This window comes from Halomonas sp., from assembly GCF_014859505.1.
GTDB lineage: Bacteria > Pseudomonadota > Gammaproteobacteria > Pseudomonadales > Halomonadaceae > Halomonas.
Genome location: NZ_JACUUD010000014.1, coordinates 1 through 45,526, shown reverse-complemented (window position 1 = coordinate 45,526; position 45,526 = coordinate 1). Strand labels below are relative to the sequence as shown.

At 62.9% G+C, this 45,526-nt stretch carries 40 protein-coding genes; 12 read left to right on the top strand and 28 right to left on the bottom strand.

The window, feature by feature from the left end; translation table 11 throughout:
* Positions 1–213: 213 nt before the first annotated feature.
* Positions 214–1,104: a DMT family transporter gene (locus tag IBX53_RS03800; protein ID WP_290905574.1), complete on the top strand. Its 891-nt coding sequence runs from the start codon at positions 214–216 to the stop codon at positions 1,102–1,104.
* Between the two features lie 41 nt (positions 1,105–1,145).
* Positions 1,146–1,580, top strand: a complete 435-nt coding sequence (locus IBX53_RS03795; protein WP_290905571.1) for a hypothetical protein — start codon at positions 1,146–1,148, stop codon at positions 1,578–1,580.
* Positions 1,581–1,657: 77 nt separating this feature from the next.
* Here the strand turns inward: IBX53_RS03795 and IBX53_RS03790 are convergent, their stop codons facing one another.
* From IBX53_RS03790 to IBX53_RS03680, 23 genes are all read right to left on the bottom strand, one after another.
* Positions 1,658–2,899: an FAD-binding oxidoreductase gene (locus tag IBX53_RS03790; protein ID WP_290905568.1), complete on the bottom strand. Its 1,242-nt coding sequence runs from the start codon at positions 2,897–2,899 to the stop codon at positions 1,658–1,660.
* Positions 2,900–3,081: 182 nt separating this feature from the next.
* Complete coding sequence (locus IBX53_RS03785) at positions 3,082–3,537, bottom strand: TerB family tellurite resistance protein (protein WP_290905565.1); 456 nt, start codon at positions 3,535–3,537, stop codon at positions 3,082–3,084.
* Between the two features lie 37 nt (positions 3,538–3,574).
* Positions 3,575–4,768 carry a DegT/DnrJ/EryC1/StrS aminotransferase family protein gene (locus tag IBX53_RS03780; protein ID WP_290905562.1) on the bottom strand — a complete coding sequence of 398 codons (1,194 nt, stop codon included), beginning with the start codon at positions 4,766–4,768 and terminating at the stop codon, positions 3,575–3,577.
* A 43-nt stretch (positions 4,769–4,811) separates the two neighbouring features.
* The gene (locus tag IBX53_RS03775) at positions 4,812–5,486 is read right to left on the bottom strand and encodes a sugar transferase (protein ID WP_290905560.1); all 675 of its coding nucleotides are present in this window, start codon (positions 5,484–5,486) and stop codon (positions 4,812–4,814) included.
* Between the two features lies 1 nt (position 5,487).
* The gene (locus IBX53_RS03770; RefSeq protein WP_290905557.1) at positions 5,488–6,696 is read right to left on the bottom strand and encodes an ATP-grasp domain-containing protein; all 1,209 of its coding nucleotides are present in this window, start codon (positions 6,694–6,696) and stop codon (positions 5,488–5,490) included.
* A gap of 184 nt (positions 6,697–6,880) precedes the next feature.
* Positions 6,881–8,089, bottom strand: coding sequence for a CDP-glycerol glycerophosphotransferase family protein (locus IBX53_RS03765; RefSeq protein WP_290905554.1), 1,209 nt, complete (start codon positions 8,087–8,089; stop codon positions 6,881–6,883).
* 82 nt (positions 8,090–8,171) lie between these two features.
* Complete coding sequence (gene galE, locus IBX53_RS03760) at positions 8,172–9,188, bottom strand: UDP-glucose 4-epimerase GalE (RefSeq protein ID WP_290905551.1); 1,017 nt, start codon at positions 9,186–9,188, stop codon at positions 8,172–8,174.
* Between the two features lie 76 nt (positions 9,189–9,264).
* Positions 9,265–10,263, bottom strand: coding sequence for a hypothetical protein (locus tag IBX53_RS03755; RefSeq protein WP_290905549.1), 999 nt, complete (start codon positions 10,261–10,263; stop codon positions 9,265–9,267).
* Positions 10,264–10,265: 2 nt separating this feature from the next.
* Positions 10,266–10,727, bottom strand: coding sequence for a glycerol-3-phosphate cytidylyltransferase (gene tagD / locus IBX53_RS03750; protein WP_367171537.1), 462 nt, complete (start codon positions 10,725–10,727; stop codon positions 10,266–10,268).
* A 138-nt stretch (positions 10,728–10,865) separates the two neighbouring features.
* Complete coding sequence (locus IBX53_RS03745) at positions 10,866–12,743, bottom strand: hypothetical protein (protein ID WP_290905546.1); 1,878 nt, start codon at positions 12,741–12,743, stop codon at positions 10,866–10,868.
* Positions 12,744–12,746: 3 nt separating this feature from the next.
* Positions 12,747–13,709, bottom strand: coding sequence for a hypothetical protein (locus tag IBX53_RS03740; RefSeq protein ID WP_290905544.1), 963 nt, complete (start codon positions 13,707–13,709; stop codon positions 12,747–12,749).
* Between the two features lie 138 nt (positions 13,710–13,847).
* A complete protein-coding gene (locus tag IBX53_RS03735; protein WP_290905542.1) occupies positions 13,848–15,089 on the bottom strand; it encodes a CDP-glycerol glycerophosphotransferase family protein in 1,242 nt (413 codons plus the stop codon).
* Between the two features lie 118 nt (positions 15,090–15,207).
* Positions 15,208–16,170 (bottom strand): glycosyltransferase family A protein, encoded by a 963-nt coding sequence (locus IBX53_RS03730; RefSeq protein WP_290905539.1) that lies wholly within the window; start codon positions 16,168–16,170, stop codon positions 15,208–15,210.
* A gap of 53 nt (positions 16,171–16,223) precedes the next feature.
* Positions 16,224–18,026 (bottom strand): ABC transporter ATP-binding protein, encoded by a 1,803-nt coding sequence (locus IBX53_RS03725; protein ID WP_290905536.1) that lies wholly within the window; start codon positions 18,024–18,026, stop codon positions 16,224–16,226.
* A gap of 22 nt (positions 18,027–18,048) precedes the next feature.
* Positions 18,049–20,034, bottom strand: coding sequence for a nucleoside-diphosphate sugar epimerase/dehydratase (locus IBX53_RS03720; RefSeq protein ID WP_290905533.1), 1,986 nt, complete (start codon positions 20,032–20,034; stop codon positions 18,049–18,051).
* A 111-nt stretch (positions 20,035–20,145) separates the two neighbouring features.
* The gene (locus tag IBX53_RS03715) at positions 20,146–21,303 is read right to left on the bottom strand and encodes a glycosyltransferase family 4 protein (RefSeq protein ID WP_290905530.1); all 1,158 of its coding nucleotides are present in this window, start codon (positions 21,301–21,303) and stop codon (positions 20,146–20,148) included.
* Entirely contained in the window at positions 21,300–22,436 is a 1,137-nt protein-coding gene (locus IBX53_RS03710) for a hypothetical protein (protein WP_290905527.1), read from the bottom strand. The genes IBX53_RS03715 and IBX53_RS03710 overlap by 4 nt, the downstream gene beginning before the upstream one ends.
* Positions 22,437–22,491: 55 nt before the next feature.
* Complete coding sequence (locus IBX53_RS03705) at positions 22,492–24,753, bottom strand: polysaccharide biosynthesis tyrosine autokinase (protein WP_290905525.1); 2,262 nt, start codon at positions 24,751–24,753, stop codon at positions 22,492–22,494.
* A gap of 15 nt (positions 24,754–24,768) precedes the next feature.
* Positions 24,769–25,842: a polysaccharide export protein gene (locus IBX53_RS03700; protein ID WP_290905522.1), complete on the bottom strand. Its 1,074-nt coding sequence runs from the start codon at positions 25,840–25,842 to the stop codon at positions 24,769–24,771.
* 537 nt (positions 25,843–26,379) lie between these two features.
* Positions 26,380–26,832 (bottom strand): hypothetical protein, encoded by a 453-nt coding sequence (locus IBX53_RS03695; protein WP_290905519.1) that lies wholly within the window; start codon positions 26,830–26,832, stop codon positions 26,380–26,382.
* 146 nt (positions 26,833–26,978) lie between these two features.
* Complete coding sequence (gene mmsB / locus IBX53_RS03690; protein ID WP_290905516.1) at positions 26,979–27,878, bottom strand: 3-hydroxyisobutyrate dehydrogenase; 900 nt, start codon at positions 27,876–27,878, stop codon at positions 26,979–26,981.
* Positions 27,879–27,903: 25 nt separating this feature from the next.
* Positions 27,904–29,058: an enoyl-CoA hydratase/isomerase family protein gene (locus IBX53_RS03685; RefSeq protein ID WP_290905513.1), complete on the bottom strand. Its 1,155-nt coding sequence runs from the start codon at positions 29,056–29,058 to the stop codon at positions 27,904–27,906.
* Between the two features lie 14 nt (positions 29,059–29,072).
* Complete coding sequence (locus IBX53_RS03680; RefSeq protein ID WP_290905510.1) at positions 29,073–30,239, bottom strand: acyl-CoA dehydrogenase family protein; 1,167 nt, start codon at positions 30,237–30,239, stop codon at positions 29,073–29,075.
* A gap of 251 nt (positions 30,240–30,490) precedes the next feature.
* Here IBX53_RS03680 and IBX53_RS03675 point away from each other — a divergent pair, with 251 nt between their 5' ends.
* From IBX53_RS03675 to IBX53_RS03665, 3 genes are all read left to right on the top strand, one after another.
* Entirely contained in the window at positions 30,491–30,940 is a 450-nt protein-coding gene (locus IBX53_RS03675) for a MerR family DNA-binding transcriptional regulator (RefSeq protein ID WP_290905507.1), read from the top strand.
* Between the two features lie 72 nt (positions 30,941–31,012).
* Positions 31,013–32,704 carry an AMP-binding protein gene (locus tag IBX53_RS03670; RefSeq protein ID WP_290905505.1) on the top strand — a complete coding sequence of 564 codons (1,692 nt, stop codon included), beginning with the start codon at positions 31,013–31,015 and terminating at the stop codon, positions 32,702–32,704.
* Between the two features lie 240 nt (positions 32,705–32,944).
* On the top strand, positions 32,945–33,229 hold the full coding sequence (locus tag IBX53_RS03665) for a hypothetical protein (RefSeq protein WP_290905503.1): 285 nt from the start codon (positions 32,945–32,947) through the stop codon (positions 33,227–33,229).
* A 3-nt stretch (positions 33,230–33,232) separates the two neighbouring features.
* Here the strand turns inward: IBX53_RS03665 and IBX53_RS03660 are convergent, their stop codons facing one another.
* Positions 33,233–33,916, bottom strand: coding sequence for a glutathione S-transferase (locus IBX53_RS03660; RefSeq protein ID WP_290905501.1), 684 nt, complete (start codon positions 33,914–33,916; stop codon positions 33,233–33,235).
* 158 nt (positions 33,917–34,074) lie between these two features.
* Here IBX53_RS03660 and IBX53_RS03655 point away from each other — a divergent pair, with 158 nt between their 5' ends.
* From IBX53_RS03655 to IBX53_RS03640, 4 genes are read left to right on the top strand one after another with little or no spacing between them, the layout of a single operon-like run.
* Positions 34,075–34,446, top strand: a complete 372-nt coding sequence (locus tag IBX53_RS03655) for a response regulator (protein WP_290905499.1) — start codon at positions 34,075–34,077, stop codon at positions 34,444–34,446.
* The gene (locus IBX53_RS03650; RefSeq protein WP_290905497.1) at positions 34,446–36,506 is read left to right on the top strand and encodes a 3'-5' exonuclease; all 2,061 of its coding nucleotides are present in this window, start codon (positions 34,446–34,448) and stop codon (positions 36,504–36,506) included. Before IBX53_RS03655 ends, IBX53_RS03650 begins: the two co-directional genes overlap by 1 nt.
* 31 nt (positions 36,507–36,537) lie before the next feature.
* Positions 36,538–36,732 carry a hypothetical protein gene (locus tag IBX53_RS03645; protein ID WP_290905495.1) on the top strand — a complete coding sequence of 65 codons (195 nt, stop codon included), beginning with the start codon at positions 36,538–36,540 and terminating at the stop codon, positions 36,730–36,732.
* Between the two features lie 19 nt (positions 36,733–36,751).
* Entirely contained in the window at positions 36,752–39,496 is a 2,745-nt protein-coding gene (locus IBX53_RS03640) for a sensor histidine kinase (RefSeq protein WP_290905493.1), read from the top strand.
* 37 nt (positions 39,497–39,533) lie between these two features.
* Here the strand turns inward: IBX53_RS03640 and IBX53_RS03635 are convergent, their stop codons facing one another.
* From IBX53_RS03635 to IBX53_RS03625, 3 genes are all read right to left on the bottom strand, one after another.
* A complete protein-coding gene (locus IBX53_RS03635) occupies positions 39,534–40,661 on the bottom strand; it encodes a DUF294 nucleotidyltransferase-like domain-containing protein (RefSeq protein ID WP_290905490.1) in 1,128 nt (375 codons plus the stop codon).
* A gap of 110 nt (positions 40,662–40,771) precedes the next feature.
* Positions 40,772–41,071 carry an HlyU family transcriptional regulator gene (locus IBX53_RS03630; protein WP_290905487.1) on the bottom strand — a complete coding sequence of 100 codons (300 nt, stop codon included), beginning with the start codon at positions 41,069–41,071 and terminating at the stop codon, positions 40,772–40,774.
* Between the two features lie 87 nt (positions 41,072–41,158).
* A complete protein-coding gene (locus tag IBX53_RS03625; protein ID WP_290905485.1) occupies positions 41,159–42,379 on the bottom strand; it encodes an argininosuccinate synthase in 1,221 nt (406 codons plus the stop codon).
* A gap of 178 nt (positions 42,380–42,557) precedes the next feature.
* Here IBX53_RS03625 and rnt point away from each other — a divergent pair, with 178 nt between their 5' ends.
* On the top strand, positions 42,558–43,226 hold the full coding sequence (gene rnt / locus IBX53_RS03620) for a ribonuclease T (RefSeq protein ID WP_290905482.1): 669 nt from the start codon (positions 42,558–42,560) through the stop codon (positions 43,224–43,226).
* Between the two features lie 124 nt (positions 43,227–43,350).
* Here the strand turns inward: rnt and IBX53_RS03615 are convergent, their stop codons facing one another.
* Positions 43,351–43,695, bottom strand: a complete 345-nt coding sequence (locus IBX53_RS03615; protein WP_290905479.1) for a Grx4 family monothiol glutaredoxin — start codon at positions 43,693–43,695, stop codon at positions 43,351–43,353.
* Positions 43,696–43,846: 151 nt separating this feature from the next.
* On the opposite strand from IBX53_RS03615, the gene argF reads away from it, so the two are divergent.
* Positions 43,847–44,767: an ornithine carbamoyltransferase gene (argF, locus tag IBX53_RS03610; protein ID WP_290905476.1), complete on the top strand. Its 921-nt coding sequence runs from the start codon at positions 43,847–43,849 to the stop codon at positions 44,765–44,767.
* Between the two features lie 131 nt (positions 44,768–44,898).
* Complete coding sequence (locus tag IBX53_RS03605; protein WP_290905473.1) at positions 44,899–45,204, top strand: hypothetical protein; 306 nt, start codon at positions 44,899–44,901, stop codon at positions 45,202–45,204.
* The last annotated feature ends 322 nt before the right edge of the window (positions 45,205–45,526 follow it).

The window sequence follows — 45,526 nt, the reverse complement described above, 5'->3', positions numbered from 1 at the left end:
GCGGGTCAGGGTCAGTGAGGTCACGTCGGGTCCTGTCTCGGCTGGAACGTTCACGAAAGTGACCAGTATACCGGAAGCCCCTGTTCGAGACTGCCCGTCGAGACTGCCCGTCGAGACTGTCGTAAAGGCTGTCTTGAAGGCGGACGAACGACACAGACGATCAGCCCTTTGCCTGCTAACATCCCCCCTTCACGTCCCTTCATCCGGTGCCCCATGCCCGATTCCGCCGTCCGCGCCCCGCTGCGTGCCGACCTGCTCCTGCTGCTGGTGACGCTGCTGGCTGCCTCGGGCTGGATCTTCTCCAAGGAAGCGCTGAACGGCCTGCCGCCGCTGCTGTTCATCGGCACCCGCTTCCTGCTGGCCGGGCTGATTCTCGCCGCCTTCGCCGGCCCTGCCCTGCGGCGGCTCTCAACGAACGACATCCTGACCGGGGCCAGTGTCGGCGTACTGTTCAGCGGAGCGCTCACGCTGTGGATCACGGGTCTCTACCATTCCCACCACCTTGGTGAAAGCGCCTTCATCAACAGCCTGGGCATCCTGCTGGTGCCGGTGATGGCGCGCCTGGTGTTCGGCGACCGGCCGCCCCGCACCACCTGGATCGCCCTCCCCGTGGCACTGGCCGGCTTTGGCGTGTTGTCGCTCAATGCCGGCTTTCGCATCGAGCCGAGCCAGTGGCTGATGGCCTGCTCTGCCGTGCTCTTCTCGCTGCTGATCAACACCAATTCACGGGTCGTGCGCCGACTGCCGGCCCTCCCCCTGACGGTGCTGCAGCTGATCACGGTGGGCATTGTGCTGGGGCTGGCCTCCCTGGCCGTGGAACCCTGGCCGACGCGTATTGGTGGGGTAACCCTCGGCTGGCTGGCCGCCAGCGTGCTGCTCGCCAGCACCCTGCGCTTCTTCCTGCAGGTGCATGCCCAGGGGCTCACCACGCCCAGCCATGCCGCGGTGATCCTGATGCTCGAGGCGGTCTGGACCGCGCTGCTGTCCGCCGCCTGGTACCGTGAGACCATGTCGCCGCTGCAGCTGGCCGGCTGCGCGCTGATCTTCGCCGCGCTGCTGATCAATCGCTGGTACTGGGTACGCCGACTCTTCACCCGGCGCTGAATTCCCGTATCATGCCCGCAGATCCAAAGAGGGAAGTGAACATGCCGAAGGTGCGCCACTATGCCGACCTGGTCACCGTCCTGTCAGGGCTATCATGGCTGGTGGTCTTCTGGTCGGTCAGCCTCACGGCGCAGATCGGCAGCATCGAACCCACCCTGGCCGCCCTGCTGATGCTGGGGACCCTGATACTGGTCAGCTTCGTGCACCGCCCCTCCCGCGTGCTGCTGCGCCGCTACCACGTGCGCAAACGGCGCACCGAGATGTGGATGCATATCCTGGCGTTACCTCTGACGCTGGCCTTCCTGTTCGGCATCGTCATCGAAAGTCTGTTGGCGCCGCTGAACGGGCAGCAGAAGATGCTGCTGTTCAACATCTTCGCCACCGCCGGCTGGCTCGTCTTCCTGCTCACGGTGTTGATCAAGCTGGCCATGCATCTGACACGGCGCCACCGGAGCAACGGCAGTGCGGGTTCCTGACGAGTCCCGAGAAAGAGCCCCGGAAACGAGAACGGGCGCCTGGCTACCAGGCGCCCGTTCTCGTTCAGGCAGCAGGATCAGAAGCGATCGAGACGGAACGGGGTCATGTCGACCGCCGGGGTCTCACCGTCCATCATCTGCGCCAGCAGCTCGCCGGTGGCGGGCCCCAGGGTGAATCCCTGGTGGCCGTGACCGAAGGCCAGCCACAGCCCAGGCTTACCGGGCGCGGGACCGATCACCGGCTTCATATCCGGCATGCAGGGGCGAGCGCCCTTCCACGGCTGGGCATCTCGTCGCTTGCCCAGCGGGAAGAGCTTGCGCGCCGCCTTCTCGGCGGCCGCCAGTTGCTTGTAGTGGGGCGGCGCGTCGAGGGCGGCCAGTTCGGCCCCGGTGGTCAGGCGAATACCGGCCCGCATCGGCTCCAGCAGGAATCCCCGCTCGGCGTCCATCACCCAGTGATTGAGCTGCGCGCCCTGCTCTGCCGAATAATGCATGTGATAGCCACGCTTCACGAACAGCGGCACCTCCAGGCCAAGGCGTGACAGCAGCTCACCGGTCCAGGGACCCATCGCCACCACCACCTGATCCGCCTCGAGGGCGCCCTCGCTGGTCATCACGCGCCATCCGGTGCCCACCTGGTTGACGTCCTCGACGCTGGCCTGCATCAGGTGGCCGCCCGACGCCTCGTAGCTCTTCGCATAGGCCTGTACCAGGGCGCCCGGGTCCGCCACCATCCATGGCTGGGTCCAGTGGATGGCACCCACCAGCCCCTTGGCCAGGTGCGGCTCCATGGCATGCAGCGCTTCGGCGTCAAGCACCTCATGCTCCACCCCGAAACGCGCGTGATTCTCGCGGGCCTCCGTCAGGCGCTCCTCCATGGCCTTCCGGGTCCGGTAGAGCTCCAGCCAGCCGCCCTGGCTCACCAGTGCCTCGGCGCCTGCGGCCTCGATCATCGTCGCATGGGTATCCAGGCAACGCATGATCAAAGAGGCGTAGTCGTTGACGATGCGCTCGTAGCGCGCGCCGCCCGAGTTGATCCAGTACTGCAGCAGCGGCCCCGCCGCGCTGACCATGCCGGTCGGACGGTAGCGAATGTCCACCTCGCGGTTGGGCAGGACGCGCAGCAGGGTACCGAGGTCACGGGGGAAGGCGTAGGGGCGCACCGCCTCGCGCTGGATGATGCCAGCGTTGCCGAAGGAGGTCTCGCGGCCTGGCTCGCGGCGATCCACCAGTGTGACGTCGTGGCCGCGACGCGCCAGATGCCAGGCCACCGAGACGCCGACAATCCCGGCGCCGAGGACGATGATGTTACGGGACATGCGAGAGTCTCCCCGATCCGCCAAAGAAAAAGCCCCGCCTCTCGGCAGGGCATTCGTGGGATCCAGTCTAGCAGGCCTCGCCATAACCACGGGATATCGACAAGAATTAAGATGAACTGTCTATTTTATTCGGCATGTTTGGAGGATTTCTCCAAAAAGTCTCGCGGCGATAGACGAAGCTTTCAATCGCACGCCACCTGGGCCTGAAGCTTGGCGCGGATGAAATCGCCGTGCCCCACGTGCAGCAGGTCGGCGAGCTGGCGGATGCGGTGTTCCTCGAGATGGTGGTGCTCGCCGTCGGCCAGCGCCAGTTCCCACATCATCCGCACCAGCGCGCAGCGCCTGGGGCAGTCGTAATGCTGCTTGATGAGGCTCACGAACTGATAATGGTCCACCGAACTCTCCACCTCCTCCCGAGCCAGCGCCACCAGTTCATCCACCGCCTCATCCTCCAGATCGAGGCTTTCACGCAGCATCTCGCGCAGCGCCACCAGTTGGGCAGGATCTTCCTGATAATCGGCGCGCATCACCTCGCACAGGAGAGCCGCCGCGGCGAGTTCCAGGGTAGGCCCCTCTTCGCCCTGCGCCTCGGGGTCTGCCAGCACCTGCTGGAAGAAACGCTGAATAGCTGTAAGCACGGCCGTCCTCCTCGTATCTGTCTCGGAGTATGACCTGTTACACGGCCTGGCGTTCACCCAGCCGGGCGTGGGACCCTCCGCTGGCCAGGGCCATCGTCTCCTTGACCCGCTCGGCCAGGTGGCACATCTGGTCCGGATTAAGGGTGTGGTCCACCAGGAACATCAGGCTGGTCTCGCCCAGCCGCTTCGCCACGGGAAGAGGCTCGCGTGGACGAAGATCGGTGCCATCGAAGGCCTGCTCCCGATAGATCTCGCTGCAGCCGCCATGCAGACAGTGCCCGCCCCTGGCGTTGACCTCGGCGACGATGGCATCACGATCCCAGCCCGGGCCAAGGGCATCAGGCTCGACAAAGGCGTAGAAGCGGTACCAGGCCGGCGTGGCCTGTGGCGGGAAAACCGGCAGCCGCAATCCCGGTACGTCCTTCAACCCTTCCGCCAACCGCGCAGCATTTTCCGTGCGTTTCGCCAGCCATCCCTCCAGCTTTCGCAGTTGGCAGCGCCCGATGGCCGCCTGCATTTCGGTCAACCGCCAGTTGCTGCCGAAGCTGCCATGCAGCCAGCGAAAGCCCGGCGGATGCTCGGCGTGCACCGCCTGCCAGGACTTGCCGTGGTCCTTGTAACTCCAGGCCCGCTCCCAGGCGGCATCGTCCTTTAGCAGCAGCATGCCACCCTCCCCTCCGGTGGAGATGATCTTGTCGGTACAGAAGGAGAAGGCCGCCGCATCACCCACGCTGCCGACCCGCCGGCCCTGCCAGATGGCGCCGTGGGCCTGGGCACAGTCCTCGATCAACCACAGGCCCCGCTCGTCGGCCAGCGCCCGCAGTGCCTCCAGATCGCAGGGCCAGCCGGCGAGATGCACGGCAATCACGGCCCGAGTGCGCGGCGTCAGCACCGCTTCGATACTCTCGGCGGTAAGGTTGCCGGTGTCGGGGTCGACATCGGCGAACACCGGACGCGCCCCGCAGGCCACCACGCAGGAGACGGACGCCATGAAGCTGCGCGGCGTCACCACTACCTCAGCGCCCGGGCCCACCTCGAGGGCGCGTAGCGCCAACTCCAGGGCCAGGGTGCCGTTGGCCACGGCAATGGCATGGGGCATGTCGTGAAAGTCGGCAAACTCTTGCTCGAAGGCGCGCCCCTCCCCGCCGTTCCAGTAGTTCACGCGTCCAGAACACAGCACGCGGTTTACCGCCTCGATTTCATCGGGTTCATGACGTGGCCAGCCTTGCATTGGTTCCTCCTGGCGCCAACGGCGCCTGCAACAGTCAGCGTACCTAGCGCTTCTCCGACCCGTGATGCGGGCGAGGAAACGCGGTGCGCCACAGGTAGACCAGGTCCCGAGTAAAGGACCAGTGCAGCACGTAGTCTCGATTGAGCCGGACCTTGTCGGGGAAGATCACCTCGCGATTGAAGCGCTCAGGGTCCTCCACCCCGGCCAACAGGGCCTCCTCGTCGCGATACTTCAGGGTGGCCGGACCGGTGATGCCAGGGCGCACGGAGAGGATCACCAGCCCCTCCTCGGCCAGGGCATCGGCGAAGCCCGGCACGTCGGGGCGCGGACCCACGAAGCTCATCTGGCCGGCCAGGACGTTGAACAGCTGCGGCAGCTCATCGAGCTTGGTACGGCGTAACCAGCCGCCAAGCCGAGTGATGCGGGGATCTCCCAGGGTGGTCACGGTCGTCCCCGCCACCGGACGCATGGTACGAATCTTGACAACCCGAAACGGTTGACCTCTCCGCCCGATCCGCTCCTGAAGAAAGAAGCCGGATGCCCCGGTATCCAGACGCGCCGCCAGGGCCGTGATCAGGATCACCGGCAGCAGCAGCGCGAGCAGGGTCAGGGCCAGCCCGAGATCGAAGAGCCGCTTCACCAGTCGCTGTGAAGGACTCGGCCCGGTGCCATGCCTGTGGGACAGGAGGTCGTGGTGGTGATAATCGATCAGAGCCATGTCAGCGCACCATTCCCGCTTCCAGCGGGTTCATGCTTTGGGTCCGCAGCCCCTTCACGAGGTAGTAGAGACCCTCGCCGAACAGCACCAGGGGGTCGTCCCACTTGGCGTCATCGAAGCTGTCGGCATGCACGCCATCGGCAAACGTGAGGGCCGTCCCGAGGTGGCCGCGCTGCATCAGGTCCAGGCGCCGGATGACATCGCCCAGCAACCAGCGAGCGACGACGCCCTGCCGGGCGGGACGAAAATGAGCCTGGGCAACGGCCGGACCGCGGGTCTGGGCCAGGTACAGCAGCCAGGGGAAGTTCACCCCGGCGCTCAGCGAGAGGTCGATGGAGCCCCACAGACGGGGATTCACCTCGATGAAGACGTGACGTCCGGTTGCCGGGTCGTGCTTGAACTCGAGCATCGCCAGGCCGTGCCACTCCAGCGAGTCCAGCAGCCGATGGGCATCCGCCTCCATGCCTGGATGCGCGTCACTCACCCGCAGGGTACTGGTGCCGCCGGTGGCGACCTTCTCCTGCAGCCGCCGGTGGGTGAAGGAGGCGATACGCTGGCCATGCCAGTAGAGGCAGGAGACGCCCCAGCCATCGCCGACCACCCGCTCCTGGACGATGGGGGGTCGGGAGGGATCCAGCCCGAAATCCTCGATCATCTCGTCCAGCGTCTGGGCCAGCGTTCCGCCACCTCGGGAAAAGCGCACGCCCTTGGAGCTGTTACCACGACGCGCTCGGGCCACGTACTCGCAGGAAGCATCGGACGCCTGGCCGGCCTCCGCCGGGGTCGTGTAGTCAACGATGGAGGCAACCGACACCCCCCGGTCGCGGGCCAGACGGCTCATTCGATCCTTGTCATTGACCAGCGCCAGGGTGGCCGAATCCACCATGGGGAGCACCACGTGCGCCGGCAGCCGCCCTGCCTCACGGGCCTGCACCAGCAATTCACCCTCCTCGTGCCCCGGCAGGATGAGACCGATGTCATGACGCTCACACAGGCCGACCACGTCCGCGACGAACCCCTCCGGGTCACCATAGGGCGAGGCATAGCGCCCCCGCCCGTGGGCAAATCGCGAGGCCTGGCACATGCCGATCCTCGAGGTATCGGAGACCACCACCTCGACACCATTTTGCGCCAGACCGCGCAGCGCCGAATAGCTGCTTCGGCACCATCCCTGGGTCAACAGCACTGTGGCTTCGGATTCGTGTTGCATGATATCTCCAACAGAAGGGGAAAGAGGGGGCCAACCCGCCCCCGATGCCCACGGCGGCACGTCACGGCAGGATGACCGCGGCCCGGACGTGGGCATGCAGAGGACACAGCAGGCCCTTGGGTCAACAGGAAAGGTCGGTTAACGAGAAAAAGGAGGCACGGGGCAGACCGCCCGGCGCGAACCGTCAGGCAGGAACGACCGTCTTGAGCTGATAGTGGTCACGCAGGTAGATGGTGACCCTCTCGCACTCCCGGCCGTCATTCATGGCGGCATGGCGAGCCGTAAAGCGAGCGAGTCGCTGGTCATGTCGGCCCTCGGCAATTTCCTGCCAGGCCGAGGGCACCTGGGACCAGTCGCGGATCACAGGTCCCGGGGCGTCTTCGACATAGTCGCCATAGACCCCGACGTCGCGATGGAGATAGTCCTCCAGGTCCGGCGCCATCAGGATGATCGGGCGCTTGAAGCAGGCGTAGTCGAACATCAGGCTGGAGTAGTCGGTGATCAGCACATCGATCTCAGGCATCAGCTCGTTGACGTCCGGGAAGCGGTCTGCCGAAGCCTCCATGATCCGTGACGAGTGCCGGGCCAGGGCCTCAACCCCCGTCATCTTCAACGCGACATGACCACGCACCAGCAGGAGCAGTTGCTGCTGCTCGAGCCAGGGCAACAGCGCCTCGAGCCGCCTGCCCTGGGCCACATCCAGCCCACCCCTGCCCTGCTGCCTCAGGGTTGGGGCGTAGAGCACGACACCCTTGTAGCGACGTGGCTCGATGCCCTCACGACGCAGCAACGAGGCGGCATCGGTGTGGAACGCAGCCCAGCGGGGATAGCCCAGCACCGAGACGCGCTCGGCAGGAAGGCCATAGGCCGTCATCATCCGCTGGCGCCCGACACCCGACGCCACCAGGACTCGATCCGGCCCCCGCTTCGCCGGCAGCAGTCGGCGCAGGTAGAGGTCAAACAGCGGCGTGAAACCGCCGAGCCTGCTGGACCTGGCATCCTTTCCGAACCGCTTCAATGGCGTACCGTGAGTCAGGTTGACCAGGGTGCCCCCGACGGAAGCATGTGCGTTGACGTCCTCCGCGGTATGGGTCACGAGGAATAGGCGTGCCCGCAGGGAGAACCGGATACCCGCCAGCGAATAGGCCAGCGCGGCCTCTCCCCCCTCCTCACGGACCTGCCTTACCACATCGGGGTCATGGCTCAGCCACACCGCACGAAGCTCTGGTTCATGGTCGCGAACGTGCCGATAGAGATGCCGGGCATTGTCCGAATACTGGCGACCGTGCCAGGCACCGAACACCCAGAGCGTGTCATCGCGAGAGCTCATCCAACCGAACAGACAGAGCGGAAGCCAGGCGAGTTGCTGCAACAGACGCAAGAGGTAATTCATGGTATTCGACTCTCGGTATGAGGACTCGGCTTCACCGGGCCAGGCCGGGGGGCAGCATGCGGGGACAGGGGACACGGCCGGATCAAGAGGCATAGCCCCCGGGATTGTTGACCTGCCATCGCCAGGCATCCGCCATCATCGCCTCAATGTCACGTGTCGCCTTCCAGTCCAGCTCTCTCTCGGCCTTGGAGGCATCGGCCCAGTATTGCGCCAGATCCCCGTCTCGGCGTGGCGCGATCCGGTAGGGGATCTTGCGCCCGGCGGCCTTCTCGAAGGCCTGAATCATGTCGAGTACCGAGTATCCCCGTCCGCCCCCGAGGTTCCAGACCGAGACGCCCGGACGCCTGCCGATCGCCTTCATGGCCGCCAGGTGCCCCTCTACAAGATCCATCACATGGATGTAATCCCTCACCCCGGTGCCATCGGGAGTCGGATAGTCGTTGCCGAACACCGATAGCGCATCGCGGCGCCCGACGGCGACCTGGGTGATGTAAGGCACGAGGTTATTGGGAATGCCGAGCGGGTCTTCGCCGATGAGTCCACTGGGGTGCGCCCCCACAGGATTGAAGTAGCGCAGCAACGCAATGGACCAGCGCGTATCGGCCCGCGCCAGGTCCCTTAGCACCTCCTCTACCATCAGCTTGGAACGACCATAGGGATTGGTCGGTTCCCCGGTAGGCAGCGCTTCGTCGTAGGGGACGGTGTCGTTATCCCCGTAGACCGTTGCCGAGGAGCTGAAGACCAGACGACGGACGCCAGCGGCCTCCATGGCACGACAGAGGGTCACGGTTCCCGACACGTTGTAATCGAAGTAACGCAGAGGGTGCTCGACGCTCTCTCCAACTGCCTTGAGACCGGCAAAATGCAGCACGTCATCGATCTTATGCTGGTGGAAGAGCCGATCCAGCAGCTCTCGATCGCGCACATCGCCTTCGATGAAGGCCACGTCCCTGCCGGTCAACGCCGCGACTCGTTCAAGCGATGCGGCGGAACCATTGCTCAGATTGTCCAGCACCACTACCTCATGGTGATGCTCAAGCAGAGCGAGCACCATGTGAGAGCCAATGTAACCGGCCCCACCTGTCACAAGAATCGACATGGGGTTACTTCCTTGGCGTGCAGAAAAACGAACTGGGGATGCCCTCGGGAAGGCAAGGCGAAGCAATGACCGACCCTCATTCCCCTTGGCAGGTGCAACACGGCCAGGGGTCGCCCGCTCGCTTCAGGGCCGGAAAACCGCGGGGCTGTCGACCCTCGAAGACTCTGTCGAAGACGTCGAGCGCATCGGAAAGTGAAATGATGCCCATCCGGACAAGCGGCCAGTTAGCAGCGTCGCCACGGCGGATGACCGATGGTCCACGCTTGTGGGAGACGTTGAGCAGCACCGGCACGCTCTCGTGTCCCATGGCGGACAGCACCGAAGCCCGATGTTGGCCGTTGGCCACTAGGAACCTGACCTCGCCACCGCGCACCATGGAGTCGACCACCACATGTTGATGCTTGTACGAAAGACTCGACGAGGCCCGCTGGCGGTAGCCCTCCGAGGCTATCTGCGCATGTAGCGACACAAGATGCTGAATCCTGAGCTCGCCGAACCAGTCGGGCTTGGGACCCACCTGTCTGACGGCGATCTCGCTGACCGCCGGCATCTCTCCATCTGCCAGGCGTCCCTGTTCGGAGGCTTGTACGGACAGCTTGAGGGCCTCGAACTGTGGCATGCCCCCCCAGGGCATGAAGTCGCTCAGCGGGGGGCTGTCGTTCAACCAGGGATGCGCCGATTCAGCATCGATTCCCAGGGACTCCGCCAGTGTCGCCGGCGTCCATGACCGCCAGTAGTGCGCCAGGCAAGTCTCCTGATAGTAGCGACACTCGCCACGCAGCTGTTGCAACAGGCTCTGCACATAGGGGTGCGATGACTCCTTGCCATAGGCGAGGCCCGTGGGACCGAACCATAGGCAATGGGAAATGGGGCACTCCACGATGCAGGGGCGCTGCGCGTATCGATCGAGCACTTCGGGAACGGTAATCGCCACCCCTCTCAGGTCGCGGCTTGGATAGACGCCGAATCCTGCCCTTGCCAACGCCCTGATGGGTAGCCGACGAGCGGCTGAAATCCACTTTCCTGTACATGGCATAAGACTCACCGCAAGATAGAGCCCGATAGGGAAAGTCACGATTAGCCAAAATCCTTGCGCAACTGCTCGATAACGTCGAAGGCGCGCAGGATATCCTCGCGGGAAACGCTGCAGAAGCGATTCAGGGAGCGCTTCAACTCGGTTGTCGAGACACCCTCGGTCCGCGGCAGATACACGACCTCGCAATGGGGGGAAAGGAAATCGAACTTGCCCATCCAGTCGTCTCCCATGGCGAAGGTGGTCACCTGGTGATGTTTCACGTCGTCGATTTTCTGATCCCAGGAGGCCTCCGGTATCACCTCATCCACATAGCGGATATTGCGCACGATTTCGGCACGCTGCTCGAAGGGAATGAGGGTTCGCTTGCCCTTACCGGCATTGAACTCATCCGTGGATACCGCAACGACCAACCGGTCCCCCAACTCGGAAATGCGCCGAAGCAGGTTGAGATGACCAATATGAAACATGTCAAATGTGCCGTAGGTAATCACTGTTCTTGTCATCTTTCGTTCTCCCCAAACAGAATGGCCAACATGTCGCTGTTGAGGCGACACGAGATGTGAAAATCGGAGAAGTTATTCTATTAAATCTGACTTCATGCGTATCAGGAAGCTGACAACCTCGAATATCCGGCAATCAACTCAGCGGAAGTTAAATTTCTTGAAGGGTAGTGAAACGGCTTTTCGTCTGGCGTTATTGACAGAGAAATAAATGAAGGTCACCCCACGAACCAGGTGAAGAACGGCCTTGGGAAAATCGTTGAGGCAGAAATAGATCGGGAGCCCCGTATAGCGAAACCAGCGCCTACGATACAGAGAAACGTTAGTCTTCCCCTGAGGCAGGTCGCCTTCAAAACCATCAGGAGGAGAATACCAGGCCAAATTACCCACCAGTCCTGCCGACTGAGCATCCACCTTCTGCAAAAATTCAAAATCAATGACCTTCAGCCCCTTACTGGAGTCAATCAGGACATTTCTCGGACTGAAGTCAACGCATTCATAGCCGCGCGCACGATAATAAATAATTATCTGTTTCATTTGTTCTATTGCCCAAATCGGCAAATAATCATGACTGTGAAAAAATGGTCGAATACTCGATATTTCATCACGGGAACCCTCACAGAACTCCATGACAATATAGTTTTTCCCGGCCTTTAGGAGGCTGGATACCTCACTCAAGCCCGCACCGACTTTACGTGCTGTAATTTCTCTCTCCAGGAAATGCTCACGACCTTCCTTGAACGTCTTGCATATGGCTTTCTTCCCATGAAAATCGATCAGCTCAACCTTCGCTCGTCGCGCATGTTTACTGAGATCCTTGACAACCGCAAATGGGGTGGCAAACGCGGAATATTTCCTGCAAGCCTCTTCCTTGACAAAGGGAATACAACCAGTATTTATAAGCCCAAGATAATAGAGCGTCTGGTCAGCATTATCAGCCGAATGAAGAATATTACATCTAAACTTGGGGCCCACCTCACGATTGTACTTATCCCGTATATTGAGCTTCGCCATCGAGATTCTTTCATTATGAAGTCCAGGATGATCCTTGAGCATTTTTTTATTGGGTGAAATAGGCTTGGCATCATAGACAACATAATAATAAGAGGGCAAACCTCCGCTTTTTGGCCAAGGGCCCTTTCCCCAGTTTCCTCCGCGAATACCGGATGCAACCCGGCCGACTCTTTCCTCCGGAATACTCCCCTCCATGACGTGATCAAAACCTTGGTCAAAGAGGATCTTCTTGATGACATCAAGATATTCCATCCCCTCTTCCCTGACCAGGAAAATGGATAACCCTCTCAGATCATCAGGAATCTCGACCGCGTCTTCACAGAGCGCATCGCGGATCCATTGATTTCGCATTGATATCTTCTCGAGCGTATCATGGGCAGGCTTCCACCCGGCTTCACTCAATATTCTATCGATCCCTTCGAGGGTAACCACAAATTGCGCAGACTTCAGACTGGATTCCTGATACAGCCTCTCGAGCATTGCTACATAATCATGATCATTACAGGGGAGCACCTTCTTGTTACGCTCTGCGTCCTCGGAGGGGACTCCCGATGAATAGCCTTTATGGTACAAGACGTGATAGCAAAGAGATAGGAAATGATCATCATGGGAAGGAGCCTTGACGAGGTGATTCACCCAGATGGCATTATCCAATATCTTCCTGGCGATTGGCACGGGGTAATAAGGCATATTCCTCGAGTTTGAACCTGGCAGGCCACTGACACTATAGACATCACAGGGAATATCGCCTTTATTCCCAACCGACTTCATATAGGATGTCATTATTTCGATATCGTTATCAGCAACAAGGATGTCGATATCTTCGCCCGGAGCAACATGGGGCAATGTTTCGAACCAGCGCAGCACAACATAATCAACATCTTCTTCTTTCAATATCTTGAGAAAACCACTCGCTCCGAGCGAGGAATCAACAAACCTGCGCTGATTGATCGGACGTCTCAGCAGTCTTGAAAGACGGCGCCTGATGCCTCTCTTGATTTTCATCCTTCATCCATCCTTATCGATACTGCTAAACATTGCATCATATCGCCAAGGTCTGGCAGCCACACCAGGGCTTCCGATCCGGCATCCTTTACCCAATCCAACACCAACGAAAATATTATCAAACACCTGCAGCGCTATTTTCCTGGAGTAGTTGCCTGCCAGTACCTGAGGCCAGACGTCAACCTCATCGCGACACACAACACTGCCGACTCTGACAGGAACGCTAGAGAAACCGAGGGCGCTGATGACTGCGGCACGATGCTGGCCTGACTTTACGAGCCACTTCCAGTTACCGGATGAATCAACCAGCAACTCGACCCGAATGTCACCATCGAGGAAATCATGACGAATAAATCCATTCTTTCGAATGGACTTCATGATTTTATATAGTCGCTCAACTTCAACCTCGAGTTTTTCTTCTGACACAGGACCACAAAAGTTACAGCCATGCTCGACACTCATATCAACTTTTGAAATATGACTGTTGTCCTTCCTCTCATGCCTGATTATTTTTTCCTGGCGCTCTGTTACTGTCATATCTTCCCAAGGCTTGATCACCACCCAAGGTGGCTGAACTCCCAACATGGGAATGTCCTTGGGTGCAACTCCAAGCACCTCAGCTGCAAACTCCGGTTGATGGAACCAATAGAAGCGCCGCAACCCGAGCCTGATTGCCTCCCGCTCATCTCCGCCTGTCAACGACACATCAAGCGCCGACTTGACAGCCCCTGAAAAGGGGTGTCCATGGATATCACTGAGCGGGAAAACAAATAGCGAACGACCATCCTTGAGTCTTGCCGTAATCAAGTAGTCCCTATTCTTTCTGAGGTATCTCAGTGCCCGGGGGTCACCGTCGAACGAAGGCAGTGCGATAGGAATTGAAGAACTTATGGGCTTGAGTTTATAACCAACACGAGCCAGGACGATCCTGATAAACTCGATCCCTTTTTTTCTCAAACTGGACATGACGCACCCCTCATCAGACCCACGCTCCCCGGCAGCCTTACGGGTGGCAATGCTTCATAAATCCCAGAGCGAAGCTTGACCAGCGCTGACACCCCAGAGTTTTTCAACTTGCAGAAACCCCAGAACCGATATCCATGATTATTCAATCCTGAGTTCTTCCATAACCGTGGAGATAACATTCTCCATCGCAGATTTCTTTCCAGCACGGCTATCGAAGTAAAACCTGGCCGCCTCTTCTCTGGATTCCAGCCATGGATCCTTGCCTTCATTAAGGACCCCGTCACAATAAATTAGCGCCTCCTCCCACGTCAGCGCAACAGGTCCTGGGACGGAAAACGTCTCGCTGAAAAAACCCTGATCATCTTTAGAATATTCCAGATGGTCCGGCGCCAGGAAAATGACCGGCATCCCAAGAGGCAGGACATCTATAAAAATGCTGGAATAATCGGTAATCAGGATATCGAAATCATGAAGCCCACTGTAAATATCGTCGCAGGCGGAATTGGCGACGAGTTGCACTGGGCCACACTTCATGATATCCGGAACGGCCTCTCCCTCCTGGAATGGATGCAGCCTCACATCCATCGTTGCCCCTATCCTTTGCAACTCCGCATGGAGAATATTTCCCACGGGGACGGGCACCTTCTCGAAAAGCGATTCATGACCTAGCGCCCTGTGGGTCGGGGCATAAAGTATTCTTCGCATCTTCTTGTCACCCGCTTTTCGTTCTGGCAGCTGAGGTGAAAATTGTTGTTTCAAATTCTCCACCCTGACTGATCCCGCCACCAGGCCACGACGATAGGTTCCATCAAAAGCTGTCCCGGTGCGCTCGCGATCCACATTACTTTGAAAAACAAGCAGGTCCCAAGTCGGGTTTGCCCAGGGAAAGATCTTCTTCTGAACATTCAGCATCCAATTATGAAAGTCCCTTCTTTGCCTGCCTGCCTTGCCTTTTTCGAGCAACCCGGACACTGCCTTGAAACGCTTCAGCGGGATGCCATGCCACAACTGCAACTTGTAGGCACCAAATGCCGCGATCCGGTTGTGATCATGCGCATAGTGTGTGTAGACACATACACCAGCACGCAGTGTTGTCAGGAAACCCCGTAAGGTATCAGACTTTATTACCGGATATCCACGCCCCATCAGCTCATGAAATACTTCTTCAGACTTCGTGCTCCACACGACTCGTATATCGGCCCCACCCCCATGTTCCTGCAGGTTTTCGAACAACATACGGGAATGATCTGCGTACTTTTGGCCATTCGAACTCCCGAACGCCCAGAGTTTCCTGTTTCTTGGCACCAGAAGAGTCAGCAGCGCAAGGGGCATCCAGGCAAAGTCGATAGACACGCGTTTCAGAATTCTGGTCATTTTCATAAGTTCCACCCGCAGGTGCATACTCCGCCTGGTTACTTCGGGGGTTATCAGAAAGACAGGCTATCACCATACGCCAAACCGCTTCATATGGCAGGGGTGTGCACGCTCCCCGGTTCGATCACGCCCTCCAGGTACGCTTCATAGTAATGGCGCCATGGTAGATGCTCAAGGGCATGGATAACAACAACAGTCTTAACATGTTTTCATACCCCAAGCCTTTCAGGCTCACGTGGGGGAAGTCATGGTAACACCCTCTGCCCTGAAGCCTTTTCTCCGTTGCCCAGGCTATTATTTTCCTGTTGATTATTCGCCTTAACTGAATGTCACACATCTCGTCCAGCCGCGGCCTCTCCGTCTTGATAAAATCTGCCAGTGGATGAACCGTCAGGTTATCGGGATTTTTTGTAACAAAACTATTATCCAGGAGCCACTCGGAGGTAACCATGTCGCTATAGTAAAATGCTTCTATATCTGCCAATAATTTCACCCAGAAATAGACGTCCCCCCCTCGCTTGTATCTTCCTTCAGGAAAACCCCCAAGCTTTTCAATCAGCCGCCTTCGAATGGAGGCCGAATTCATGTGTACAAAATCGTTTTGAGCAAAAAATGTCAGTCCGTCCAGCTTATTATATACTCCGGACGAGATCCCCTTGTTTTTTCCGACGACCTTGCTGCCCACCCTCATGACGTAGTTGTTGCAAAAAAAATCCAGGCGTCCATTCTCGCTGATGGCATCGTGAAAGACCATCAGGTGGTCATCATGCATGATGTCATCGGCATCGAAGAACACGATCCATTCGGCACGGGCCTTTCTGACCCCGAGGTTCCTTGCCGCATACCCTCCGGGGCCCGGCTCGCTTCGCCGGTAGAGCCTCAACTTTCCCGCCTTCTCATGCTCCCTCAGTATTTCCAGGGAGCCGTCGGTGGAACAGTCATCCACTGCGATGATCTCGAAGTCACTGAATGTCTGGGCATAGACACATGCCAGAGAGCTCTCGAGATGGTCGACCTTATTGTGAACGGGAATGACCACGGAAAAGAAGGGCTTCGAGGGGGGCAACTTCACAGCGATCTCGCTCATGGGATCAGACACCTCGGATATGGAACCGTGCATGCGATCAAACTCAGGAGACATCAGAGGTTGGCCATCATCTTGAAGGTAGCGTTATTCACCGCAAGTTCATCATAGGTACCGCTGTCGGCGACCCGCCCGGCATCGAGGATATAGATCATGTCGCAGTCCTTGACGGTGGTCAGACGGTGCGCAATCAGTATGATCGTCAAGTTGCCGGCCAGCCGCTGGATATCCTCCATCACGCGGCGTTCGGTGATGCCGTCGAGTGCGCTGGTGGCCTCATCCAGCACCAGCACCTTCGCTTCTTGATACAGGGCTCGGGCTATCCCGATCCGCTGCCGCTGGCCTCCGGAGAGTTGCACGCCGCGCTCACCGACCCAGGTGTTGACGCCCTCGGGCAGCTTCTCGATCATCTCATCCAGCTGTGCCATCTTGAGAGCCTTCAAGGCCTTGGCTTCGTCAACCTGTTCGGGTGGAACGCCAAATGCCACGTTATCGAGGATGCTGGCATCGGCCAGGAAGATCTGCTGGGGTACCAGTCCCAGGCTTGCCTGCCAATGGCGTAGATTCTCCGGCGTCAATGCCACCCCATCGATCAGCACGTCGCCCGTATCGGGCTGGATCAGACCCAGCAGCAGGTCGACCGCGGTGCTCTTGCCGCTCCCAGACGCTCCGACCAGGCCCACCATCGCGTTGGCAGGTATGGTCAATGTCAGCCCGTTGAGTGCCCTGTCCTTCTTTCCCGGGTAGGCAAACGTCACGTCCTGAAGCTCGATTGCCTGCTCGGGAACCAGCGGCACTATCTCTCCTTCCTGTCCAGGAACACCGTCATGCTCGCTCTCGCGGCTCGCCATCAGGTCATCGCGAATGGTGTAGTAGGCAGAGAGGTTTCCCCGAATCACCGAGATGGCCGAATAGATTCTCTGGAAGGCTGGCAGCATCTTGAATCCGGCCAGGGCATAGATCGACAGCGCCGGCAGGATCGCCCCCAGGTTTCCTTCGTACAGGTTGAGCAGATAGAGCACCAGCAGGACGATCGAGGCGAAGGCTATCAATTCAATGGCATAGCGAGGGGCATCGCTCAGCCCCTGGGTGACGCCCTGGCCGCGAGCGACCTTATAACTAGCCTTCTCGAAACGTGAGACATAGGTATCCTGCCGATGCAGCAACAGCAGGTCCTTGATGCCGCCGAAGCCCTCCGTCATGAGCTTGAAGCGCTTGGCCTGGGCGCGAGAGACACGCCGGCCATTGGCCACCAGGAAACGCCGTACCGTCTTGTAGAGCAGCAGGTAGGCCGCAGCGAAGATGACCACGCCTGCCATGGCCACGCCCGGATGATAGAAGAAGATAGCCAGGGTCATGGTAGTCACCATCACCAGCTTGGCATTGAGCTGCAGGCTCGGGGAGATGATCTTAGTTGTGGTCCTCTGTACCTCCTGAGACGCCTTGCTGATCAGGCGGCTCGTACTCTGACCGGAGTGGAACAGCCAGGGCTGATGCAGATAGTAGCGGTAGAGGCGGCTCGATATCTCCGCCCCAACGCTGGCACTGAAGAGAGACAGCCGCCAGGTCGTGTACATGGAGAACATCGCCGAGAGAAACAGGATCGTCAGTACCATGGCGCCGAGCAGGGTCAGAAACGCCTCCGGACTTTGCAGCCCGGTGGCCTGGAAGATCCGGGCCATGAGCCCGTCACCATTGAGGCGCTGAATGTTTCCCACCACGGCCATGAAGGGCCCGATCGAGACCACGCTCGCGATCTCGGCGAACGACATGATGATGATGAGGCCCTGCAAGCGGAGAAGCCGTCGGCGCTGTTCTCGACTCAGCAGGGAATAGAATTCACGCAGGTCCTTCAACATGGCATCACCTTCTCTGTCTCGCTCAAACTGGCTTCGTTGAATGGAGACCGACCGGGCCAGAGAAATTTCTTGCCCTCTGCCCTATCGCGGCCGGTCCAGGCCCCGCCAGCAGGCGGTCATTACGAGCCTGCCAGACGAGATCAACCATGGTGTCGTCGGGCCGATAGGCCAGGGGTGCAGATTGCAGCAGGCGCCGCACTTCCATGTGGTCTGACGCGCCCAGCGCCCGCTTCAGCTCCTGGAGATAGGCGTCGAGCTGGGGCCACTCCCAGAACGGCTCCCGCGATGTCATGATCCGATCATGGCGTGTCCCCGACACCGCCTCGCCGATCAGCAGCTCTTCGAAGAGCTTCTCCCCGGGTCGCAGACCGGTATGGATGATCTCGATGTCGCCATCGGGGTGTTCGCTGTCCTTCACCTCCAGGCCGGAGAGGCGAATCATGTTGACCGCGAGATCCTGGATGAGGACCGGATCCCCCATATCGAGGACGTATACTTCGCCTCCCCGTGCCATGGCGCCTGCCTGAATCACGAGTTGAGCCGCCTCGGGTATGGTCATGAAATATCGAGTGATCTCGGGATGGGTCACCTTCACCGGCCCACCGCGTTCGATCTGCTCCCGGAACCGCGGAACCACGGAACCGCTGGAGCCCAGCACGTTGCCGAAACGCACCATGCAGAAGCGGGTTCTGCATCCACCATGGGCAAGGGCCTGGCAGATCAGCTCGGTCAAACGCTTGGAGGCGCCCATCGCGTTCGTCGGGCGCACCGCCTTGTCGGTGGAGATCATCACGAAGGTCTCCACCCCGACGCTCATGGCGGCCCGCGCCAGATTCAGCGTACCGAAGACGTTGTTGCGAATCCCCTCGATCAGGTTGTACTCCACCATCGGCACATGCTTGTAGGCGGCTGCGTGGTAGAGGGTATGGACCTCGAAGCCGTCGAAGATCGAGGCCAGGGCATCGCGCCGCTGGATGGAGGCCAGCAGCGGCATGACCTCGACCCCTGACTTGCCGACTCCGGGGTGCGCCTGTAGCTCCTGCTCGATGGAGAAGAGCGCAAACTCGCAGTTGTCGACCAGCAGCAGCCGAGCGGGCTGTTGCTCGATGATCTGTCGACACAGCTCGCTCCCGATCGACCCGCCGGCACCGGTGACCATTACCGACTTGCCTCGGATGTTGGCATCCATCAGATCGGGGAACTGGGGCACGGGATCGCGACCCAGCAGGTCTTCCACCGCCACGTCCCGAACATCGTTGATACTGGCATGGCCGGCAATCACATCTGCACTGCCGGGTATCGTCTGCACAGGGATGGAGAGCGTCGATAGACGCTGCAGGATCTCGCGCCGACGGCTTCGAGTCGCACTGGGTATGGCCAACAGGACCATGGCGGCACGATGTTCGTCTATCAGGGCCTCAAGTTTGGAAGGCTGATGTACCCGCAGGCCATCGACCAGGTTGCCCTCGAGTCCGCGCCAGTCATCGATGAAGGCCACGGGCTCGTACTCGCCCCCATGACGCAGCGCTGACACCAGTTCGCAGCCGGCGGCACCAGCGCCATAGATCAACACCGGACGCCGCTGGCGACGCTGACTGATCAGGTATAGCTCTCGCAGCACATAGCGCACCCCACCTATGCCCACCAGAAGCGCCAATCCATGGATCACCGCCACCGAAGCCGAGAACATGTCTCCCATCACCTTATCGAGCAATATCACCAATAGCGACGAGACCAGTGCCCCTGCCCCCAGGCTGAGCACGGCGCTGTGGTTCATGTAACGCAGAACCAGCCGGTAGACCCCCAGCCAGCGAAAGCACAGCAGGGTCAAGAGTGTGACCAGGCCTGTCAGGCTCCACAGCCACATGTCCGCAAGAGTCAGGACACTGTCGCGGTGCAGCATGACCGCCAGATTGAGACTGACCACAATGGTCAAGCCATCGATAAGCTGAAGCATGCGGCGCTTGCGATGACGAGGCATCGTCATCAGGGCGTCTAGCCAGGTCATGTCACCTACTCCTTGCTTGTCGGGGCGCGTCGTGTGGGAAAAAGGGGCCAGAAATCGTGCACCGGCCTCGAATCCATCGGTTTTACGCATGCTGTCGATGCCCGTAAGGGGTCATGACGCGCAGCTCAGCTGGGGGTCCGGGAGTCCCATGACGTGATGGATCAGCAGGGCATCGACTCGATCGGCGTCGTAGTGGGCCTCGGCCAGTTCACGTGACCGCACGCCCATGGCGATGATCGCCTCGGGGTGATCGATGAAATGCGTCATGGCAGCGACCAGGGCGGACGTGTCTTCCGGGGGGACCAGCAGGCCGTTCTCTCCGTCGACCACGGTCTCCCGACATCCGGGCGAATCGGTGGTAATGACGGCACGTCCGACCGACATAGCCTCCTGGGTGCTGCGCGGCACCCCTTCGCGATACCAGGAGGGCAGCACGAAGACACTCGCGTTGGTGAGCCACTCGTGGACGTTGCCCACCTTGCCCGGATACTCGATGATGCCCCTGCGCGCGAGGTCCTTGAAGCGTTCGGGATCCACCCCATCCGTCCTGCCGGAATCGAAGCGGCCCAGGACCACGAACCGCACCTCGGGATGCCGGCTTGCCACGATTTCGGCCGCATCCAGATAGTTGTTGACTCCCTTCTCGAGCAGCAGCCGCCCCACGAAGATGAAGGAAACCGGCTCCGTCGGCGGCGGGGAGCAGGGAAACTCCTCGAGGCGCAGGCCGATTCCGCCCAGCACAAAGACATCACGAGCCCGTATCCGGTAGCGGTCGATCAGGTCCTTCCTGTCATCGGGGTTGAGCAGGACAAGTGTGTCGAGCAGCGGCACCGAGAGGTGGAACAGGCCAAGCTGTGCCCATTTGATGACACGCCGCTTTAGGGAGCGCCTGCCGGGGCATTCGGAAAAGTAGTAGCCCAGCCCTTCCAGCATGCCGACCCGATGGCGGACACCTGCAATGGCAGCGGCCCAGGTCCCGATCACTACCGGCTTGGCAAAGTAGCTGAACACCGTATCCGGCTGAACCTTCCGGATCGCCGATACCATCCTCATGAAGGACGACAAGGGGTTGCGGCGGATCCTCCCGGCGCCGTCAAGGGCATAGGACATCGGCAGTACCCCGATCGCCCGCACCTGCCGTTCCTCCTCCTCCGAGTAGCCCTCGACCAGGGCATATACCCGGTGGCCGTCGGCCAGCAGCTTCTCCATCAGGGTTCGCCTGAAGCCCAGGACGGAGGAGACGCCGGTGCCAATGAACATGATCTTCATGGTGAGAGTTCCCTGACAGGTGTTATTGAGGGCGCCGGCTGGGTTTCCCGGGCGGCCAGGGCGGCAGCCGCCAGGAAGACCCAGAAGATGGGCGTCCTCGCGCCATAGGTCGAGATGCCATAGAACACCGGGCCGAGGAAGGCGATCTTTCCGGCCAGGTCCAGTCGCAGGAAGATCCTGGCAATGAACGCCATGAAGATCACAAAGCCCGCTATACCGTAGTAGAAGAGCACCGCCACCCAGGTGGAGTGAATCTCATGCCGGCCGCCGAAACGCCTATCCAGTCCTTGACCCGATCCCAGAGCGAGATAAGACGGGAACTCCTGCAGTCTGGTGTAGCCCCTGATCTCTGCCTGACTGCCGTAATCCGTACCGGAGAAACGCGAGACGGCCACATCGGCGGTCTCCATGCTTAACAGCAGGTAGAGAAAAACGGGCACGGCCATGATCCCGATGATGTAGGCGAGTATCCGATCTTTTCCACCTGACCCGACCGCCATGTTGTCGATGAAGCGAAGATAGGCCGCCAGCAGTGAGAAGAAGATACCGAGCAGGGCAGACCTGGACTGTGTGACGAATACCAGCATCACGCTGATGACAGCGATGGCGAACAACAGGTGGCCACTGCCCTTCCCTCTGAAGAGATAGAAGAAAGTCGAGAATACGCAGATCACGTAGAACGCCATCTGATTGGGGTCGTTGAAGAACCCCTGGTAGCGGCTGCCCACTTCATAGCGACCCATCCCGGTGGTCCAGAAGAGGAACAGCAACACGATGCTCACTGCACAGGAGGCTACCACTGCCCTTCTGACTCGATCATCACCGAGTGACGACAGCAGGAACAGAAACAGCAAACACCCATAGACCCAGTAAATGGTGGCCTTGATGAAGGTGGTATCCTGCTCCACCAGCACCCAGGCCAGGTTGGAGATTGCCACATAGGCACAGAAGGCCAGCAGAAAGAGCGCTGTCAGCCTCTCGTCATGGCTGCTGAGGGGAATCGTCAGCGAATAGAAGTAGCCCAACAGCAGGAAATTGAGGGCAAACAGCAGGTGTGCCGGCTGAGGCAGCCCGCTCGGCAAGATATAGAACTGGGACAGAAAGACGCCAAGCGCCCAGATATACGCGAGCATATGGCCTTTACTCCCGAACTGGTCTGCACTCCGATGCCAGGAAAGGCAACGGAGGCTAGCGGTATGCATAGACGTTGTAGTAGCCGTATTGCCTGTTCGTGGAATAGTCCACGGCATTGAGCACCGCGCCCTTCACCCGAACTCCGGCATGCTCGAGACGGCGCTTGGCGATCTCGAGCTCCTTGGGAGGATTGAGGCCATAGCGTGCAACCATCAGGCAGGAGCCGGCATGCTTGCCGACTATTGCTGCATCGGTCACGGCCATCACCGGCGGAGTATCCAGTATCACCAGGTCGTAGTGTGGTGCAGCCCAGGCGAGCAGTTCATGGAAGGGTTTCTGCATGAGCAACTCGGAGGGGTTGGGGGGCACATTGCCGCGGGAAAGGAAATCGAGATTTTCGAGTCCGCTGGGACGAATGGCCTCGTCGATGCTCAGGCGATTGGACAGCAGTTCAGATAGCCCCCCCTTGGCGGCCTGTTGGAAGGCGTGGTGCAGATGCCCCTTGCGCATGTCGGCGTCGATCAGCAGCACTCTCTGCCCGGCCTGAGCACAGACCACGGCCAGATTGGCAGCAATGAAGCTCTTGCCGGCTTCAGGACTCGCCCCGGTGATCATCAGGCGGTTGTCGCTGGACTCCAGCATGGCGAAGTAGAGGCTGGTTCGCAGGCCACGCAGGGCCTCGACCGTCGGTTCCTCGGGGTTGGTGATAGCCAACAGTCCGCGGAAGACATTGACCCCTTCCTTGCGTCGACGCTTGAGGAAGTGCGATAGCCTGCCCTGGCCGGATGACACCGGCACAATCGCGTAGACCGGCAGCCCGATCGCCTCCAACTGATCGGGAGTCTCGACGGCACGGTTGAAGGCCAGCCTGAGCATCACCCCAACGATGGCCAGCAGGGTCCCCAGCAGAGCGCTGCCAACCGTCAGCAGGCCGACCCGAGGTGCGATGCTGCCACGCTGCAACACGCCAGTATCGAGTATCCTCACGTTGCCGACAGTACCGGCCTTGACCAGCCGCATCTCCTGACGCTTGTTGAGTAGCTGAACGTAGATCTCCTGGTTCACCTGGGTGTCACGGGTCAGGCGAAGCACCTCCTGCTGGGTCTCCGGCAGATTGTTGACGCTGGCCTCGAGCTGCACCTTCTCGGCCTGCAACTGCGAGCGTTTGCGCAGCAAGGCCTGATAGTTCGGGTGGGTGGGACGGAACCGCTCGGCCAGCTCCGCCTCAGCCAGCGCCAGCTCCGAGAGCTGGTTGTCCACGGCGACCAGGCTACGCAGCAGATTCTGTGTCTCGAAGGTCAGGTCGACTGAGTCCCGCTCGGCGCGATAGTCATTCAGGGCATTTTCGGCGTCCGTCAGTTCCACATTGACCTGCGGGATCTGCTCCTCGAGAAAAGCCAGCTGCTTCTCGGCCTCCTCGGACTGCCGCTGGACGTTCTGGGACAGGAAGACCCCGGTGATGGTATCGAGCACCCGGACGATCTGCTCGCGGTCCTGGCCGCTGAGCATCACTTGATAGACCCCGGAATCCTTGCCGCGGGTCTCAATCGTCAGTCTACGTTGCAGCTGGGCGATGGCATCGAGGTGCGACACGCGACGCATCTCGAACTCCGCTCCGGCATGGGCCTCGAGCTGGCTGACGAAAAGACGATAGCCTGATGTCTCGTCGTGAACCGTCTCCCCCACTCTCCCGCTCAGTACGGTCACCTCATCCCGGGTCAGCACGTAGTGGCCATCGTCTGCCACCCTCAGCACATGGATTCTCCCCTCGGCCTGGGTTGGCACATCGAAGCGAGACACCCGAAGGGTTTCACCGGCCCACACAAAGGGGCTGCTCTCGTTCTGCTCCCAGCCGCCTATCCTGCCCAGCCAGTCACCCAGGAACCCCGGCGTCAACCCATCGACCTGCTCACGGGTGAAGCCGTGATTGACCAGGAAATCCCCTACCATGGGCATGCGTCGCGGCGCGATCTGGATGGCCAGATCGAGGCGATCCACGGTTTCCCCTATCACCATGCGGGACTGGAGGATCTCCAGTTCGGCAGTCGTGGGGTTCCCCCCCTGGTCGCCCACCGCCAGGGTCTCGAGCAGCCCCAGGGTGGTGGTGCGCCCTTCGATCTGTATCAGGGTATCCGCCTGATAGATCCTCGGCTGGGAGCTGGCGTAGAAATACCCGCCGAGCAGGAACAGGATCCCCGTGAAGATGATCTTCCATTTATTATCCAGCAGGATGGAAACCAGCTTTACGAGACTGATATCCGGAGTGTCGCGCGAAGGCTCACTCGACAACCCGTGGTGACCTGGAAAAGCTGTCATGGCCATGATCTCTTGTTATAGATCCCCGACGTTATCGACCGATCTTGCGACATCACCCGGCAGGCTTACCGACGGTAACAGCAGCGAGATCACGTTGTTCCAGCGAGCCAACGGTGCGGAAGTGACATAGACCACATCCTGAGGCTCCAGAGAGAAGCGAGTGCCCAGCACGAGCCGAGTCGCGTCGCGGATATCAAGCTGGTAGACGGTGGCTACCCTGTCGGCGGAAGCGCCTGGCGGCATGGCGCGCACCACGAAGATGCCCGAGGGCTGGGCGCGACTCTCGTTGACCCCCCCCGCACGAGCAAGGGCCGTGGTCAGGGTGACCCGCTCATTCCCCAGCGCAATGGCGCCAGGGCGCAGAACCTGCCCCAATACCACCACGTTCTGATTCTCCGAGGTGGGCACGTGGAGCACGTCCCCGTCGCGCAAGAGCCGGTTCTGACTAAGGTCTCCCTGACGGAGCATGGCATGCAGGGAAATCGTCTCGTCGCGGCCATTGCCGTTGAGGGTGACGTTGTGCCAGTCGGCGTTGGGTCGTGCACCCCCGGCCTCGCTGATGGCGTCCAGCACGGTCATCGGCACAATGGTGATCGGCAGGGTGCCGGGATTCTCCACGGCCCCGCTGACATAGGCCTTCTGGGAGCGGAAGGCGGCCATGCCGACCTCCACCTGGGGCGCGGCAATCACCTCGGAGAGACGGCGAGTCAACAGGCTCCGAACCTCTTCCAGTGTCATGCCGGCCACCCGCACTCTGCCCACATAGGGGTAGAACATGGTGCCGTCGGGGCGCACCCGGTTGCCGGTCTCCGCCGCAGCGCGCTCGCTCCCCGCCGGGATGGTCAGTTCCGGGTGATCGTAGACGATCACACTAAGGACATCACCGGGGCCAATCCGGTACTCATAGTTCTCGATTTCCTGGCGAAGGCTGCCAGAAATAAGGCGGGAGGTGACCACTTCCTCAACCGGAGCATTGACCAGCTCAGGCGTGATTGGCACCACTTCCACACGAGAGTCAAGGGAGGAATCCACGTTTTTATGGTCGATATACCCTCCCGGAGATAGGGCGCAACCTCCGAGCATCAGCATTGCGAACAGTAGCCCTGCCGCTCTATAAGAGCTTCCGATTACAGGTCTATTCGAGGGAAATTCCTCAACCTCATTCATTGTCACAGGAAGCATATGAGTATCCCCTTGCCGTTCTCTCTGGACACGCTACCGCCCCGGAATCATGGTAATTTTCCGAGACCATGGGAGCTCTGACAGCCCTTTGACGAGCTGGCCTTGTAAGCCTTTTTTCCGATCCATGGGATAGGAAAACCAGGCGCATGACTCCGCTAACATCATCTTACATGGTTACAGAACTTATACATTCTGATTTTCAACAGCTAGCAGACATGACATAAAACATTAAAATAAACGTCATGGAGTTATGCAAAGCCCATATATCAGTGTGAAAACCACTAAGCATTTACTTCACAAACAGCATTAGAGAACTAATAGATGGGGATGAAAAAAATAACCGACACCCGTAAAGGGGTCGGCAAAGGAGGGGATACATCAAGATGAACAAGCGTAAGGCGGGGGGAAGAAAAAGGAAGGTAAAAAGAGGACGCTGCCGGGGGCTCACCCCTCCCGGCAGCGCCAGCGCGCCACGAGGTTCAGCAGCGCCAGGGTCAGCAGCGTAGCCGCTGCCCAACCCAGGGCATCCACGAGGCTATGATAGCCCGGGGGGGGAGACAGTGGGCGCTGGGTCATCCCGAACTCCACTACCCGGGTGAGGCCGTAGAGAATGAGGGCGAGACTCGCCAGGGGCAGAGCAGAGTGCCGGCGCGCCAGCCAGCGGGTCAGGGCCCAGGGCTCGCGCGGGGTCGGTTTCTCGGCAGGCTTGGGAGCAGGCCTGGCGGCCGGCCTGGGCGGTGCCGGAGCCTTTCGGGTGCGTGGCTTGGGTTGTACCCGACGCCGGACAGGAGGCCCGGCCAACAGCCCCCAGACCCAGCGACCTGAGCGCCACAGCACCCAGCCCAGGGTGAAGCTCACCGACAGCGCCAGCCCGCCCATCACCAGAACATACGCCATCGCGCGAATCCTTCGTTGCGATACTGGGCACTTATTGTGCCACACCGGCAGCGACGAGCGAGGGGCGGGCAGGTTCGAGCCAGCGAGCCGTTGACACCCTCCGGGAGCCCCTGCAAGGAGCTCCCCGGGCGCCCAGCGGCTGGTCGCTACTCGTCGCCGGCGCGATAGAGCGTCTGGATGCTGGAGAAATCCAGCGCGCCGTTACCCTGGGCGCTGTGCAGCGCGAACAGGTTGCGGGCCTGGGAGCCCATGGGCACCGAGGACTTCGAGCCCAGCGCCAGTTCCCAGGCGAGGCCCAGGTCCTTGGCCATCAGGTCGGTGAGGAAGCCACCCTGGTAGTCGCGGGAGGCGGCGGAGCCCTCCATCACGCCTGGCCACGGGTTGTAGACATTGAGCGCCCAGTTGCCGCCGCTGCTCTGCTTCATGATCTCGGAGAGAACCGCCGGGTCCATGCCGTTCTTGACACCCAGCGCCAGGGCCTCGGCGGTGCCGCTCATCAGGATACCGAGCAGCATGTTGTTGCAGATCTTGGCCACCTGCCCCGCGCCGTTGTCACCGGCGTGGAAGATGTTCTTGCCCATGGCCTCGAGCACCGGCCTGGCCTTGTCGAAGGCGGCCGAATCACCGCCGACGATAAAGGTCAGGATGCCGGCCTTGGCGCCGCCGACCCCGCCGGAAACCGGAGCATCCAGGTAACTGATCCCGCGTTCGGCGGCGGCGGCGGCCACGGTGCGGGCGTCATCCGGGGAGATGGTGGAGGCGTCGATCAAGAGCGGCTTGCCATCCAGAGTGTCAAGCAGGCCCGGCTCGCCGTTGCGGCCCAGGTAGAGCCCCTTGACGTGGGCACCGGCGGGCAGCATGGAGATGATCACCTCGGCACCGCGGACGCAGGCCTCGGCGCTCTCGCCCCGCTTGGCCCCTTCGGCTTCCAGGGTCTGGATGGCGCTCTCCACCAGGTCGAAGACGGTAACGCTGTGGCCGGCCTTGACCAGGTTGGTGGCCATGGGCGCACCCATGTTGCCGAGGCCGATAAAGGCGATATTCATGCTCGTACTCCTTGTTGTTGATGTGTTATCCGACCCGATGCCCGAGCCCAAGGTCACGCAGGGGGTGGGATTCGCTGTCCCAGGGCGAGGTAAACAGCGCCTGGATCGTCTCTTCCGGCACGCCGTCCGCATCCGAGTGGCTCCAGCGCGGGCTCTTGTCCTTGTCGATCAGCAGCGCCCGTACACCCTCGACGAAGTCGCCCTGGCGGCAGCACTGCACAGAAAGCACCAGCTCGTCGCGAAAGGCATCGGCCAGGCTGGAATGGGCGTGTCGGGCGAGCATGCGCCAGACCAGTTGGGCACTCAGCGGACAGCCGTCGGCCAGGCGCTGACGGTTGGCGGCGAGCCACCTGTCGTCGCGGGTATCGCTCAGGATTCGCTTCACCGCGGTTGCGGCATCTACGGCGCCTACCAGGGCCTGCAGATGGTCGAGGTTCGGCCATACCTGGCCGGCCGGTGCCCCCTCGCGAGCCTCGTGGTGGTCCAGCGCCTGCTGGACGGCGCCACGCAGGGCGGGGCCGCTGCGATCACCGTAGTCCGCCTCGGCCAGCGCGGACAGCACCAGGCCGCGGCGCTCGCGAGGAATGAAACGGTCCGCCATGCCCAGGTCCAGGGCATCGCGGGCGTTCAGGTGGGCGCCCGTCAGGCCCAGGTAGGCGCCCACGCCGGGTGGCATGCGGTTGAGGAACCAGCTGGCACCGATATCCGGGTAGAGGCCGATGGTGATCTCCGGCATGGCGATGCGAGTGGTCTCGGTGACGATGCGCTGGAAGCCGCCGGCCATCAAGCCGAGGCCGCCCCCCATGACGATGCCGTCGCCCCACACCATCAGCGGTTTGGGATAGGTGTGGATGCGATGGTCGAGGTGATACTCGGCGGTGAAGTAGGTCTCGGCCAGCAGACTGTCGCGGCCGGCTCCGCGATTGTCGCCCTCCTCGGTCAGCGAGCGGTAGAGGGCCACCACGTCGCCGCCGGCACAGAAGGCCTTGTCGCCGCTGCCCTCGAGCCACACGGCGACAATGCTGCGATCCTCCGCCCAGGCCTCGAGCTTGGCATCCAGCTGGTGGACCATCTCCAGGGAGAGGGCGTTGAGGGACTTGGGGGCATTGAGGGTCGCCACGCCGATCCGCCCACCGTCACCGGTAGGCAGCTCGTCGAAGCGTACGGGAAGATCCGACATCGAGAGTTATCTCCTTATTGCATCGACTCGATCACGCCATCCGCCATCAGCCGCCGGGCCACGATCAACCGCATGATCTCGTTGGTGCCCTCGAGGATCTGATGGACACGGGTATCGCGAACCAGCCGTTCCAGGGGGTACTCGCGGATATAACCATAGCCACCGTGAAGTTGCAGGGCCTCGTTGCAGACGGTGAAGCCCACATCGGTGGCGAAGCGCTTGGCCATGGCGCAGTGCGCGGTGGCCTCGGGGTCGTCCTGATCCAGGCGCCAGGCGGCCTGGCGAACCATCAAGCGGGCGGCGGTAAGCTCGGTGGCCATGTCGGCGAGCTTGAACTGGAGCGCCTGGAACTGGTTCAGTTCACGCCCGAACTGCTTGCGCTCCGCCATGTAGTCACGGGCCAGGGTCAGGGCGTGCTGGGCGGCCCCCAGGGAACAGCTGGCGATGTTCACGCGGCCACCGTCGAGGCCCTTCATGGCGAACTTGAAGCCCTCGCCCTCCGCACCCAGTCGATTGCCGACCGGCACACGCACGGAATCGAAGCTCACCAGGCGAGTCGGCTGGCTCTTCCAGCCCATCTTCTCCTCGTTCTTGCCGTACTCGACGCCGGCGGCGTCGGCCGGCACCACGATGGCCGATACCCCGCCGGCAGCGCTGTCCGGCTCACCGGTACGCGCCATCACCACCAGCACTTCGGTGGCGCCGGCGCCGGAGATGAACATCTTGCTGCCGCTGATCACATACTCATCACCGTCACGAACGGCCCGAGTACGCAGGTTGGCGGCATCGGAACCGGCACCGGGCTCAGTCAGGCAGTAGGAGCCAAGCACCTCGCCGGTTACCATGGCGGGGACCCAGGCCTCGCGCAGGGCGTCATCGCCCCAGGTCGCGATCATCCAGGTCACCATGTTGTGGATGGTGAGGTAGGCGGTGGTCGCCACACAGCCCTGGGCAAGCTGCTCGAAGATCAGCGAGGCATCGAGACGCAAAAGCCCCAGGCCTCCGTGCTCCTCCGGGGTATAAATGCCGAGAAAGCCGGTCTCGCCGGCGCGGCGGATGACATCCAGCGGGAAGTGGGAGGTGGCGTCCCACTCGGCGGCGTGGTCGGCCAGTTCGGCCTTCGAGAAGTCGGCGGCGGCCTGGACCAGCGCCTTCTGGTCGTCGCTCAGGGAGAAATCCATGGTGGTATCCTCGTCTGCGTATCGGTTGCGTTGTAGTTGGCTGCATTGACTGGATTCAGGAGTTGGCGCATGCCGAGTTCGCTCGTCGCTCGTCTGACGCACGGCCCTGGCACCAACCTAGCACTTGCTAGGTTTATCCCACATCACCCCATGGTCTAACAAGCACTTTACGTTAACGTCAACCTCGGCTAGTGTTGCCCTCAGCGAGCGGCGTGCGCCCCGCCCCGCCACACAATTAAAGGAAGACGCTCATGACTCAGCGCACAGAGAGCGACGCGGCTCAGCCAGGCGGCCTGCCCCGCCAACGGCGCACCTTCAGCATCGGGGAGCTGGCCAAGATGTTCGAGGTGACGCCTCGCACGATCCGCTTCTACGAGCAGGAGGGGCTGCTGGCCCCAGAGCGCCGCGGCCAGACTCGCGTCTACCGCGAGAAGGATCGGGTGCGTCTCAAGCTGACCCTGCGCGGCAAGCGCCTCGGCTTCTCACTGGCCGAGATCCGCGAGGTGGTGATGATGTACGACGCCATGCCCGACGGCAACGCGCGCCAGTTGCAGCGTCTTCTCGAGATCCTGGCCGACAAGCGGGCCAACCTGGAGCGTCAGCTCGAGGATATCCGGCTGATGCACAGAGAGCTCGACGACGTCGAGAGCCGCGCCCGTGAGGTGCTGTCCGGCCTCGGCGTCGAACCCCCGAAGCACTGAGGCCGCCAGCGACCAGGGTCATGACCGTGTTGCACCACTGCACACCCAGCAACAACAAAGAGACGGTAGACGATGACACGCCAACATACTCCGATCAGCTACGTGAGCGGCATCAGCGACACCCCCCTCAAGGGCCAGACCATCGGCGACTGCTTCGATGAGACCGTCGCCCGTTTCCCGGATCGTGATGCCCTGATCAGCCTCCACCAGGACCTGCGCTACACCTGGCAGGAACTCCAGGCCGCCGTCGACCAGGCCGCCCGCGCCCTGCTCGCCCTGGGCGTCAGGAAGGGTGACCGCGTCGGCATCTGGTCGCCCAACTGCGCCGAGTGGACCGTTACCCAGTTCGCCACGGCGAAGATCGGCGCCATCCTGGTCAACATCAACCCCAGCTACCGCACCCACGAGCTGGAGTACGCCCTCAAGCAGTCTGCTGCCTCCACGCTGATCCTGCAGGGCGGGTTCAAGGGCTCCGATTACGTGGCCACCCTGGCCGAGCTGGCCCCGGAGCTGCGTGACGCCAGTCCCGGCACCTTCCAGAGCGCGAAGCTGCCAGAGCTCGAGCGGGTAATCTGCCTGGATGCCGATCGTGCCCTGACCGGCATGTTCAGCTGGCCGTCGATGCTGGCCCACGCCGACGAGGTCTCCGCCGAACACCTGGCCGAGGTACAGGCCACGCTGCAGTTCGACGACCCGATCAATATCCAGTACACCTCGGGTACCACCGGCGCGCCCAAGGGCGCGACCCTGTCCCACCACAACATCCTCAACAATGGCTTCTTCGTGGCGCGCACCATGGCGCTCACCGAGGAGGACCGCATGGTGATCCCGGTGCCGCTCTACCACTGCTTCGGCATGGTGATGGGCAACCTGGGCTGCGTGACCCACGGCGCCACCATGATCTACCCGGGCAACGGCTTCGATCCGGAGGCGACCCTGCGCGCGGTCTCCGAGGAGCGCGCCACCACCCTCTACGGCGTACCCACCATGTTCATCGCCGAACTGGAGCACCCGGAGTTCGAGCGCTTCGACCTCTCCTCCCTGCGCACCGGCATCATGGCGGGCTCCATCTGCCCCATCGAGGTGATGCGCAAGGTGATCGACCGCATGAACATGAAGGACGTCACCATCTGCTACGGCATGACCGAGACCAGCCCGGTGAGCTTCCAGACCCAGACCGACGCCCCGCTGGAGAAGCGCGTCACCACCGTGGGCACCATCCACCCCCACCTGGAGGTGAAGCTGGTGAGCCCGGAGACCGGTGCCGTGGTGGGCCGCGGCGAGACCGGCGAGCTCTGCACGCGCGGTTACAGCGTGATGCTGGGCTACTGGAACAACGACGAGGCCACCGCCAAGGCCATCGACAGCGCCGGCTGGATGCACACCGGCGATCTGGCCACCATGGACGACGAGGGCTACGTGGCCATCGTGGGGCGCATCAAGGACATGATCATCCGCGGCGGCGAGAACATCTACCCGCGCGAGATCGAGGACTTCCTCTACACCCACCCCGCCATCTCCGACGTCCAGGTGATCGGCGTGCCGGACGAGAAGTACGGCGAGGAGGTGATGGCCTGGGTGAAGCTGGCCGATGGCCAGCAGCTGACCGCCGACGAGCTCAAGGCATTCTGCAAGGGCAAGATCGCCCACTACAAGGTGCCCCGCTACGTGAAGTTCGTCGACGAGTTCCCGATGACGGTCACCGGCAAGATCCAGAAGTTCAAGATGCGCGAGGAAGCGACCCACGAACTAGGACTGGAATAAGCCTCAGCGGCGGGGGAGCGGAGCGTGACCCGATCTCCCTCGACGGCTCGTGAACACCCGCCCCGCGGCCACTGGCTGCGGGGTGGTTCGTTACGGGCCGGCGATCGGTCGCCGCCGCCAGTCACCCGGGGGGCGACAACCCACCAAAGGAGGCATTGGCGGTTGATCGGTGGAGATGGTATGACCCACTGATGCTTCAGCGACTCATGCCTCAACGACAACGACGCAAGCGAGACCGCCATGCAGGACCTGCTGCTCCCCCTGGCCATGACCGGTGCCTTCGGCGCCATCGTGGGCACCCTCTACCGACTCTCCCGACGCCCGGGCTACCGGCGCCCGCTGCTCTTCCCGCTGGTGGGCCTGATCGCCGGAACGATCGGCTTCGTGATCTACCGTGTGCTGGTGGCCACCACTGGGGCGCCGCTGTGGCTGCTGCCCCTGCTGGTGGTGCTGCAGATCTGGCTGTGGCTCGGCCCCTTCGGCCCGGCCGCCCGGGGCACCGGGCAGGATGACCCGGGGCGCTGAATCTCAGTCGCCGGCCAGGCGGAACTCGCCGATGCGAGCCACCGTACGCGCATGGGCCTCTCGCTCACGGCAGGCCGAGAGAAAGCCCTGGAGGCGAGGGCAGCCCGCAATACCACCTCCCCCGGCCAAGGCCAGCACCGGGAAGCTCATCTGGATGTCGGCGGCGCTGAACGTCTCGCCGGCAAACCAGGGCCCCTCGGCCAGTTCGCTCTCCCAGAAGTCCCGCAACCGCCGAATCTCCGGCCCCAGGTACTGCTGCTCCACCCCGCGAGCGAACAACCGCCCCAGCGGACGCGCCAGGGCGGGTACCGGCGGCTGGCCGAGCCGCGAGAACACCAGGCGCATCACCAGCGGCCCCATCCCCGAACCCTCGGCATGGTGCAGCCAGAACCGGTAGCGTTCCCAGGCATCGCCGCCCCTCGGCGGCGCCAGCCGCCCCTCGGCGTCATGATGCTCGATCAGGTAGTCGCTGATGGCCCCCGACTCGGCGATCACCCGATTGTCGCGGGCCAGGTCGCGAATCACCGGCGCCTTGCCCAGCGGGTGCACCGCCCGCAGCGAGTCCGGTGCCTGCAGGGTCACCGGATCACGCCGGTGGGTGATCAGCTTGTACTCGAGCCCCAGTTCCTCCAGCAGCCAGACCACCCGCTGGGAGCGGGAGTTCTCCAGGTGATGAACCTCTATCATGTCGTTTCCTCGCGTCGAATCATTGGCGAACCCTAACGCCGATCACCCCCGATGTCCTGCCAAGGTCGCCTTTGCGGCGCCCCGGTCGGGCACTAGACTGACCAGCAACGAGTCATCAAGACAACAATGACGACAACACAACAGAGATGGAGAACGCCATGGCCAAGGTCCTGGTGGTGGACGATGAACCCAACATCGTCCTGTCGCTGGAGTTCCTGATGCAGCAGGCCGGCTTCGAGGTGGTGACCGCCGAGGATGGCGAGAGTGCCCTTGCGCGGGTCGCAGAAGGCACCCCGGATCTGGTGCTGCTCGACATCAGCCTGCCGGGCATCAGCGGCTTCGATGTGCTCGAACGCCTGCGCGCCGACCCCGACCATGCCCGCCTGCCGATCATCATGCTCACCGCCCACGGCCGCGAGGTGGAGCGTGAGAAGGGCCTGGCGCTGGGCGCCGACGATTACATCACCAAACCCTTTTCCACCCAGGCGCTGGTCGACAAGGTCAAGGCGCTGCTCGCCGAGGTCTCCTGATGGCGCGACGTCTCCCCGGGCTGCCCCGCCGCCAGCGTCTGATCGGTCTCTGGCTGCTGCTCAGCGGCGTCAGCATCTTCGGCGGTGCCACCTTCGCCCTGTGGCTCGACACCCTCTTCCAGCCAACGGGTATGGCCCGCCTGGTGCTCTGGCTGGGCTGCTTCTCCGGGGGCGGCACCATCTTCCTGGTGGGCCTGCTGCTGGAGCGTCAGCTGTTCACCCCGCTGCGCCACCTGCAGGTGCAGCTGGCACGCCTGGTGGCCAATCCCGACGCCCGCGAGGACTATCCCCCCGAGGGCTGGCTGCGCGCACTCGGGCCTGACCTGGTGCGGGTACGCGATGCCTGGCGCACCGACCGCGGTCGCCTGGCCACTGCTCACGCCGAGGGCGCACGCAGCGCCGCCCGCATTCGCCAGGAACTCGAGACCCTGTTGCAGGTGCTCGACACCCCGCTGCTGCTCTGCGACCAGCACCGCCGGGTGCTGCTCTTCAACCAGGCGGCCGAGCGCCTCTTCGAGGACCATCATGGACTGGGGCTGGGCAAGCGTCTCGAGAGCCTGCTGCCCGCCGTCAGCCTCCAGGACGCCCTGGGGCAGTTGCCTCGGGACGGCTCCCCGCGGGAGGCTCTGGTGCCCTGTGACGAACGCTGGCTGCGCGCCGTGATGCGTCGGGTACCGGGCAGCCACGGCGAGACCCTGCTCACCCTGAGCGACACCACCGCCGCCTGGACCAGCGAGATGGGTGCCCGCGCCGACCTGCTCGACAGCCTGCCCCGCCTGCGCCGCCACAGCGCCAGCCTGACCAGTGCGGCTGATGCCCTGACCTCCCTGGGCAGCGCCTCGGGTGAGATGCGCCAGCGCCTTGAACGTGTGATCGACGAGGAGAGCCAGTCCCTGGGCCAGGACATCGAGCATCTCGCCGCCCTCGTGGAGCAGATGCAGCACGAGGGAGAGCGACTGGTGCCGCTGTGGTCCAACGACCTGTGGGAGGCCCTCAACGAGCGCCGCGCCGGACAGGTCAAGGTGGTGCCGGTCGGCATGCCCGCCTGGTTCAAGGGCGATGCCACGGCGCTGCTGGTGATGCTTGGCTCGCTGATCGAGGGGCTTCAGGAGCATCGAGCTCCGGAGGAACTCGAGGGGGAGGTCTGCCTTGGCAACAAGCGGGTCTATCTGGACCTGATCTGGCAGGGCGCGCCGCTCAACGAAGGCCAGCTCACCGAGTGGCAGCAGCAACGCCTGGACGACCTGCCGCTCTCGCCGCGGGTGGCCGACGTGCTGCGCCAGCACGCCAGCGACGCCTGGAGCCTGGCCGATGACGACGGCGTGCACGCCCGCCTGCGCCTGCCGATGCCCGCCACCGATCGGGTCGGCGCCCCGCGGCCGGCCACCCCGCCGCGCCCCGAGTTCCATGACTTCGGCATCGCCGACCTGCCGCCACCCGACGCCGCGCTGGCCGCCCGCCCGCTGCGCGCCCTGGAGGTGGTGGCCTTCGATACCGAGACCACCGGCCTCGAGCTGCGCCGAGGCGACACCGTGATCAGCATCGGCGCCTGCCGCGTGGTCAATACCCGCCTGCTGGCCAGCGAGGTGTTCGACGTGCGCGTCGACCCCGGCAAGCCGATCCCCCCGGCCAGTACCGCCATCCATGGCATCACCGACGCCGACGTCGTGGGCGCCCCGCCTCTGCCGGTGGTGCTGCCGCGCTTCCGCGATTACGTCGGCGAGGCGGTGATCCTCGCCCACAATGCCGCCTTCGACCTCCTGGCCCTGCAGCCGCCTGGCGCCGGGGTGACCCTGGACATGCCGGTGCTCGACACCCTGCTGATCTCGAGGGCCCTGGACGCCAGCCTGGACGGCCACGATCTGGACAGCCTGGCCGAGCGCTACGGTCTCAGCTTCCCGCCGGGCACGCGGCATACCGCCCTGGGCGACGCCCGGGTCACCGCCGAGCTGTGGCTGGCCCTGCTGCCGCGGCTAGAGGCCCGCGGCATCGACACCCTCGAGAAGGCGCTGGCCCTGCAGACCAGCGCCCTGGACAAGGAGGACGCCTGCGCCTCATGAACTCACCCCCCAGGACCCTTCGGGTGCCGGCATGAACACTCCACGTCTCGGCGAGCGACTGGTGGCCCTGGTACTACTGGCCACCCTGCTGTTCACCCCGCCGTTGGTGCTGGTCTTCGACCGCCCGGCCGGCGGCCCCTCCTGGCTGCCGCTCTACCTGTTCCTCGCGTGGGGGGTGGTGATCGCCCTGGCCGCCTGGCTCCTCGAGCAGCGCTCGGGGGAGTGACCATGGAGACGGCGAAGCGATGAGAACCGATGCAGTCGTCCTGAGCGTCGCCTTCGGCTACCTGGCGCTGCTCTTCGTGATTGCGGCCTGGGGCGATCGTCGCGCCGAACAGGGGCGGTCGCTGATTGGCTCCCCCACCGTCTATGCCCTCTCCATCGCCGTCTACTGCACCGCCTGGACCTTCTATGGCAGCGTGGGACGCGCCGCCGAGCATGGTCCCAGCTTCCTGCTGATCTACCTGGGGCCGACCCTGGCCATGCTGCTGTCGCCCTTCCTGATCCGCAAGATGGTGCGCATCGCCAGCGCCCAGCGCATCACCTCCATCGCCGACTTCATCAGCGCTCGCTACGGCAAGAGCTCGAGCCTCGGCGCCCTGGTGGCGCTGATCGCCCTGGTCGGCATCACCCCCTACATCACCCTCCAGCTCAAGGCGATCACGGTGAGCCACGCGGTGCTCGTCAACTATCCCCAGGCCCCGGAGCTTAGCCTGGTCGAGGAGGCCTTCTGGGTCGACAAGTCGTTCTGGGTGGCGCTGGTGCTGGCGGTGTTCATCATCCTCTTCGGCACCCGCCATCTGGATGCCAGCGAGCGCCACGAGGGCATGGTGGCGGCCATCGCCTTCGAATCGCTGGTCAAGCTGGTGGCCTTCCTCTCGGTGGGCATCTTCGTGGTGTTCGTGCTGTTCCACGGTCCCGGGGATCTCTTCGCCCAGGTGGCAGCCAGCCCCGAGCTGGTGGGCGCCATGGGCCTGGACGCCGTGCCGGGTGGCGCCAGCGGCTGGATCGGCATGCTGGTGCTGGCCTTCCTGGCCTTCATCACCCTGCCCCGCCAGTTCCAGGTGCTAGTGGTCGAGAACGTCGATGAGCGCCACCTCAAGCGGGCCAGCTGGCTCTTTCCGCTCTACCTGCTGGCCATCAACCTGTTCGTGATCCCCATTGCCCTGGCCGGCATGCTGCTCTCCGCCGGAGATCCGGACAGTTTCGTGCTGACTCTGCCGCTGTCGGCGGGGCTGGAGGCACTTCCGCTGCTGGTCTTCATCGGCGGGCTCTCGGCGGCCACCAGCATGGTGATCGTCGAGACCATCGCGCTCTCGACCATGGTCAGCAACCAGCTGATCATGCCGCTGCTGCTGCGCTCCCGGCGCCTGCACCTGGGCAGCCGCGGCGAGCTGGCCGGCTGGCTGCTGGGCATTCGCCGTGTGGCCATCGTGCTGATCCTGCTGCTGGGCTACCTCTACCACGCCCTGATCGGCGACTCCTACAGCCTGGTGACCATCGGCCTGGTCTCCTTCGCCGCCGCAAGCCAGTTCGCCCCGGCGATGCTGATCGGCATGTACTGGCGCGGCGCCACCCGCCGTGGCGCCGCCCTGGGTATGATCGCCGGCACCCTGATCTGGGCCTGGACCCTGCTGATCCCGGGCTTCGCGCAGTCCGGCTGGGTAGACGATACCTTCCTGACACTCGGCCCCTTTGGCCTGGAGTGGCTGAAGCCCTATGCCCTGTTCGGCCTGGAAGACTGGGACATCTACTCCCACTCACTGCTGTGGAGCCTGACCGCCAACGTCGGCCTGCTGGTGGGCATCTCGCTGTTCACCCGCCAGTCTCCTCTGGAACAGACCCAGGCGGCGCTGTTCACCGAGGCCATGCACCCCGGCCTGATGGAGACCTCGCTGTGGCACGGCCAGACCACCCGGGGTGAGCTGCGCAACCTGCTCGACCGCTATCTGGGCGCGGGCGCCAGCGCCCGGGTCTTCACCGGGTATCCGGGAGAGGAGCCCACCAACGACCAGCCGGCCCCGCCGGAGCTGATCGCCCGGGCCGAGCAGGCCCTTTCCGGGGCGCTCGGCAATGCCTCTGCACGGGTGCTGATCAACTCCGTGGTGCGCGGCGAGGCGCTGGACCTGGAGTCGATCCTCAGCATCCTCGACACCACCTCGGAGACTCTGGAGGTCAACCGCCGCCTGGAGCAGAAGTCCGAGGAGCTGGCCCGGGCCAGCGAGGATCTTCGCGCCGCCAACGAGCGCCTGCGCGAGCTCGACCGCCTCAAGGACGAGTTCGTGGCCATGGTCAGCCACGAACTGCGCACCCCGCTCACCTCGATCCGCGCCTTCGCTGAGATCCTGCGCGACAGTGGCGATCTGCCCGAGGAGAAACGGGTGCACTTCCTCAACGTGGTGGTCAAGGAAAGCCAGCGACTGTCACGGCTGATCGAGGAGATCCTCGACCTGGCACGCCTGGAGAGCGGACGACTCACCCTCAACCCCCAGCGCCTGGACCTGGTGGAGCTGACCCGCCACAGCGTCGATGCCGTGCACCACATGCAGGAGAATCGTGGCGTGGCACTGGAGGTGCAGATCGAGGTCGAGCAGGCCCCGGTGGTGGGCGACCCGGATCGCCTGGAGCAGGTGATCATCAATCTGCTCGACAACGCCGGCAAGTTCGCCGACGAGGCCAACCCGAAGGTGCTGCTGCGTCTGGGGCGCTACAAGAACCATTACCGCCTGTCGGTGGAGGACAACGGCCCCGGCATCGTCGAGGAAGAGCGCGAGCGGGTGTTCGAGAAGTTTCACCAGATCCAGCGCCCCGGCGAATCCCCGGAAAAGAGTCGCGGACGCCCTCGGGGCAGCGGCCTGGGGCTGCCCATCAGCCGCGGGATCGTCGCCCATCTGGGCGGCCGGCTATGGGTGGAGGACGCCCCCATCCTGGGCGGAGCCTGCCTGACCATGGAACTGCCCAATGCGCCGACGCAGGGCGATGAGGGCTGACGCTTCGCCAGGTGACGGTGATCGAGCCTGACCCTGCCTACCCTCGCTTCGCCCGCCGCTTGAGCCGTCGGATCTGCAGCAGGTCATGGCGCAGCAGCAGGCGCTGATCCTCGCCGAGGCGCGAGACATCCACCCAGCCATCGGCGCCACGCCCCGTCCTGAGCCCGCGGCACTGTTCCTCCAGCTGCAATCCCTGGAGCCGCTCCAGGGCGGCGGTCAGGGCGCGGCAGCGCTCGGCGGGCAGCACCTCCTTCACCACCAGGGCCGCTAGCCGCTCCCGGGTGTCGATCTCGCGCACACCATGGCGCAGCGAGAGCAGCCGGGCAGCGGCCACCAGCGGCAGCAGTCCCTGTCGCTTGAGGTCGATCGCGTTCTCGTGGGGCGCTCCCTCCAGCGAGCCCGACAGCCTCCCGAAGCGGTCCAGGGCCATCGGCAGATCGTCGAGCAGCACCCCCATCTCATCCAGGAACAGCCCGGCCCGGGGCATCAGGCGGGCCACGCGGTCGGCCAGGGCCTCGGCCAGGACCCCTTCACCATGGACCGGCCGGAAATCGAGGAGGATATTGGCCTGCTGCACACGCTTGGTGCGGCGCTCGGCGGTCCAGAGGATCAGCTGTTCGCCCCACTCGGAGAGACGCTTTCGCCACATGGGCCAGCGCGCCATCACGTGGCCGCTGCACAGCGGAATGCCGGCCTGGTCCAGCCGGTCGGTGAAGCGCTCGCCCAGCGCCTGGAAGTAGCCATCGATCTCGGTGTGCCGGCTGTCCGGGTAGTCGGCGATGATCATGCCATTGTCCTGATCGGGCGCCAGCAGGCTCTCCTGGCGGGCCCCCGACCCCATGATCAACACGCAGAAGGCGACCGGGGGGGACCCCCAGCCCTGCCCCAGCATCTCGCTCTGCGCCAGTTGGATGGCGCGACGATAGAGCCAGTCGTTGTGGTCACTGATCAGCTGGCTGATGCGCCAGGCAGGGAGATCGAGACGCATGAGCGCCTCCACCAGGCGAGGCTGCCAGGCGTGGGCGTCGGGCAGGGTCGGCGCCGGCCCCAACTCGGCCAGGGCGTCACGCAATGGGGCCAGGAGTGGCGGCAACCGCCCGGGGTCGGGAAGCTCGCCGTCGGCGAACAGCAAACGCCACGAGGAGGCGCGGTGAAGCAGGCGCATGGCAGCTCCGAGCAACAGACACCGACCCAGTGTAGCCGCGCGCCCACCCGGAAACACTTGGGCGAAAGGGGCATGGCAACCGCCCTGGTGACACAGGTTACGCGCTCCGCTCAGCGGGGTCGGAACATCTCCTCGCCCACCTCGTCGATGAAGCGCTGCGCCTTGCTGACCATCAGTTGGTCGCAGGCCTCGCGGCCGGGCACCATGTCGGAGCGCTCGAAGCGGTGCTCCTGCACCTCGCCGTCCGTACCGGGCTTGCGAATCCAGCCGCTGACCCGATACTGGCCGCCCTGATCGGCGGGCTCGGAGATGATCTGATAGCCCTGGTAGGTTACCGACTCGGCGGCCGGCGCGCTGGCAGGCGCCTTCTCGCCACCGCCGAACAGCCCGGACAGCAGTTTCTTCAGCATCGTGATTCTCCTTTGGCCTCTCTTCATTACCCAAGAACAGCGACGCCGGCATCAGCCGGCGTCGCATGCGGGTCACGCAGGCGGGTCTCAGTCCTGCTTGCGGCCCTTGCCGGCCGCAATGCGCAGGCGCAGGGCGTTGAGCTTGATGAAGCCCTCGGCATCCTTCTGATCGTAGGCGCCGGCGTCATCCTCGAAGGTGGCGATGGACTCGTCGAACAGCGACTGCTCGGACTTGCGGCCCACCACGATGGCGTTGCCCTTGTAGAGCTTCATGCGCACCACGCCGGAGACGTTCTTCTGGGTCTCGTCGATGGCGGCCTGCAGCATGCGGCGCTCCGGGCTCCACCAGTAGCCGTTGTAGATCACCTTGGCGTACTTCGGCATCAGCTCATCCTTGAGATGCGCCTCCTCGCGATCCAGGGTGATGGACTCGATGGCGCGATGGGCCTTGAGCATGATGGTGCCGCCGGGGGTCTCGTAGCAGCCGCGGGACTTCATGCCCACGTAGCGGTTCTCGACGATATCCAGGCGCCCGATGCCGTTGTCGCCGCCCAGCTTGTTGAGGGTCTCGAGCACCTCGTGGGGGCGCATCGGGGTGCCGTCGATGGCCACGATGTCGCCTTTCTCGTAGGTCAGCTCCACGTAGGTGGGCGTGTCCGGGGCGGTTTCCGGGGAGACGCTCCAGCGCCACATGTCCTCCTCGGCCTCGACCCAGGGATCCTCGAGGATGCCGCCCTCGTAGGAGATGTGCAGCAGGTTGGCATCCATGGAATAGGGCGACTTCTTCTTCTTGGAGGAGAAGTCCACCGGGATGCTGTGCTCATCGCAGTAGGCCATCAGCTTCTCGCGGGAGGTCAGGTCCCACTCGCGCCAGGGCGCGATCACCTTGACGCCGGGCTTGAGGGCATAGGCGCCCATCTCGAAGCGCACCTGGTCGTTGCCCTTGCCGGTGGCGCCGTGGGAGATGGCATCGGCGCCGGTCTGGTTGGCGATCTCGATCAGGCGCCGGGCGATCAGCGGGCGCGCGATGGAGGTGCCGAGCAGGTACTCACCCTCGTAGATGGTGTTGGCACGGAACATCGGGTAGACGTAGTCGCGCACGAACTCCTCGCGCAGGTCCTCGATGTGGATCTCCTTGACGCCGAGTGCCTGTGCCTTGGCGCGCGCCGGCTCGACTTCCTCGCCCTGGCCGATGTCGGCGGTGAAGGTCACCACCTCGCAGTTGTAGGTCTCCTGCAACCACTTGACGATAACGGAGGTGTCCAGGCCACCGGAGTAGGCGAGCACGACCTTCTTGACATCGGACATTCGGGGCTCCTCGTTGAAAGCTAGGGGGTTGGCATCAGAGGATGCAGTATAGCGCGCCATCGGCACGGCGAATACCGGCCCCGGGACGCCCGGAGGTCAACCTGCTAGACTTGCGCGGATTCGCCCCGGGGCCTTCGGGACGGGGAGACCGAGACCGAAAGACGCAAGGAGAGGGTGAATGAGCGAGGCGATCGCCCGCGACCTGCTGGCACAGCGATTCCGCAGCTTCCTGCCGGTCGTGGTAGACGTGGAAACCGGCGGCTTCAACGCCGAACGCAACGCGATCCTGGAGATTGCCGCGGTGACCCTGACCATGGATGCCCAGGGCAACCTGCTGCCCGAATCCACCTATGCCTTTCATGTGAAACCCTTCGAGGGGGCCGAGGTCGAGCAGTCGGCGCTCGACTTCACCGGCATCAGGCTCGACGACCCGCTGCGCCAGCAGGTCGCGCTCTCCGAGGCCCAGGCGCTCGGCGAGATCTTCCGGCCGGTGCGCAAGGCCATCAAGGCCCATGGCTGCACCCGCGCCGTGCTGGTCGGCCACAACGCCGCCTTCGATCACGGTTTTCTGAACGCCGCCGTCAGCCGCTGCGGCATCAAGCGCAATCCTTTCCACCCCTTCTCCAGCTTCGACACCGCATCGCTGGCGGGCCTGATGTACGGCCAGACCGTGCTGGCCAGGGCCTGCGGCGCCGCCGGCATCCCCTTCGACAACGGAGAAGCCCACTCGGCCCGCTACGATACCGAACGCACCGCCGAGCTGTTCTGCGCCATGGTCAACCGTTACAAGGATCTGGGCGGCTGGTCCCAGGCCCAGCGTGAGCAGGGGATGGACGAACTGCCCTAGGCCAATCCTGCCGGAAGACGACAAACGCAGAAACGCCCACCCGGGGATCGGATGGGCGTTTCTGCCGGCCGCTTGTCTACTCGCTGCTTGACCCCGGTGACTCGCCGCCCGGGACGAAGCCGGGTCAACCCTGGGGCTGATCCTCCTGATGCTTGGCGGCCGTTTCCTTGATCAGCTTCTCGAGCTCACCGCTCTGGTGCATCTCCACCACGATATCGCAACCGCCGACCAGCTCACCCTCTACCCACAGCTGGGGAAAGGTGGGCCAGTTGGCGAACTTGGGCAGCTCGGTGCGAATGTCCGGGTTGTCCAGGATATTGACGAAGGCGAAGCGCTCGCCGCAGGCCATCAGCGCCTGGACGGTCTGAGCGGAGAAGCCACACTGGGGCAACTGCGGCGTGCCCTTCATGTAGATCAGGATGGGGTTATCGCCGATCTGGCGCTGGATGTTCTCGAGGGTGGTGCTCATGGCGTCTCCCTGTTCTCGTCGCGAATGCCGGTGCGGGCCAATACCCGAGCCCGACGCTAGGTCTTGATCTCCCATTCTACTGATACCGAGCGCGTTGCGCATCCCCCGGCGCCTGGCTAGGATGGACGTTTTTTCCCGTGGAGCACGCCCAATGGCCACCCGCCACTTCCTGACCCTGCTGGACCTGAGCCAGGACGAGCTGCGCTATCTCATCCAGCGCGCCATCACCATCAAGAACGAGCTGAAGGCCGAGGGCCCGGTCTATGCACCATTGCGCAACCGCACCCTGGCGATGATCTTCGAGAAGTCCTCGACCCGCACCCGAGTCTCCTTCGAGACCGCCATGGCGCACTTCGGGGGCCATGCGCTGTTCCTGTCGCCCCGCGACACCCAGCTCGGCCGCGGCGAACCCATCGGCGACACCGCCCGGGTGCTCTCGGAAATGGTCGACGCGGTAATGATCCGCACCTTCTCCCATCCCGGGCTGGAGACATATGCCGCCTCGAGTTCGGTGCCGGTGATCAACGCGCTGACAGACGACTACCACCCCTGCCAGCTGCTGGCCGACGTGATGACCTGGACCGAGCTGCGCGGCAGCGTCGCCGGGCGCACCGCGGTGTGGATCGGCGACGGCAACAACATGTGCCACTCCTGGATCAATGCCGCCCGCCAGTTCGACTTCCAGCTACGCATCTGCTGCCCGGAGGGCTACGAACCCCGCCAGGATATCCTCGCCGCGGCCGGTGACCGGGTGACGATCCTGCGCGACCCCGCCGAGGCGGTAGTCGACGCCGACCTGATCACCACCGATGTGTGGGCCTCCATGGGCCAGGAGGAGGAGCAGGCCAGGCGCGAGGCCGACTTCGCCGGCTTCCAGGTGACCGAGGCGCTGCTCGACCGGGCCAAGCCCGACGCGCTCTTCCTGCACTGCCTGCCCGCCCACCGCGGCGAGGAGATCAGCGAGACCCTGCTCGACGACCCTCGGGCCGTGGTCTGGCAGGAAGCGGGCAACCGCTTGCACGCCCAGAAGGCGCTGATCGAATTCCTGCTGCTCGGACGAGTCGAGGGCTGATCACGACGAGTCCCTGTGGCGCTCCACTCCAGGGACTCTGCCCGGCATTTCATGTAAGACCTTTGTATAACTCAGACCTTGGTAGTATACTGCGCCGCAGCACATCCTCAGCGTGAAAGGAAATGCGGCACATGATGATCGACGCTTCCCCTCTCGCCGGCATGCAGCGCAGCCTGCGGCAATGCCTCTCCAACATGGCAGCCCTGCTTTATCACCATGGTTATGTGCTGGAGACCATCTCCATCCCCCATCGGGGCCTCGAACGCCATGACGTGGCGAACCTCTCGAGCGCCTCCAGCGAATGGCAGACCTGCGAAAGGGTCCTGATCAACAGCGAGGCGGCCTCGTGGAACGAACACAACCGACTGGTACTCACCTCGCTTGGCCGTGAACTGCTGTTCGACATGTTCGGTGAAGGCGCCGCCGACTGCGCCTGAACGCGACACGGCTCTGATGCCCTCAAGGCATGGGCGCGACAGGAAAATGACGCGACCGGAGAGATCACAGCCCCGCCCGGCATCACCGCGACGGGGCTTTTGCTGCGCGAACCCCGAAGGCCATGGCCGACCCTGACTCGCCCCAGGTCCACTCAGGACATGTTGCCATCAGCGACATGATCGCCATAAGAACATCGCCATAAGAACATCGCCACAAGAAAAAGGCACCTGGCGCGGTGCGCCGGGTGCCTTGTTCGTCGTATCTTGTTGGTGGAGCCTAGCGGGATCGAACCGCTGACCTCAACACTGCCAGTGTTGCGCT

Coding starts and splice junctions, on each gene's coding strand:
- rnt (WP_290905482.1), top strand. CDS start 42,558: ATGAGCGAGGCGATCGCCCGCGACCTGCTGGCACAGCGATTCCGCAGC.
- IBX53_RS03710 (WP_290905527.1), bottom strand. CDS start 22,436: ATGCTCGCGTATATCTGGGCGCTTGGCGTCTTTCTGTCCCAGTTCTAT.
- IBX53_RS03665 (WP_290905503.1), top strand. CDS start 32,945: ATGCAGGACCTGCTGCTCCCCCTGGCCATGACCGGTGCCTTCGGCGCC.
- IBX53_RS03770 (WP_290905557.1), bottom strand. CDS start 6,696: ATGCAACACGAATCCGAAGCCACAGTGCTGTTGACCCAGGGATGGTGC.
- galE (WP_290905551.1), bottom strand. CDS start 9,188: ATGTCGATTCTTGTGACAGGTGGGGCCGGTTACATTGGCTCTCACATG.
- IBX53_RS03700 (WP_290905522.1), bottom strand. CDS start 25,842: ATGCTGATGCTCGGAGGTTGCGCCCTATCTCCGGGAGGGTATATCGAC.
- IBX53_RS03640 (WP_290905493.1), top strand. CDS start 36,752: ATGAGAACCGATGCAGTCGTCCTGAGCGTCGCCTTCGGCTACCTGGCG.
- IBX53_RS03660 (WP_290905501.1), bottom strand. CDS start 33,916: ATGATAGAGGTTCATCACCTGGAGAACTCCCGCTCCCAGCGGGTGGTC.
- IBX53_RS03720 (WP_290905533.1), bottom strand. CDS start 20,034: ATGACCTGGCTAGACGCCCTGATGACGATGCCTCGTCATCGCAAGCGC.
- IBX53_RS03775 (WP_290905560.1), bottom strand. CDS start 5,486: ATGGCTCTGATCGATTATCACCACCACGACCTCCTGTCCCACAGGCAT.
- IBX53_RS03685 (WP_290905513.1), bottom strand. CDS start 29,058: ATGTCGGATCTTCCCGTACGCTTCGACGAGCTGCCTACCGGTGACGGT.
- IBX53_RS03630 (WP_290905487.1), bottom strand. CDS start 41,071: ATGCTGAAGAAACTGCTGTCCGGGCTGTTCGGCGGTGGCGAGAAGGCG.
- IBX53_RS03670 (WP_290905505.1), top strand. CDS start 31,013: ATGACACGCCAACATACTCCGATCAGCTACGTGAGCGGCATCAGCGAC.
- IBX53_RS03725 (WP_290905536.1), bottom strand. CDS start 18,026: ATGTTGAAGGACCTGCGTGAATTCTATTCCCTGCTGAGTCGAGAACAG.
- argF (WP_290905476.1), top strand. CDS start 43,847: ATGGCCACCCGCCACTTCCTGACCCTGCTGGACCTGAGCCAGGACGAG.
- mmsB (WP_290905516.1), bottom strand. CDS start 27,878: ATGAATATCGCCTTTATCGGCCTCGGCAACATGGGTGCGCCCATGGCC.
- IBX53_RS03795 (WP_290905571.1), top strand. CDS start 1,146: ATGCCGAAGGTGCGCCACTATGCCGACCTGGTCACCGTCCTGTCAGGG.
- IBX53_RS03730 (WP_290905539.1), bottom strand. CDS start 16,170: ATGAGCGAGATCGCTGTGAAGTTGCCCCCCTCGAAGCCCTTCTTTTCC.
- IBX53_RS03635 (WP_290905490.1), bottom strand. CDS start 40,661: ATGCGCCTGCTTCACCGCGCCTCCTCGTGGCGTTTGCTGTTCGCCGAC.
- IBX53_RS03605 (WP_290905473.1), top strand. CDS start 44,899: ATGATGATCGACGCTTCCCCTCTCGCCGGCATGCAGCGCAGCCTGCGG.
- IBX53_RS03650 (WP_290905497.1), top strand. CDS start 34,446: ATGGCGCGACGTCTCCCCGGGCTGCCCCGCCGCCAGCGTCTGATCGGT.
- IBX53_RS03615 (WP_290905479.1), bottom strand. CDS start 43,695: ATGAGCACCACCCTCGAGAACATCCAGCGCCAGATCGGCGATAACCCC.
- IBX53_RS03740 (WP_290905544.1), bottom strand. CDS start 13,709: ATGTCCAGTTTGAGAAAAAAAGGGATCGAGTTTATCAGGATCGTCCTG.
- IBX53_RS03675 (WP_290905507.1), top strand. CDS start 30,491: ATGACTCAGCGCACAGAGAGCGACGCGGCTCAGCCAGGCGGCCTGCCC.
- IBX53_RS03655 (WP_290905499.1), top strand. CDS start 34,075: ATGGCCAAGGTCCTGGTGGTGGACGATGAACCCAACATCGTCCTGTCG.
- IBX53_RS03680 (WP_290905510.1), bottom strand. CDS start 30,239: ATGGATTTCTCCCTGAGCGACGACCAGAAGGCGCTGGTCCAGGCCGCC.
- IBX53_RS03705 (WP_290905525.1), bottom strand. CDS start 24,753: ATGACAGCTTTTCCAGGTCACCACGGGTTGTCGAGTGAGCCTTCGCGC.
- IBX53_RS03735 (WP_290905542.1), bottom strand. CDS start 15,089: ATGAAAATGACCAGAATTCTGAAACGCGTGTCTATCGACTTTGCCTGG.
- tagD (WP_367171537.1), bottom strand. CDS start 10,727: ATGACAAGAACAGTGATTACCTACGGCACATTTGACATGTTTCATATT.
- IBX53_RS03715 (WP_290905530.1), bottom strand. CDS start 21,303: ATGAAGATCATGTTCATTGGCACCGGCGTCTCCTCCGTCCTGGGCTTC.
- IBX53_RS03745 (WP_290905546.1), bottom strand. CDS start 12,743: ATGAAAATCAAGAGAGGCATCAGGCGCCGTCTTTCAAGACTGCTGAGA.
- IBX53_RS03645 (WP_290905495.1), top strand. CDS start 36,538: ATGAACACTCCACGTCTCGGCGAGCGACTGGTGGCCCTGGTACTACTG.
- IBX53_RS03800 (WP_290905574.1), top strand. CDS start 214: ATGCCCGATTCCGCCGTCCGCGCCCCGCTGCGTGCCGACCTGCTCCTG.
- IBX53_RS03780 (WP_290905562.1), bottom strand. CDS start 4,768: ATGCAAGGCTGGCCACGTCATGAACCCGATGAAATCGAGGCGGTAAAC.
- IBX53_RS03765 (WP_290905554.1), bottom strand. CDS start 8,089: ATGAATTACCTCTTGCGTCTGTTGCAGCAACTCGCCTGGCTTCCGCTC.
- IBX53_RS03695 (WP_290905519.1), bottom strand. CDS start 26,832: ATGGCGTATGTTCTGGTGATGGGCGGGCTGGCGCTGTCGGTGAGCTTC.
- IBX53_RS03625 (WP_290905485.1), bottom strand. CDS start 42,379: ATGTCCGATGTCAAGAAGGTCGTGCTCGCCTACTCCGGTGGCCTGGAC.
- IBX53_RS03790 (WP_290905568.1), bottom strand. CDS start 2,899: ATGTCCCGTAACATCATCGTCCTCGGCGCCGGGATTGTCGGCGTCTCG.